The organism is Rossellomorea sp. SC111, from assembly GCF_024733565.1.
Taxonomy (GTDB): Bacteria; Bacillota; Bacilli; order Bacillales; family Bacillaceae_B; genus Rossellomorea.
The window spans coordinates 172,507-225,364 of sequence record NZ_JANIOC010000008.1 but is presented as its reverse complement, the minus strand read 5'-3'; the positions used below and the strand labels follow the sequence as shown (position 1 = coordinate 225,364).

Genomic DNA, 52,858 nt, shown 5'->3' with positions numbered 1-52,858 from the left:
AGTCCGGTAGCTTATCGAGTAAGTACTGAATTAGCTGCTTAGAAATTTAAGTGTCCAACGTTATGGGACCAGTGCAAACGCCCGAGGAGGCTCAACTCACGCCCCGCGGAAAGCGAGCACCTGGAGTGGAAATCAACCACTACTCGCTTCTTCTAAGGCAAGATATGAGTGTCTAAATTAGCATCTTTACTTATGGGTTTAGTTTTGAAATAATAAGGAATTGATGAACTTGGTAAGAAAAGGGGAATAATACAATGATTCAACGATTTATTGAATTAGGAGAAGGATATTCAGATATTTATGAGCTTTTGGAACTTGCGAAAGGGAATGAGGAACGTCTGCAGCATATGCTGGCCTTTCATACCATTGTGAAGGACCGCGCTGTCACTTCTTTAGCCGTAGTGATGAAACCGACGGAACAAGGGAAATTCCAAGCCATTTATATATGCAGGGAAGGAGTTCCAAATCCGAATATTACACCTAACCAGCGCTACTCACTCTTTGAGGAGGCTGCTGAGAAGCTTGGCAGAGTCATCATTCAGATGGATGTTAAGCCCTCGACACTATTTCCGGAAAATGCCCTGTATTATCAGCACTTGATTGCCATCTTGAGGTTGAATCATTATATACTGCCTTTGCAATAACTGTCTCAGATTCAAACGGAGTGACATAAAAACCCAATGAAAAAAGCTGCCAAAACAACATTCTTTGGCAGCCATTCTTAAAATCCCATTTTGTAATCATATTCCTTCGCTTTATCAGGCCGTGAATTTTCAAATACGGACTTGATAAATGGCTTAAAGGAAGGATCGACTCTTTTCACGTATGAATAAGCAGAGATTCTTTCCATCACAGAGTCAATTTCATCCTGATTGCAATAAAGCACAACATATTTCATTTTCTTCGATACATAGTGAACATTTCCAAATCGTCTAAGGGACTTGGCATGCTTCAAGCTATGTAACCAAACAACTAAACCTTGTCTTTCTGTTAACATATAGTTTCCCCTCTAGGAATCACTTTTTTTTAAGTCTAGCATAATAGCGTTCGGGTAAGCAATAAGGAATGGTATGATCTTTCCTTAAGTGGAGTGTAAAGTAAATATTTCATATCGAGAGAATGGAGGGCCTACATGGACTTGAATGTGATTTGGGACTATTTCATCGAACATCTGAAGGAAGAAGACGGAATTGAAGAAGCACAAGTAAAATGGAGTGCCGGCATTCCGTTCATCTATATTCGATCAGGGAAAACGAAAAGTGACATTGAATACTCCATCAAGAAATGGTCGGCTAAAGCCATGCGTGGAAAAAGACTGCATTCTGATACTATTTTTTTCAGAAAAGAGGAATCATTATATGTCTATCGCCACCGATTCTTTGTTCCCCTGGAAAAAATGTTTTGCTGTGGGAATCTCTGTGTGGATTGTGTCCGGTTAAAACAATAGGTGTTCACCTTAAAAAAAGAAAGAGCAGACATTTTTTAGTCCGCTCTTTCTTTTGTTTGTTTATTTACGCCGAACAACCGCAGCTCCCCCCTGAACCGCAGCCTCCTCCACAGGATCCCCCACTTGAGAAGAAAGGATTTCCTGAAGGAACCTTCACATTTTTAGAGACGGAATGTCCAATCACCAGGCTCACATGATCAAGGAGATCCTGCAACTCGTTTTCAGCTCTGCGGAATTCTGCCACATTCTCATCAAGATCCATTTCTCTTTTTACTTCCCGGATTTCTTTCATGATGGTTTTGTAGTCAGGATGGTATCTGCCAAAGCGTTGTACTTCTTCGTAACTCTCTTTCATCCGTGAAAAGGTTTGAACCTTTCGCTGGGTTTCAGAGTTGTTACGCAGTTTATATAAAGACTTACGATAATTCTCTGCCACATCAGATTCCAGTATCCACTGAGATAATTCGTCAGCTGAATCCAATATTCCCATTCTTTCAATAGTAGCAAGCATAACGCCCACCTCCGTATCAATATTTTAACATGTTTTACGGAAGGAAGCGAATAGGCATATTCGATATTTCAATTTCAATGTTCATGACCAAAAATAATCACCGTCGAAAGCACGACGGTGAAGGTTTAAATCCTTTATTGAATTGTCACATAAAACTGTTCTTTCATTCCAAATGATTGGTTGTTTTTCCCTACAATTTCAACATTCAAAAGGTGCACACCTTTGGGTAATCCTTTAATAACAAAGGCTGCCGTATGATATTCTTTATACAAATTCCCCGTATTGGACCGGACAATGATTTTTCCCTTTTTGGCACCCTTTTTTTCTGATGTGAATGTGACACCTGGTACAATGCACTCAATATACACTTGATTTCCCTGAACCATATGTTTAATGGAAACAGGCTTCTGCCCTCGATTTGCCGCCTCCACTTTTTTAGCGAACGAGAAGCTTTCCGGCTCAGGCATCTTTTCCTTACAACCGCTTAGTATTAGTAAAGCGATCGCTAACATGATCATTTTCTTCATCGTTTACACCACTCCTTACCTATAGCCTTGCCCTATCGATCGCTTTTTTACTCAAATATCCATCGTCGAAATGAAGACAAAAAAAATAGCACCTTAATCGTCGGCACTATTCATCGATTGAAACATACTGATCATCATGGAAGCCATCTGGACCCCATTCGAAAATTTTTGAACCCTATGTGGTATCGTTTTTTGAAAATGATTAATGGACGCGATCTCAAACTTTTCTAATTCATTGGGATTTCGTGAAAGCGTACGGTACCACTCGGGTTGATCCCTAAGGAATAACTTCAGATCTTCTTTGCCATAAATATATTCAATGACATCCGGTCTCATATTTTACCCCCTAATCTTTTCGGAAAGAAAAAGGATGGGAAGGCTTGGATGGCGCTTCTGTTTTGGTCGCTGTCCCTGATCCCCTATTGTTTCCTGATTGAAATTGACTGAGCACTCCCTGTACTGTTCCAAGTGCTTCACTTATGCTGTTAATATGCTGCTGCAATTGATTAGCGTCCATTTTCTTCACCATTTCTCCAACCTGATCCATCCACCCTCCTTTACTTTCGGAGTTGTTGGAAGTCTTTTCATTTTCTTTCACTGATTGTGTCCTGTATTTATCCCATCTTGTGTCGTCTTCCCCAAGCAAATACCAGTCTTCAAAGAGATCCTGCCAATTAGCATCACCGTTTCGGACATCCTTTATGATTTTCGGGTGCTTTTTCACAAAACCTTTAAATTCTTTGACTTTAGGGTGTAATGATTTCCCCATAACATGAACACCTCCATTACAGGCTTCTACCTACTATACTTTATGAAAAGTTGAAAAGAATGGTGATACATTCCTTTTTGTAGTAATATTTACATGAGATTATGCGTGCGCTTTCCAACGATTCAAGTACTTGATGTGCTTGACTGTGAATACTTTAAAAGGATGTTTAAAAATGAGAGAACAGGTACAAAAATTATTTAATGAATGTATGACTGGGGCTACTGATGAGGATCTCCTGATTGTGAAACAGCTGTTCGAAGGAATACAACGGAAGAAAAGCAGCGAGAATGGATCAATCATAGGCGGGATATTCGCCATGGATAGGAAAGTGGAGGATGGTAACCTTGAGGTGAGCATCCCGATCACTCCCGTTACACATAACTCCCTGGAAATTGTACATGGTGGTGTAACTGCTACCCTGGTGGATACAGCAATGGGGACCTTAGCAAATATGATACTTCCCGAAGGTTATGGGGCTGTAACGACAAACTTAAATGTCCATTACTTGGCACCCGGTATAGGTGAACGCCTCACTGCCCATGCGACAGTTGTCCATCAAGGAAGCAAAACGATTGTAGTGGACGGTAAAGTGGTAAGTTCTGAAGGGAAAATCGTGGCTCACTCAACGGGTTCTTTTTTTATTTTTAAGAAGAAGCAATAAAAAAGTGGATTCTCCATTCAAAATCGGAGAATCCATTTTTTTATTCTTCATCTTCCATTTTCTCTATGAAATTCTGGGTATAAAATCGTTTGTAAACCCCTACGCCAAGATGTGTGAAGTTCTGATCCAGCAGGACCTTCCTGTGACCTTCTGAATTGAGCCAGCCATGGACAGCTTCCGGAGCATCCGTATACTGGGATGCGATGTTTTCCCCTGCTGTCTTAAAACGAACATCCCCTTGTTCTAAACGCTGAGAGAGATCCCCAAGGGTAGGTGAATCATGCGAGAAGTAGTCCCCCTCAAACATTTCTTTACTATGCCCCCGTGCTATTTGGGCCGTTTCCTCATCCCACTTCAGTGTATCTTCTCCAAATTGATGTCTAATCACGTTTGTAATATCAAATATCTGCTGTTCACTGGCAGTATTCACCTTATCCCATTCGTCTTCACTCGGCTCCGTTTCCTCAGCCAATTCACCTCGATACATCATTTCATACGGGTGCATCTCGATCAATGTGGGGCTATCCAAAAAACGTATACTCGTCAGCCGGCTTGTAATTTTATCCAAGTAAAGCTGAGCGTAGATATTACCAAGAGGCACGAGAAGACGGGTATTCAAATCTTCTTCATTTAGTTCGAATTGATAGGAACCTGAATCATCGTTCACAACAATTTCAGATTCGACAATGGTAAAACGATAAATATCTTCCAAACGCTGTCCAAGCTTATAAGGGGCGACATCCACTTGATTCCCGATGGCATAGAGGGTAACCACTTTATGGTTCAAAACGCCCATCTGTATGTATTGTTTAGGTGAAATCGGGTAAACCCACCATTCGTACCCGTACGGACTGGGTTCGACTCTTTCCGGTTCCCCAAATGCTTCCTTTACCTTTTTCGTATCTTTGCCTATCCATGTGGATAAGCCTGAAGCCGGTCTTTCCCCTGGTGTCCCAATTGTTTGATTCACCTTGTTCTCTTTGTCTTCCTTAAGAGTTTGGGTCTCTGGTCCCTTTAATGGTTTGTTTTCCTGCTTTTGACCTTGATAAATACCAATAATTAAAATAATGACAAAAATGATCAAAACACGCAAAACCGTTCTCAGGATTTCCCCTCCTCTCTTTTCCCATGAAAAAATAGGTCAACATTACTATGAATAGTATACACTAATGATGATTATAAAAATGGTGTCTATCATAAAGAATAGCATATTTTTACTCGTTCTAAAACTGACGCACCCTTGCAATCTTTTTTTCCTCAAAAATAAGGAAGGCCATGTTTGTCGACATGACCTTCCTTTAGACTAAAATGGTTTATTACTGAAGTCCGATTCTGATATATTTTCCAGAGCCACATACGCCTCTTTACCCAACGATTCCCTTATGGCAAGATCGCCTAAGGATATCATACCAATCAACCTCCCCCCTTCAACTACAGGAAGTCTCCTCACCTGATTTTCTGCCATCATATGGGCTGCTTCCTCAACTGAAGTGTCCGGTCCCGTCGTGACGAGGTGTTTACTCATAATATCCTCAACTTTAGATGAAGCAGGATGCTTTTCAGCGATACAGCGGATGACTATATCACGGTCCGTCATCACTCCCACTATTTTTTCTTCATCCAGAATGGGAATGGAACCAATATTAAATTCTTTCATTTTCAGAGCGACCTCATAAACATTGTCGAGCAATGAACAAGTCTCAACATCCTTTGTCATTATGTCCCTGATTACGGTCATCTTAGTCCTCCTTTTTATAACACATTTTCCCTCCTATTTTCAGACTTACTCCTGAAAGATATTCATCTTTTTAAAAATCACCCAATTCAAATGATTCAAGACATTGCAAGATAAAGTTTTTTCCACTATTATTAAGAATGAGAAATACCGCATTTAGTATCAATGTACATACACCGATATTAATGCTTCTACCATACGGACAGCATGGGGAGATAACAATGTATCCGCTGTTCTCATGCAAGCCAATATAGGAGGAAAATATTATGCGTTTTGAAGCAAATGAATTTGAAAGCTTAAAAGTCGATTTAAACCGATTGGACGAAATCATGGAATCTCATGGACTGGTCCGTGCAGGTCAATGGGATTATGAGCGCGTGACCTATGACCGTAAATTTGAAATTAGAGAAGGTATTTTCTATTTACGTATACAGGGTCTTGCAGTCGAGGGGGATATCGGAAAGCATGACGCTGTAATTCAATTGATGACTCCGCTACTTGGGAAACATTACTACCCGCACGGAGTTGAATATGGTGAAGGTGAAGAGTTCCCTAAACATCTTGTCACTTCTTGTGAAAAGCTCTTAGCTGATGTTAAAAAAGATGCAGCGAACTTTGCATGGTAATACACTTTTAAAAAAGACTGTCTGACTTATGGACAGTCTTTTCTATTTGGTTTTCTTTTAAGAAAGATACTTCGTCACAACCTGTTCCAAATGGATACAAAACCTTCAAAATTTCACTTTCTTCCCACTGTTCATTCTCCTTTGACTCTAATATAATAAAAGTAAGAGGTTCCTGTTAGAAAGGGGTACACCATTGTCCAAGTTTTTCACTAAAAAAGTATGGATGACCGCATTGATCATCGTACTGATAGCATTAATTGCATTTTTTATTCTGCCGGTATCCGTCACATTGATTATGGCGATCATTACCGCTCTTTTTCTCGAGCCTGCTGTAGGCTTTATCCAAAAACGCTTTTCAACAAAACGGAGATTCGCGGTCCTTTCCGTTTTCATTCTGTTTCTACTCCTTATCAGTGTCTCCTCGTTTTTCATCACTACAAAAGTGGTCGGTGAAGGCATCAAGCTTATTGAAGATGCGCCCAAATACGTCAATCAATTAAGCGATATCTGGCTGGATTATGAAGATAGATTGTTGAATGCAACCGAGGACCTCCCTGATGAATTGGTGCAGAGCTTCAGTGATGACGTCCAGAGCTTTTTGGAAAGCGGCAAGACTAAGATTCTTAATTCATTCAACATAGAAAGAATAAGCGTGGTTTTGTCGTATATCCCGAATTATCTGGTGAGTTTTCTCGTCTACTTAATCGCACTATTTCTATTCATGCTGGACCTGCCCAGGATCAAGAAATCCATCTATGGTCATTTGACAGAAAGAACAGCCGAGAAAGTAACCTTCATGACGTCGAGATTAACTTACGTCATTTTTGGATTCTTTAAAGCACAATTTCTGGTCAGTATCATCATCTTTATCGTTTCCTTGATCGGGCTTCTTTTCATTTCTCCTGAAGTGGCGATTGTGATGTCAATCATCATATGGGTGATTGATTTCATTCCACTGATTGGTTCCATTGTTGTATTGGGCCCATGGTCAATCTTCCATCTATTGACCGGAAACATCGCCCTCGGAAGCCAATTAGCGGTGCTGGCTGCCATACTGTTGATCATCAGACGCACCGTAGAACCAAAAGTAATGGGAAGCCATATTGGATTATCCCCTCTAGCTACGCTAATCGCCATGTATCTAGGTCTTAAACTATTTGGGGTATTGGGATTCATTATCGGTCCATTGCTTCTCATCGTGTTTAACTCTGCAAAAGAAGCAGGTATCATTAAAACCAATTTCAAAGTATAAAAAGGCAAATCCCACTACCCCGGGATTTGCCTTTTTTATTCGCTCATAAAAAAACCGCTACGTGAAACACATAGCGGTTTTTATTAATAACCGAGTATTGCTCTTATAACGGAGGTTGTCTCTCCACCTTTGTAAAAAACATAAAGCAGAAGATATACGGCAACCCCTGTGATGGCTGTGAAGAACCAGATAAAGCTTGTAATAGGACCAAGCTTGCGATGGATCTTCAGGCGATCTTTATACCCTGTCCAAAGACTCATGATGCCAAATACGGCACCTGTGGTTGCCAGGGTAATATGAAAGACCAGGAAGATCGTATAATAGATCTTAATGTCATCTGGACCACCAAATGAAGTGTTTCCGACAAAAATCGTCCTGCTTAAATAGATAACGAAAAAGATAAGGGCGAAGATTCCCGCAAGAGTCATCGTCTTCTGATGCTGTTCAATCTTTCTTTGTTTAATCTGCCACCAGCCTATCGCTACAGTAACAGCACTTAACACGATGAAACTCGTGCTAATGGTAGGTAAAATAGGTAAATCCATCTCGTTTCCTCTCTTTTCTAAAGTATTCTAACCAGCGTCTTTCTCTCGGGGAAATATTTGCAGGATACCTATGTACATACAGGAATAACACTCCCCGAAATCCCTGTATTAGCTTTTATTGTTCTGGCAGAGTTGAATCTGCAACCGGATCATATGAAAGCTTCTCCTGCTGCTCCTGATCCTTTCTGTACCATTGGAAGAATAAATTAAATAGAACGACACCAAACACGATTTCCTGAATAATCTTCATCAAGACTCCTCCGAGCTGTTGATCATTGAGAGTCGACATGGAAGTAAATAATTCCGGACCTGTCAGGGTCAATCCTTCCAGGGTATTCACAGGTACACAAAGAGATAAAGCTTGAAGCCATTCGTTCGGATCATAATAGGTCGCATACATCGGATTTTCTGCGAAGATGATCAATCCACATGCCGGGGTCAATAACACGGCACTCCCCAAAATATAGCCAATTCGTTTTAATCCACTTAATTCAATATCTTCATCTACCGGATTAATCAATGGCCACCACATGAATACAGCAAGAATGAATAACATGAAGGTGGTTAAAGCATGTAGAGTGGCGTCGGTTCGTACGCTATCAAAAATCAACGGGATATGGTAAATCGAAAAAACCAGATTGAATGACAATAAGGAAATCAGCGGCTTGGTCATAAAACTGAATATTTGTTTGACGACAGGCAATTCAATCATTGCCTTCCAAACCCAATCCGGTATTCCGAGAATTAATAATGGAGTAAAGACAAGATATAGAAATGCCATCTGTGTCATATGTGCAGAAAACAATATCCCGCTCAGAACCTCAACAGGCGAACCCTTGATGGCATATAACAAAACCATCGAAACAAGGAAAAATGCGGCTTCTTTCCCCGCCAATTTTCTATTATCCTTAAAGCTGTCCCTCCATTTGATCGTGATCAAAAAGTAGAGCACAGACAAAAACACCAACGTCATGAGAAAAAAAGGGCTCCATAACGCCATAAATCCAAAAATAGCCAAATGCATCTTCCCACCTCATTTCACAATTAACACCTACCCCCATTATACTGACAACCCTCCCCCACTTCAACGTAAGGTAATGACAAGTTCTTGAACAATTAGAAAAGCGGAAGGGCTTTGCCAGGGGCGACAAGCATAAGTCAAACCTGCCGGAAAGGCGTTCTTTGCCTTTTTGGCAGGTTTGACTTATGACCTCGAGCCCCTAAGCCCTGGAACTGGACAATGAAAAACGGAAGCGCCTTGAACAGCCCCGACAAGCACCAAAAAAGCCAGCCTATCGGCTGACTTCTTCTTTAGATCCATACAATTGTTAAAAATGTTAACACTGTGATAAATGCAACAAGTGCACCAGAATACAGGAACAATGAAGGTGCTTCATGTCCTTTATGACTCATATGCATGAAGTAATACAGTTGAAACACCAGCTGAACAACAGCCAATAGGAGAATGAACGGTACCACAAAGTACTTATCAAAATCCCCTGCTACAGCGATAAACGCCACCAATGTTAAGAAAATCATTAACATGAATGATGTTAACTGCATTCTCATGTCTTCTGCATTCTTCTTACGACGGTACTCGTAATCTACACTTGGGTTACCTGAAGTTGATTGTTGATTCGCCATCAGTTTATCCCACCATTCCCATTAAGTATACTACCGTAAAGATAAATACCCATACAACGTCGATGAAGTGCCAGTATAGAGAAGCTAAGTAGAACTTCGGAGCATTGTACAGATTCAAACCACGTTTCGCATTACGAAGCATCAAGCTGACGATCCATAGAAGACCGAATGCAACGTGCCCCCCGTGGAATCCAACAAGTGTGTAAAAGGCTGAACCAAAGGCACTACTAGTAAAAGTATGCCCATATTCATGTACGTAATGATTAAACTCATAAATCTCTAATCCAAGGAAGCCTGCTCCTAAAAGCACTGTGATTAATAACCAGGCCTGCATCCTTTGGAAATTGTAGTTCTTCATATGGTACATCGCATAAACACTTGTAAGCGAGCTTGTTAAAAGCAGCATTGTTGCTAAAAAGGAAAGCGGTAAATCAAAAAGATCAGTAGTGAGAGCATGACTGTCACTAGGAACTCTGTTTTTAAGAGCTAAATACGTTGCAAAAAGAGAGCCGAAAAGGACCGTTTCTCCACCAAGGAAAAACCAGAAGCCCATAAATTTATTTTTCCCCTCAAGGGTCGCCTTTTCAGGGGAGGCCGGCCAGGTCTTTGGCGTGAATTTTTCTTCAGCGTGCATTATGCCTTACCCCCTTTATCGTCGTCCATTAAATCTTCTTTGTGCACATGATAACCGTGGTCATCTACAACAGAACGAAGGAACATGGATCCCAATGTGATAAGCATTCCGATGATTAGTACTGGCAGTGCCCATGCTTTATCATCTACATGATACATGGCACCAAATGCCGCAATGAATAATCCCAGTGAGATAAAGAAAGGTAAAATGGAATTATTAGGCATATGGATATCCCCGATAGGCTCAGCTGGAGTCAATCCTTTATTCCCTTCCATTTTCTCTAACCAATAAGCATCCAACCCACGGATAAGTGGTGTTTGCTTAAAGTTATAGAACGGTGGTGGTGACGGGATTGCCCATTCAATGGTACGTCCGTCTCCCCATGGGTCATTGGATACTTTCACACCTTTAACCTGTGTTGAAATGATATTGATTACATAGACGATTACGGCTACACCCATGAATCCTGCACCGATGGAGCTGATTAAGTTAGCTGTTTCGAATCCTTGACCAGGCAAGAACGTCCATACACGACGCGGCATTCCCATCAGTCCAAGGAAATGCTGAATGAAGAACGTTAAGTGGAATCCGATAAAGAATAACCAGAAAGCGATCTTTCCTAAGAAATCGTTCAACATAGTACCGAACATTTTTGGCCAGTAATAATGAGTACCTGCTAATAGGGCAAATACTACTCCACCTACGATAACGTAATGGAAATGGGCAACAACGAAGTACGTATCATGGAACTGATAATCTGCCGCAGCAGAAGCAAGCATGATTCCCGTTACCCCACCCGCTACGAATGTAGGAATGAACGCCACTGCATAAAGCATTGGAGTCGTGAATCTCAAGCTTCCTCCCCACATAGTAAGGAGCCAGTTAAAGATTTTGATACCTGTCGGAACGGCAATCGCCATTGTTGCAACAGCAAAGATTGCATTCGCTATTGGACCCAAACCTACAGTGAACATGTGGTGAGCCCAAACCATGAATCCTAAGAAACCGATCAATACGGTCGCAAATACCATGGATGAGTAACCGAATAAGCGTTTTCTTGAGAAGTGTGGAATGATCTCTGAGAAAATTCCGAATGCCGGTAATACAAGGATGTATACCTCCGGGTGACCGAAAATCCAGAAGAAGTGCTCCCAGATAATTGTATTCCCTCCATTGGCTACATCGAAGAAATTCGCTCCGAACATACGATCAAATAACATTAGGAAAAGTCCTACCGTTAATGCCGGAAATGCGAAAAGAATAAGTGCAGATGTAACAAATACTGTCCAAGTGAACAGCGGCATACGCATATATGTCATTCCTGGAGCACGCATATTGATAATGGTAACAAGGAAGTTGATACCACCTATCAGCGTACCTGCCCCGGCTATCTGTAACCCGAGTACATAGAAGTCGATCCCGTGACCCGGTGACGCCATGGATAGCGATGCGTATGAAGTCCATCCAGCATCTGGTGCTCCTCCCATAAACCATGAAAGATTCAGGAATACCCCTCCTAAGAAGAATAACCAGAACCCTAATGAGTTCACGAAAGGAAACGCAACGTCACGAGCACCAATCTGCAATGGTACGACTGCATTCATGAATGCGAATATAAGTGGCATGGCAGCCAAGAATATCATCGTTGTACCGTGCATCGTTAATAATTCGTTGTATAAACCAGCGCTAACAAAGTCGTTGTTAGGAACGGCAAGTTGTATACGAATGATAAGAGCTTCCAAACCACCGACAAGGAAGAAAAATCCCCCTGCCATTAGGTAAAGGATGGCGATCTTTTTATGGTCCACTGTTGTCATATAGTCCCATACAGTCGCGCCGAAGCCTTTTTTCTGTGAATAGCTACTCACGATTAAACCTCCCTTTTACTAATCCCCAATTAATCTTGAACCTTTAAGCCCATTAAATACTCTGCAAGTGCATCAATTTCATCTTCCTGCAGGTTACCATATGTACCTGTCATTTTATTACCTGGTTTGTACTGCTCAGGATCAGAAATCCAATTTTTCAACTCTTCCTTATTATGGTCTAAAACACCAGCGATACGTGAACGCTCACCGAAGTTAGATAAGTTAGGAGCAAGTCTAGCAGATTCAGGTCTTCCATCCTGTGGTGATACTGCGTGACAGCTTAAGCATTTTTTGTTGAAGATTTCTTGTCCTTGTTGGGCCAAATCAGAAGTCGGTTTCGGTTCTCCTGCATTTTTCATATCTTCAACCCATGCTGTAAACTCTTCTTTGGGAAGCGCTTTAACTTTGAAGTCCATTAAAGCGTGGGAAGGACCGCATAACTCAGCACATTTTCCGTAGAATAATCCGCCTGCTTCTTTTGCCTTCTCCCCATCGAATTCAAGGAAGAATTTGTTGACGCCATCTACGTTTGTATCAATCTTACCCCCTGCTGCAGGAATCCAGAATGAATGTTTTACATCTGATGCTGTCACATTGAAATATACTTTTTGATCAGTCGGGACAACCAAGTCTTGAGATGTAATGATCTTTTCATCAGGATACTCGAACTCCCACCAGTAAAGGTTGGCACGTACATTTATGACCAATGCGTCACGATTACCGTCTTTATCCTTTTTATCCATCGCCTTTGTATCCGCTAACTGGAACGTTGCTGTAACAGTCGGAACAGCAAGGATAAGAAGTAGGATGATCGGGATAACGGTCCACACAATTTCAAGTGTGTGACTACCTTCTACCTGCTTAGGGATTTTTGTATCCCCTTTCTTTCTACGGAAACGAACGATCGCAACCATATAGACAACCATGACTACAATGATGACCAACACCATAATTAATGTAGCAAGTATCATCAAATCATATTGTGTCTGTGCTACTTCACCAGCTGGCTGCAGTGTGGAGAGAAATGGCTCTCCACAGCCAGAAAGAACTAGCGCTAACATTGCTACAATTGAAAATAAGCGCCACTTAGATAGCCTTGCTTTCATAGCTTAATCAAACCCCTCTTTCATGTAATGTACTTTGAATAAAACAAGGACCCATAAAAATATCTATTTGGATTTCTTAACAGAAAGAATTCCCGCTAATCTTAAAGTACGGTAACGATGACCATCGCTACGAACAAGATTGTCAAGTAATTTAATGAATAGACAAACATAAGCTTTGACCACTTAATATCGTCTTTCATCTTATACCCCGCCAAACCAAGAGCGAGCCAGCCGATGTTAAAGGCCGTTGCCAGGATAAAGAAGAACATTCCGAGATCCATCAAGAAGAAAGGAAGGGGTAAAAGGGCCGCAACCCATGCTACGATATGGTGTTTCGTTGTAGCAAATCCTTTCACTACTGGAAGCATCGGTATATTAGCTGCTCTATATTCCTCCACTCTTTTCATCGCTAGCGCGTAGAAATGAGGAGGCTGCCAGATGAACATCATCAGAAACAGCACCCAGGCGACTACATCCAGGTTTGCATCTACAGCTGCCCAGCCGATTAACGGCGGAACCGCACCTGAGATACTTCCAACAATTGTGTTGCTCACATATTTTCTTTTTGACCACATTGTATATAATACAACGTAACTAAATACCCCGATCAACCCAATGACACCTGCAGTGATGGTTGTCATGAATAACATGATGAGACCGACCGCAATCATAATTAACCCAAGGGCCAATGCTTTTGGTCCATTGATCTTACCTGTTACGGTAGGACGTTCCTTCGTTCGTTCCATCAAGTGATCGATATCCCGATCGTACACATTATTAATGGAGCAGGATCCCGCAATAATAAGGGAAGAACCTATCAACGTAAGAAACATGATATCCAGGGAATTTAGAAAGTGTGTATTCGTAAAATAAAAGGCTAACCACATACCTGTAAAGGTTGTAATTAAATTGGAATTAACGATCCCAATTTTAATGAGCGCTAAAAAATCCTTCCAAGCAGTTGAAGCTGTCACATCTGCTTTATCAACGTCTGTCATGATTCGACTATTAGACATTTTCTCTCTCCTCTCTATAAAAGGCAAGAGGTTTGTTGCCACCTCTATACTATATAGGAAATGATTAACTATTTCTATATTCCTCTGTAAATTCATCCACAGATAAGAAATAGTATATATGCTATCAATATTATATTAAACCATATATTTTTTCCTTTTTGGGGGAGAATTAGACAATTATGTGAAGAAATTGTGAAGAAAGAAAGACGCAGAAGGTTCTTCATATTTCTACAAACATTTTAATCCCATCATACCATAAAACAGAGCTAAGCGCTTACAGAATTTGTTTTTACGTAAATTAGTCCTTCCCTACTATTACTATTCTCTATTCTCTCAAGATAAATGCTCATAATTCTGTAACATTTTATCGGTTGAGTTTTTCATACCTATTATGTAATATCGTAGAGGCATATATATTTTTCTACTATATTTATTTATAGAAAGTGTGTAGAGTCTTTTAATTAAGAAGGTGAATAGATTGCAAAAAGGTGTTCACAAAGGATTAAAGTGGCTGGCCGTTCTAACCACTCTGGGCATGTTATTCGTATTGTTGGGTGGAGCCCTGGTGACGAAGACGGAATCCGGTATGGGCTGCGGGCGATCTTGGCCCCTTTGTAACGGACAATTCATTCCAAGTGACATTACATTTGAGCTTGTTATAGAATTAGCACATCGTGTTGTTTCAGGCGGTGTGGGATTATTGGTTCTGGCTTTATCGATCTGGTCATGGAGATCAATCGGTTATAAACGGGAAACAAAATTCCTTGCAGCCCTTTCTTTCTTCTTTCTTGTATTGCAGGGACTAATCGGTGCTGCAGCTGTATTATGGGGGCAATCTGATTTCGTCCTGGCCATACATTTTGGAATTTCCCTTATTTCTTTTGCTTCCATATTATTATTGACACTGCTGATTTTTGAAGTCGATCAGAAATTTGATGCGAATTCTTTGGTCATCAACAAACAGATGAGATTTCATACGGTCGGGGTGACGATATATAGTTATCTCGTTGTTTATACCGGCGCTCTTGTAAGGCATACGGAGTCCAGCCTGGTGTGCAAGGATTGGCCATTATGCGTCAACTCCTCCCCAAGCCTCCCCACTAACCTTTACGAATGGATTCAAATGGGGCACAGGGCAGCAGCAGGCTTCATCTTCTTATGGATTGCCTATATCACATACATTGCCATAAAAGAACATAAGCACCAGAAAGTGATCTACTGGGGATGGATCATTGCCTTCACCCTCGTTTGTCTTCAAGTAATGAGTGGTGCACTTGTAGTGTTCACTAGACTGAATCTCTCTATTGCTTTAATGCATGCTTTGATTATTTCTTGTCTGTTTGGATTATTATGTTACTTCAATCTTCTTGCTTCAAGAAGTAAACGGAAGAAATAGAAAAAAGGATTCCGGGTTCATTTACCGGAATCCTTTTTTATTATGCTTTGTTCACTTCAATCAATAAATCTCCCGGGCTGATGGCATCACCGTTTTGTACATAGATATCTTTAACTACGCCTGCAAAAGGTGCCTGAACGGTCGTTTCCATCTTCATGGCTTCAGTTATCATTAAATGATCTCCCTTCTCAACCGTTTCTCCTTTTTCTGCGATGACCCGTATAACGGTTCCCGGCATGGAAGCGCCGATATGATTTTCATTTTTCACATCAGCCTTCATTTTGGCTGCAACAGTTGATTTAATACTCTCGTCCTTAATGACTACCTCACGTGCCTGTCCATTAAGCTCGAAGTATACAATACGGGTACCATCTGCCTGAGCCTGCCCGATCGAGACAAGCTTCACAATGAGTGTCTTCCCGGTTTCGATTTCCACTTCTATTTCTTCGCCAAGTCTCATCCCAAATAAGAATGTAGGGGTATCAAGGACTGAGATATCTCCGAATTGATCCATTGTTTGTGCGTATTCCATGAATACTTTCGGATACAGGGCATATCCAAGGGCATCAAAACTTGTGACCGGACGCTCGAGGTCTTCAAAGAGTTTTTCTTTCAGGGCTGTGAAGTCCACATCATCCAGTAGTTCCCCAGGTCGTACAGTCAACGGATTGCGCCCTTTCAAAATCACGTTCTGCAATTCTTTCGGAAATCCTCCGTGGGGCTGACCCAGGGATCCTTCAAATAATTCAACCACTGAATCAGGAAAATCGATTTTCTCCCCTTTTTCGAGTACGTCTGTTTCCGTCAAATCGTTTTGAACCATGAACAAAGCCATGTCTCCGACGACTTTAGAAGAAGGAGTCACCTTGACTATATCCCCGAAGAGATGATTGACCCTTGCATACATGTCCTTTACTTCTTCCCAGCGGTGACCGAGCCCGACTGCTTTTGCCTGTTGCTGAAGATTGCTGTATTGTCCCCCGGGCATCTCATGTTTGTACACTTCTGAATGCGGCGACATCATCCCACTTTCAAAGTCTGTATAATACTTCCGGACGTCTTCCCAGTAGTGAGAGAGGGTTTCCAGGGAATCGATGTTTACATTCGGTTCTCTTTCCGTCCCCTTTAATGCGTAATACAACGTATTGGCACTCGGTTGGGACGTCAGACCGGACATGGTGCTCAGGGCCGTATCAACAATGTCGACACCCGCTTCGACGGCTCTTGCGTATGTGTAGATTCCGTTCCCGCTCGTATCGTGTGTATGCAGGTGAATCGGCAGGCTGACTGTGTCTTTCAGTTCCGAAATCAATCGGTAGGCTGACTGCGGCTTCAACAGTCCCGCCATATCCTTGATTGCCAAAATATGGGCACCACTCGCTTCGAGTTCTTTCGCCATATTTTTATAGTAATCGATATCATATTTTGTCCGCGTCGGGTCATCGATATCACCGGTATAGCAAATGGCCGCTTCTGCGATTTTTCCGCTTTGTCTCACGGCATCGATCGCCACTTCCATTCCTTTGACCCAGTTTAAGCTGTCAAAGATCCTGAAGACGTCGATACCGGCAAACGCTGACTTTTCGACGAATTCCCTTATCACATTATCAGGATAGTTTTTATACCCTACCGCATTGGATGCTCTAAGGAGCATTTGGAATAATACATTTGGAATGCGCTCTCTTAAAGTCAATAATCGATTCCATGGGTCTTCCTTAAGAAAACGGTAAGCTACATCGAAAGTTGCCCCGCCCCACATTTCATATGAGAACATATCCGGCAGCAACTGGGATGTTGGTTCCGCTATATGCTTCAGATCATTTGTTCTGACACGGGTCGCCAGTAATGATTGATGTGCATCACGGAATGTTGTATCAGTGAGGAGTACAGCATTCTGTTCTTTGACCCAATTCACCAGGCCGTCCGCACCATGCTGATCCAGGATCTGCTTAGTTCCGGGTTGAAACTCTTTCTTTACATCCATGGCCGGTACCCGAGGTTTTTGTAAAACAGGTTTTTTCTTTTTTTCTACTCCCGGGAATCCATTAACGGTTACGTTTCCGATATACGAAAGCATTTTCGTTCCACGGTCTTTCCTTTTCGGGAAAATGAATAGTTCAGGAGTCGTATCGATAAAAGAGGTATCATACCTACCTGTAATAAAGTTTTCATGTTTCACGACATTTTCCAAAAACGGGATATTCGTCTTGATCCCCCGTATTCTAAATTCTTGAAGATTTCTGACCATTTTGGACGCAGCCTGTTCGAATGTAAGGGCCCACGTGGAGAGCTTTACCAGGAGGGAATCGTAATAAGGTGTAATGACCGCACCCTGGAATCCATTCCCGGCATCGAGGCGGACCCCGAATCCCCCACCTGACCGGTAAGCCATGATTTTCCCGGTATCAGGCATAAAGTTGTTCAATGGGTCCTCCGTTGTCACACGGGATTGAATGGCAAATCCATTTGTCCTGATGTCATCCTGAAGAGGGATACCAAGCTTGTCGCTGTGCAGGGCATAACCTTCCGCAATCATCAATTGTGATTGGACAATATCCACTCCTGTCACCATTTCCGTAATCGTATGTTCCACTTGAACACGGGGATTCACTTCGATGAAGTAGAACTGATCATTCGCTACCAGGAACTCAACGGTCCCGGCGTTCACGTACTTCACATTATCCATTAACCGGACGGCTGCCACGCAGATATCTTCTCTCAGCTGGTCACTCAAGGAAACGGATGGCGCAATTTCCACTACCTTTTGATGGCGTCTTTGAATGGAACAATCACGCTCATATAAGTGAACGATGTTTCCGTCATGATCTCCAAGAATCTGGACTTCAATATGCTTCGGGTTTTCAACAAATTTCTCCACATATATTTCATCATTTCCAAACGCTGCCTTGGCTTCTGATTTGGCTCGCTCATAGGCTTCTTTCAAGCTTTCAAGGTTTCGGACGATGCGCATCCCCCGTCCACCGCCGCCCAATGAAGCTTTGATGATGATCGGGAAACCATTTTCCTTCCCAAAGCTGATGACTTCTTCCAACGTATCTACAGGGCCATCTGTACCCGGAATGACCGGAATATTCGCCAGCTGGGCCTGATGGCGTGCCTTAACTTTGTCCCCAAACATATTCAAATGCTCAGAATGAGGTCCTACAAAAGTGATTCCTTCTTCTTCACAACGTCTAGCAAAATGGATATTTTCAGACAGGAAGCCATATCCCGGGTGGATGGCATCCACATCTGCATTCTTTGCGATTCGGATGATCCCTTCAATATCCAGATAAGCATCAATAGGCTTCTTCCCCTCACCTATTAAGTAGGCTTCATCTGCTTTATAACGATGATATGACCCTGAATCTTCTTTACTATAGATTGCTACGGTCCTAATATTAAGTTCCGTACATGCACGGAATACACGGATGGCAATTTCCCCGCGGTTTGCTACCAGTACTTTTTTAATTCGTTTCAATACACTCTCTCCTTTTGGCTATTCATGATTGAAATTCCACCTATTGAAGTCTATGAAAAAAGGGCTGACCCCGAAGATAATTAAGAAGTATCTTAGGGGGCAGACCCTAGACTTAGAGTTTTAGATACTCTATCAAAGTGACCTACATTTTTACACCATATATTTTTTTGCTATTATCCTTATTCTCCGAAGGATAGTCATTTTCCTTCTTTGTTTTATATTTTTCTTCATATTTTACAAACATCGACACATTTACAAGGACACCCATCGACAAAGATAGCACCAACAGGGACGAACCACCGTAACTGATGAAAGGGAGTGGGACCCCTGTGATCGGGATTAATCCGGATACCCCTCCAAGATTGATGAAAGCCTGTATTCCAATCATACAGGAGATCCCGATTGCAAGCATCGTGCCAAAGGGGTCCTGACATTTCACGCCTGTATATATCCCCCGGAGAACAATATAGGAAAGTCCGAGGATGACAAAGCTTACCCCAAATACGCCTAGCTCTTCAGCAATGATGGCCATGATGAAATCCGTCTGGGGTTCCGGTAAATAACCAAGCTTTTGGACACTTTGTCCCAAGCCTAGACCTTTCACTCCCCCGGACCCGATCGCGAGGTAAGAGTTCACCAAATGGTACCCTTCACCCTGTGCATATTTAAACGGGGACAGGTAGGCTTCAATCCTGCTAAGCCGTTCCTTGGTGAAGATGAATCCTCTTGCCAGGTAAATGACCGGGGATAGGACAACTAAAAATCCCACTCCCAAGCCTGCAAGCTTGAAAAACGTTTTATAACTGATGCCCGAACAGGAAATGACGATGGCACCGATGGCAAAGATGATCGCTGCCGTACCAAAGTCCGGTTCCAGGAATACTAAAAAGCAAATAAAGCCAAGAAACAGTAATGGAGGTGCAAGACCTTTATTGAAGTCATCTATGTATGCCTGTTTCTTGGAGTAAACGGAACCAAGGTAAATGATGACAGCAAGCTTCGCAAACTCCGATGGCTGGATGGGCATGAACCCTAGGTTGATCCAACTTTTAGCGTTATTCACCTCATACCCAAAAAGATGTACCCCAAGTAATAAACCAATGATTACAATCATCAGGCCTTTGATGATCTTACTTACTTGAAAGGCTTTATACGGAAACCACGCTGCTGCCGTAAAGGCAATGAAGCCGATGATGATATTGATCATCTGCCTTTTATAAAAGTGATCGCTGTCCCAGCCGAACCGTTCTACCGCCATGACCATACTGGCACTATAAATCATGACGAGGCCAAATAAACAAAGGAAAACATACACAGCGATTAACGAATAATCGTAGGATTTTGCTATTTTTTTAATCATGACATTTCAATCCTTTTTCTCTTATATCATTTTCATCTCTTAAGATCATCAATTCCTTAACAAAAAAACTCAAACAACAGATCTATGTATTGTTTGAGTTGTCATGACTATTTTACTTTTTTGTAGATGCTTCATGAAGGGCAGAAAGTTGTCTTTCCAAAGAATCAATCAAGTCTTTTCCATCTTGATCATCTACAAGCCCTAAGCGGACCGCAAATTCTATTTCACGAGATAATCCGAACATTTGGGTATCCAATACTTCCTCATATAGAGGACATTGGGGCATCGTTAAATTATCCATTTGTACTTTAATAAGTTGTAATATCTTTTCTGCGTCGGCCTTTAATAGTTCATAGGCTTTTTCCCGATGATTGATTGTCATTTCTGACGCCACAGTGATCCCCCCATTCCGAACAAATAACCTTCCTGTCTTAAAATTTTATCGTTAAACCCGATAAATTGCAAGAAAAATAAGTGTTTTCCTAGGGATTCAATGACAGAATTTCGAACAATTTTCAAAAGAGAAATCGGGGTATCTCATCACGTCATGCTTCCTCTTTTAATCACGTTTTGCATCGTAATTTCAAGTTAAAATATACTCCATGAGTGTTCATCACTAAGCATTTCGAGAAGCTTCAGCCCCGCAATGCTATTTCCTACATCATCGAGTGCCGGTCCGAAAATCCCTATTCCACATTTTCCGGGGACCGAGCCCATGATGCCGCCGGATACGCCACTTTTTGCAGGAATCCCCACTTTAATGGCAAACTCTCCGGAAGTATTATACATCCCGCATGTCACCATGAATGTTTTACATACTCTTGCCACATCCCTTGTAATCAATTGGCGGCCGCTCTCAGGATCGATTCCATCATTGGCGAATACCGCTCCCATCTTGGCAAGATCCACACAGTTCATCTCCACGGCGCATTGTTTTGTGTAAAGGACGAGTAGATCTTCGACATTTCCCGTGATCACCCCGTGCTGCTTCATGAAATAGCAAAGGGATCTGTTCAGGTTGGCCGTCTGCAATTCTGAATATGCCACATCTTCATTATATGAGACCGTTTCCCCTGTCATATGATTTATGAATTCGATTAAACGGTGCCATTTCTCCATTCCGGTGTTTCCCTTGATCATATTCGTTACAGCAAGTGCCCCTGCATTGATCATCGGATTAAGGGGCTTTGAAGGCTTATGGGTTTCGAGCTTCGCTATGGAGTTGAATGGATCTCCTGTAGGTTCCATTCCAACCTTGGAAAAAACATACTCTTCCCCGTAGTCCATCAGTACGAGTGCAAGGGTGATAACCTTCGAAATGCTTTGTAGTGTGAATTTTTTCAAATGATCCCCGGCATAACAGGAGTTGTTATCCAATGTGTAAATGCTGATTGCCAGATCATGGGGATTTTGATCCTTAAGTGCGGGTATGTACTCTGCAACCTTTCCTTCAGATGCGAAAGGCCTCGCCTTTTCAACTAATCCTTCCAACCATTCCTGTGTGTTTATCATCTATCTACCAGCTCCTTTTGTCCTACTTATCATTTCCCTATTTTCACTCATTGAAAACGCTGAAAATGCTTTCATCAGAATGTGACAAACCTGCTTTTAACATATATACTGATACTATCAGCGAGAGGAGGAGTCAGAAGTGGAAAGTATCATACCGATAAAAGGGAAAGTGAAATTTCCCATTACATTGGATGCGGGAGTTTGGATATTTGATGATCGAAAAGTGGATTTAACTACATATTTTGATGCTAAAACAGAAAAAGTAGATGAGTTGGAAGAATATACAAAGGCAGTTTCCAAGCACTGGTCGAGAGAGATTCAAGAAGGGGCAACCTATCCTCCAACTTTGAAAACCGAGAAGAGATATGAGAAAGAAAAAATTCTTAACGGAACATTTGCTATTCCCTTTGCACCTTTTCTGAAAAATGCAGAACCACTTCCTGAAGGGGCGTCCATCGTGATTGAAACCGAATCCGGGGATCACTTTCTGGATTTAAACCAGGCAGATCAGCTTTTGATCGGATTTTCAAAAGAAGGCAAGCCACTCAGGGAAGACGGTCCCGTTCATGTTTATTTTATGGATGGTTCGAACAGGGACAAGCCGATCACCGATGTCAGGGCATTTCGAGTTGAATAGCCATAACGAATGAAAACCGGTTCAGTAACATCTGAACCGGTTTTTTCATACGTTATTTTTATGTGGTCTAAAGGTTATAATATATCGGCTGCAAGCTGTGCTAATCCTGATCTTTCACCCTTCATAAGCTTCACATGACCGGCTAATTTTTGATCTTTGAATTTCTCCACTACATACGTCAGACCATTATTATATTCATCAAGATATGGGTGATCGATTTGAGCCGGATCTCCCATTAGGACAATTTTGCTCCGCTCTCCAACACGTGTCAGAATGGTTTTCACCTCATGCTTCGTCAGGTTCTGAGCTTCATCTATGATGATATATTGATCAGGGATGCTTCTTCCTCGTATATACGTCAACGCTTCCACCTCGATAGATCCCATCCCGGCAAGGATATCATCCAATTCTCCAGGCTTTTTGGTATTAAACAGGTATTCAAGATTGTCATAAATCGGCTGCATCCAAGGTCTTAACTTTTCTTGCTTTTCACCTGGAAGATAGCCAATATCTTTGCCGACCGGGACAATCGGGCGGGCTACAAGTAATTTATTAAATTTATTAAGGTCTTCTGTTTGTAAAAGTCCGGCAGCCAGTGCTAAGAGCGTTTTACCGGTCCCGGCTTTCCCGATCATGGTCACCAACGAAATATCATCCCGTAATAATAACTCCGTTGCCATCGTTTGTTGGACATTCCTCGCTTTAATTCCCCACATATGTTCTTGGTCATAGACCAGTTTCTTCACTTTGAGTCCGGTTGAATCCACCATTCCCAGGGCAGATGCAGAACTTCCCAGTGCATCTTTCATAATGAGGAATTGATGGGAATAAAACCGTTGTTTCGTAATATCTGTAAGGGTCAGTTCCCCTTTGTCATAAAATTTATTGAGAAATTCTCTCTCGGTGTATAATTCGATAAATCCGGTATAAATATCATTCACTTCGATGACTCTGTCACTCAGGAAGTCCTCAGCCTGTAAACCCAAAGCATCTGCCTTGACCCTGACCAGGGTATCTTTACTGACAAGGATAACCGATTTTCCATCCTTTTTTGCTTCTTCCTCGAGTGAAAGGTTTTTAGCTACGGCGATGATCCGATTATCGTTTGTTTTCTCGACAAATATATCTTGAAGCTGCTGAAAGGAGCGGTGATTTAGTTCAATCCGTAATGAACCACCTGTATAAAGTGGGATTTTTTCATGGAGCTTTCCTTCTTGCCGTAAATTATCTATCAGTTTCGATACATGTCTTGCGTTTCTTCCGATTTCATCCATATAACGCTTTTTGGAGTCCACTTCTTCTAAAACGACTGCAGGTATAACCACCTCATTATCCTGGAAAGAAAAGATGGCTTGTGGATCTTGTAATAAGACATTGGTATCTAATACATAAATTTTATTCAAATCGATGCCTCCTGCTCCTGATTTCTTATTACTATTGTATGTAGCCTATGATGTTCCGGTTATTCCCAGCTACTCAAATAGGACGGCCCGTTTCTTAAAATATATGAATAAACGTATAAAGATAGAAGAAAATTACACAATAAGAAAAGATATTGATTCTAAATCGGGAGGTATTGACATGAAAAGACTCATCTCTCTAGTTATGGTGACCATCTTGCTCGGAGCTTGCGCCAACAAAAATGAGGTCGGATATAAAAATGATGCAAACAGTAAAAACAATAAACCAATTACCGTCCAGGATAGCAACATTCAACATGTTCATCGAAAGTCCGGGCAACAAATCTCAAAACATCTGGTCGACCTCACCACTTCTGTACCAGACGTAAAGGATGCAACGGCTGTAGTCATCGGTAAATATGCGTTTGTAGGCATTGATATCGATTCGGACGTAGAGCGTTCCCAAGTGGGATCGATTAAATACTCTGTCGCAGAAGCCCTTCAGAATGACCCCTACGGTGCAGAGGCAATGGTCATCGCCGATCCGGACCTGTATGCCCGACTGAAGGAGATCAGTAAAGATATCCAAAGAGGCGAACCGGTTCAGGGCATCATGAATGAATTGTCTGACATATCGGGTAGATTGATGCCTGAGATCCCTAAGTCTTTAAAGCAGACCAATCCCGAAAATGCCCCGAACGAACCTAAGAAAAAAATGAATAACGCAAAAGAAAAACAGCTTAGAAAAAAACAGGAAGATCAAACATACGATAAAATCGATTGATTGTACAGACCTATTCAAAATGAGAAAAAGCCATGAAAAAGCTTAGGATGCTAAGCTCTTTTCATGGCTTCTATTACTTGACGGTCCAAACGGTCTGCAGCCGTTTTATCATATGTCTTTTCATAAACGGGCTCTGTGGAAATTTTCGATCCATAGAACATGACATCTCTCACTTCATTAATCAAAAGTTGAATAAGGGTCAGCTTCAAAGGCACTCCTGAAAGCTTCTCATGGTATACGGAAGCTTTCCCGCCAATCGAATACGTGGATTCATTTGCAATTAAGTTCACCACAACCAGCGGATTCCCCTTAATATTCTCAACGATTCTTGAGCGTTGATCCACGGCAAACAATAGCGTTTGTTCGTCTTTGGCATAGATCCACGATATTGCACTGACATTTGGTCCCAGTGTTTCATGATCAACGGTAGAGAGTGTAACAAATCGCTCTGATTGCAGTTCTTCAAACAATGCAGGAATTAAGCTGGGTTCGACTTGATTAGCCATACAATCCCCCCTGGTGACATTTTCTAAGCGTTCTCATTTCATACGTGATTCATCTTGATTATACTATACCAAATTCCATTGTTAAAAGCATACAGGAAAGTTAAATAAAGCGTTCGGCTATACTACATGATATACTAATGAGACTAGACTTATGATTAGAACAAGTAGAGGTGTACGAAATGAGAGTGAAATGTGCTTTATGTGAAGTAATTGAAAATATTGATGATTATTCCCTGCAGGCGAAAAAGCTGCGCAACAGACCCATTCACACATATATGTGTGAAAAATGCCATGACCGCATTAAAGAGAAGACAGAGGAACGTGTTTCGACGGGGAATTTCCGTTTTTATCGTTCTCCCAAAGTCGACGATGACTTTTAAACAAATAGGTTTGGCCGTCGGCATTATCTCAGGCTCATTATTGGGTTTATTCCTCAAGTGGATACAGGGACTGACCGGCATTAAAGTATATGTTTTGTTATTGAATGTTGACTTCATCCCACTGTTTGCATCTACATTGCCTGAATGGCTTGAGTTCTCTTTCCATTTACTTATTTCCTGCGGTCTCGGTTTGGTATTTGTGTATCTGATGGAAAAGCTGAAGGTATCTGAGAGGGGAGCATGGCTCCTTTCCCTGCTGCTGACCTTCCCCACTGTTTTTCTATATTTTCCCCTTTCTTATCTGGCTGTACAGGATGCACCCGGCTTATTCGATGTAAAAGCCATCACCTTTTGGACAATTGGACATCTTCTATATGGACTAAGCCTCCCGCCACTCTATTATTTCTTTGCGAAGTCGAATCCAAAATAAAAAAGCTGTAGTCCTTGGAATATGGACTACAGCTTTTTCATGCTTAAAACGTGCCTTTTTTCTTTTCATTCGTCAGGCGGATCTTGTAAATTACTAAGATTAATGCCGCAACGACCAACCCTTCAGCAACCGGAAGAAAGATGCCGAGAAACGTCAGCACCGTACATCCGAGGATGAGAAAAGTATAAATCAGGATCGATTTCATGACTGGCAGCTTTTTCGCAAAACCGAGCTTATAAACTAAGATTGAGAGGCCAACGATGGTTATATAAAGCAACCACATCCCCATTTCCGCGTTCTGGTCAACCCGGTAAAGGGATGCGAAAAAGGACAAACGTTCTGTTACATCCATTTCCTACTCCCCCTTCACTTCGTTTATTGAGTAACCTTATTTTTCTTTTCTGCTCTTTCCCGTTCATTCTTATCAAGAATTTTTTTACGAAGACGGATTGATTCAGGCGTTACTTCACAATATTCATCATCATTTAAATACTCCAATGACTCTTCCAATGTCATGATTCTTGCCTTTTTAATCGTAACAGTTTGATCTTTATTTGCAGAACGTACGTTAGTCGCCTGTTTCAGCTTTGTGATATTTACGGTAATATCATTTTCTCTTGTATGTTCTCCAACAATCATGCCGCCATAAATTTCTGTCCCGGACTCAACGAAGATGATACCACGGTCTTCCACTTGCATGATACCGTATTGGGACGCTTTACCTGTCTCCATGGAAACAAGCACACCTTGTCGACGTCCGCCTACGCGGCCTTTCTGCAGTGGTTGATAGCCTTCAAAAGTGTGGTTGATGATACCATATCCACGAGTAAGAGTCATAAATTCCGTAGAATAACCAATTAGTCCACGTGCAGGAACCATAAACATTAAACGGACCTGACCATTACCATTGTTTACCATATCCAACATTTCACCTTTACGTTGACCAAGTGATTCGATTACGCCTCCCATATATTCTTCAGGGATATCAATTTGAACACGTTCTACAGGCTCGCTCTTCACGCCATCGACTTCTTTTATGATAACTTGTGGCTTCGATACCTGTAACTCGTAGCCTTCACGACGCATGTTTTCAATCAAGATGGAAAGATGAAGCTCTCCACGGCCGGAAACTGTCCACGCATCAGGTGAATCCGTTGGTTCAACACGTAAACTTACATCTGTTTGCAGCTGAGCCAATAAACGTTCCTCAATCTTTCTTGACGTAACATATTTACCTTCTCTACCTGCAAACGGACTGTTGTTCACAAGGAACGTCATCTGTAGTGTAGGCTCGTCAATGCGAAGAACCGGAAGTTGATCCTGATGTTCAACCGGACAAACCGTTTCACCGACGTTGATATCTTCCATTCCGGAAACAGCGATTAAATCACCCGCTTTTGCTTCCTGGATTTCCTCACGTTTTAATCCGAAGAAACCAAAGATCTTTGTTACACGGAATTGCTTAACGGAGCCGTCAAGCTTCATCAGCGCTACCTGTTGACCAACTTTCATCGTTCCTCTGAACACACGACCGATTCCGATACGTCCTACGTAATCATTGTAATCAAGCAGTGCAACCTGGAACTGAAGTGGATCTTCAGAGTTGTCGACCGGTGCAGGAATGTGCTCAATGATGGACTCATATAAACACTGCATGTTTTCATCCTGTTTTTCCGGATCTGGATCCGTACTTGCCGTACCGTTGATTGCAGAAGCATAAACAACCGGGAATTCAAGCTGTTCATCATTTGCATCCAGCTCAATGAATAACTCCAGTACTTCATCGATGACTTCTTCAGGACGGGCTGAAGGTTTGTCGATCTTGTTTACAACTACGATTGGTGTAAGGTTTTGTTCCAGAGCTTTCTTAAGGACGAAACGAGTCTGTGGCATACAACCTTCATACGCATCCACTACCAGTAAAACACCATCTACCATTTTCATGATACGTTCTACTTCACCACCGAAGTCAGCATGCCCTGGTGTATCAAGGATATTGATTCGGGAATCTTTATATTGAATCGCCGTATTTTTCGCAAGGATTGTAATACCGCGTTCTCTTTCTAAATCATTTGAATCCATCGCACGTTCCGATACAGTTTCGTTTTCGCGGAAGATTCCAGATTGCTTTAAAAGCTCATCAACTAATGTCGTTTTCCCGTGGTCAACGTGAGCAATAATAGCAATATTTCTAAGGTCATTTCTTAATTTCATATTTCCACTCCTGAATATTGGATTTCTTTATAGTGTAAAGATAATATTTTTCAGTTCAACTAGACCATTATATCACAGCATTGACAAAAGCCCTAATAATTATTTCATATTCACTATTCATTCCTGCTAAAAGTTTCCTTATCGACTTGAATGTTCTGCTTCTTTGTCTCCAAAACCCACTTGCGATTTATTGTATTGATAGGTAAAATTTAATAAGGGCAGCACACGAAGCTGCGTTGGCAATCTGTCAGGGAAAGAATCATTGCTTAACTATTGGGGGTTACAGAATGGCAAATATAAAATGGATCTTTGTGCTTTTTTCAATATTAGCGGCCGTATCACTTATGGGCATTGCCATTTCAATCAGTTTACAAAGTATATTGCTTGCAGCTGTATGTATCATCTGTTTATTCATTGTGATGGGATTCGGTTTTAAGACCAAGAAGAAATACAGAGAAGAAGGAAGATTGTAGTACACATAAAAAGGAGTGAGGGCCATTCAACGGCCACCACTCCTTTTTCATTTACTTATTTCTATGAAGATAGTCAGTCAATATGGTTTCATGCAGACCAGGCTTCCCAACGAAGACAGAGCTCTTGTTTAATGGATTCAAGGGGGTCCCATCAAGGTCTGTCACCACTCCACCAAGCTCTTCGATCATAATCTTTCCGGCTGCGAAATCCCACGGGGCCAGGCGCATTGTCAGATATGCGTCAAGCCTCCCTGAAGCCACGTAAGCAAGCTCCATCGCAGCTGAACCATAGGACCGGGTCCCTCTCACATCATGCACGAGTGGAGCCAATATTGAGGAATCAATACGCTTGTTCTTCGTCACCCACAGTGCATTCAATGCGACTATCGCATCTTCCACAGGAACGGGTTCAAGCTTCGGAAGCTTCACATCATTCATATAAACACCTTTGCCTTTACTCGCAAAGTAAAGCTCGTCGTGCACGACATCATATATGTATCCTAACTTCCCTTCATCTCCATCGTAAATCCCGATAGAAATGGCAAAATTCCTCTGCTGATGAACAAAATTCATCGTTCCATCGATTGGGTCGATGATCCATGTTATTCCGGATAACTCTTTAAAATCATCCCCATATCCTTCTTCACCCAAAATTTGATGATCGGGGTAAGTGGTTCGTATGTTTTCAGTAAAGTATCGCTCAGTCGCTTCATCCATATCGGTGACCAAGTCATTCCGGTTCGATTTCGTTTTAATGTTCAGTTCGGTTTTAAATGACTGACGAATCCTCTCACCGGCTTCATGTATCCATGTTCTAACATTTTGATCTAGCTCAGTCCAATTTGTCATGTATTATTAGCCTCCAATATGTTTAGCGAAAATCAGTTAGTGTAGTCATTACTAATATGGTCTTTTCAGATAATCTTAACTCCTAGGTCCAATTCATTCAAGAAAATAGGCTTCACCAAGTAAGGTCATTTCCCCATAAAAAAGCGAACTCTCCAACCACTATGAGCTCGCGTTCAAAAGTAGATTTTGTTATCAGCATACTTTAAACCATTGAATGTTATTTGCTCTATAAAGCCTTCATTTTCATTAGTTCTTCCCTGATACTCATAAGTTTCTGCTTGGACTTGGTCTGGGTCTCTGTATTCTTCGTTTGAATTGCTTCGAACAATACGGCTAATTCATAATCCATTTCAAGTTTCAATACGTTCATTCGTTGCTGTTGGACATCACGTTTTTTAGAAGTGTTCATTACTTGTTTCATGGCCATACACCCCTTCCGAGTTTTCGATTTATCTGATTGTTCTGATAATATTTACTACATGTTATGAAATACCAACTCATCTTGTAACTAAAATGTGCAGACACCTATAGATAATTCATTTGGCTACAAGCTTGTACCTCTTTATGGTAAGATATTGGTGGAAATAAGGAGGTTACAACATGACATTTAACGGTTTCACTAAAGATGATTTCAATGTTTTTAAGATCGATGGTCTCGATGACCGGATGACAGCCATCGCAGAACGGGTCAGGCCCAAACTCGACTATCTCGGTGAACATTTCACCACAACCTTAAGTGCCCTGACCGGTGATGAGATGTTTTACCATGTGGCGAAACATGCAAGACGCTCAGTGAATCCTCCAGATGACACGTGGGTTGCTTTTGCAAACAACAAACGCGGTTATAAAAAACATCCTCATTTCCAGATAGGATTATGGGAAACCCATGTGTTTATTTGGTTTGCAATGATCTATGAAGCTCCAAATAAAGCTGAATTCGGTGAAAAAGTCGAAGAAAATGCAGATAAGATAAGGTCATTGATTCCCGGTCACTTTGTTTGGTCTGGAGATCATACTAAACCGGATGCTGCAACATTTTCCTCTCTGTCACAAGATGAATTCATTGCTTTAACTGAAAGAGTTCAAAAGGTGAAAAAAGCAGAACTTCTATGCGGACTTCATCTGGATCGTGACTCTGCCATTAAGATGAATGGGGATGAATTGATCCAGGAAGTTGAGAGTGCCTTTGAAACACTTTTACCCCTTTATAAAATGAACTAAACCATATAACTGTAGGGAATAATGCAGAAAGAACGACTGCCGGAAACACGGCAGTCGTTCTTTTAATTCATCGATATTTTTGCAGCGTCCTGTTGCTCTTTCATTTTTTTCACTACACGATAGGAAGAATAACCGCTGGATTCTTCAAATTCATTGCAGATCCTTTTCTCTTCTGCTTTACCAGGGACAATTTCTTTAAATCGCTTATATCGATTCATCAAGTCCTCTCTTGAAACACCTTTTTCATATGCCTTTTCAACCGCTTCAAAAAAGGAAATGACATCGATGACTTCATCCGTGGACCAGTCTATATCGAATGGGTATTGATATTCCATTTTGCACCACTACTCCTTTGCTGATGAATTAATTCCACTTTTTTCGAATGGTTTCACCTTGTGAAATCATTCGCTCGATGAGATCTCTAACAGAAGGGACGTCCTGTATCAACCCCATCACCTGTCCTGCCCATGCAAAGCCTCCGTCTACTTCACCATCGTAGATATATCGTTTATTCGCCTCGCCGCTTATGTATGATTTTAATCCTTCATATCCCGGATTCGATGTTTCGGCAGCCAGGATTTGGTTAGTCCAAGAATTCGATATCGCTCTTGCCGGGGCTCCTAAAGATCGTTTAATGACTACTGTACCACTCTCATCCCCCTCAATCAAGGCACGTTTATAGACGTCTGAGGCATGGACGCACTCTTTTGTCGCTATGAATCTTGTCCCCATTTCGACTCCCTCTGCGCCGAAGCTGAGGGCTGCCATTAAACCACGGCCGTCCCCAATCCCTCCTGAAGCGATGACAGGGATGGATACAGCGTCCTCCACACGTGGAATCAAGACGAATGTCCCGATGTCATCCTTTCCCAGGTGTCCTCCACCTTCTTGTCCGACGACCATAACGGCATCCGCACCGAGCTCTTCAGCCTTCATAGCCTGTCTTTTTGATGCGACCAATACAAGCTTCACCATATTCTCCCCTTCAATTTGTTGGAACAAGGGAGTTGGGTTACCCCCTGTAACGGAGATGACCGGCACTTTCTCTTGAATGGCAATATCAACATACTCACTGAATGGGCGTCCATGTTGACCGATGGCAAAGTTCACTCCAAACGGTTGATCTGTTAATGACCTTACCTTTTTGATTTCTTGACGAAGCTGTTCAGGGTTGTCAAGTGACATGGCAGTGATTTGGCCAAGTCCTCCTGCATTCGACACCGCCGCAGCCAATTCTGCATATGCCAGGTGGGCGAGTCCTCCTTGTATGATTGGATATTGAATGTTCAATAATTCTGTTACGCGCGTTTTCCAATTCATTTGAATCCCTCCATTCCTTCATTTATTCTCGATGGGGGGTGGGAAATCCTTTTCTTTAGGGTGTTGTATATTGATAAGAAATAAGGTCAGTCTTAAATGAGAGGCCGATAAGAATTTTATTGATAAGTTGTGTAGATTTTTGGCTCATTCGGGTGAAACGGATGTTTCACCCGCCTTTTAGCTTTGCTGAAAGGTCGTCAGATGGTATAGAATCCTCCAGACCAAGCTAGCTTGAGCTGGAGGGTTCTATACCATCTGACGGAAATGAGCCAAAAATCAGGAGTATGACTTCTTTTGTGTGTGCTATGAAAAAAAACACACCATCATGGGCGTATGTCACTATGCAAAGATTTTCTTAAGTGCTATAATTTTTTTGTTTGTTGAAAATATCGTAAGAAAATGTATGAAATTGTGGTTTGAATCCTATATAATGATATCTTTAGTATGCATGTTGGTTTATGAAGAATATAAAGAGGTGTTGAATGAATTGTCTCAAAATGAAACGCCGTTGTTTACCGGCTTAATTGAACATAGTAAAAAGAATCCCGTCCAGTTCCATATTCCCGGTCATAAGAAAGGTGCAGGTATGGATCCTGCCTTTAAGGAATTCATAGGGGATAATGCGCTTTCCATTGATTTGATTAATATCGGACCTTTAGATGATCTGCATCAACCTAAAGGAATGATCAAGGCAGCACAGGATTTGGCTGCTGAGGCATTCGGTGCCGATCATACTTTCTTCTCTGTTCAAGGAACGAGCGGAGCGATCATGACGATGGTCATGAGTGTGTGCGGACCTGGGGATAAGATCATTGTTCCAAGAAACGTGCATAAATCCGTTATGTCTGCGATTGTTTTCTCAGGGGCCACCCCTATCTTTATCCATCCCGATATCGATGAGGATCTTGGAATCTCTCACGGTATCACGACAGACGCTGTTGCAAAGGCTTTGGAACAGAACCCTGATGCCAAAGGTGTACTGGTCATCAATCCGACCTATTTCGGGATTTCGGCAGACTTGAAGAAAATCGTGGAAATTGCACACTCTTATCGTGTTCCGGTACTGGTCGATGAAGCTCATGGTGTTCATATCCACTTCCATGATGAACTTCCCCTGTCAGCCATGCAGGCGGGCGCTGACTTAGCAGCTACGAGTGTTCATAAACTCGGGGGATCCATGACTCAAAGCTCAGTCCTCAATATGAAGGAAGGACTTGTCTCTGCTAAGCGTGTACAGACCATTTTAAGCATGCTGACGACGACTTCCACGTCATACTTACTTCTTGCATCCCTTGATGTTGCAAGAAAGCGACTTGCAACGGAAGGACGGGAGCTCATCACCAAAACGATCGAACTCTCCCAGAATATGAGAAAACAAATCAACGAGATTGACGGTTTATACTGTGTAGGGGAAGAAATTCTTGGAACAAAAGCAACCTATGCATATGATCCGACTAAGCTGATTGTATCCGTGAAAGATCTTGGAATAAGCGGTTTCGATGCTGAAAAGTGGTTAAGAGAGGCTTATAATATCGAGGTTGAGATGTCTGACCTTTATAATATCCTTTGCATCATCACACCTGGTGACACTGAATATGAAGGAACTCAATTGGTTAACGCTTTAAAAGAACTGGTTATCAGCCTGAAAAACCAAGGAGAAATGGCCCCCGTTAAAGTGATGCTGCCTGATATTCCTGTTCTTTCCATTACGCCGAGGGATGCTTTTTATGCTGATACCGAAGTCATCCCGATTGATGAATCTGTTGGAAGGACCATCGCTGAATTCATCATGGTCTACCCTCCCGGAATTCCCATCTTCATCCCAGGGGAAATCATCACTCAGGAAAACATCAATTATATCAAAACCAATATAGAAGCAGGTCTCCCTGTACAAGGGCCTGAAGACTATGATTTACGACATTTAAGAGTCATCAAAGAGCATCGTGCCATTCGATGAAAAAAAGGATGAAGAAGGTTTCCCCTTCTTCATCCTTTTTATTTATAAGAACCCCTTAAGACGCTATTTTCACCCGCTCCCCAAAGCAGGCATTAATCGTCTAATTCTTTGTCGTCGTTGCAGTCACAGCAATTAGAGAATAAAACAGAAACCTTCTCATCTTCATAATGCTCAATAGTACCCAGGCATGATTGACATACAATTGTTCCCATCTTTTTTCCTCTCCTTTAAGTGGTTTTGTAAACGCTTTATCTTATCTGTTTCTATAATAATATAACACATTTAAAATATCAAGCCTAAATTGTATGACATATTTAACTTTTTAACCTCATAATCAATCATACTTTTCACCATAAGAGTGTATGTAAGGGTTTATCCGAATATGTGAAGTTCAATTAAAAAAGATGCATAAATGAATTGACTCATTTATGCATCTTTCACATTATTCTATTGTTTTAATCCGGTGCGGATCCAGTGTTTCATACCCCTTTGCTCGAAGGCCTTTCACAATGTCTGTCAACGCTTCACTCGTCCATGTACGATCATGCATAAGGAGATTCGCTCCGTCAATCAAATATGGGCTGTTTACCATGATATCCGTAATCGCTGCTTTATTTTGATATTGTTTTTCCCAATCATATCCGTAAGTCCAGTTCATCAAGGACATCTTTTCTTCAGCTGCAAGCTCTCGGCTGTAATCGGTATTTTGGCCGAAAGGAGCCCTGAAAAATTGCGGCCTCTCTCCCGTGATGGATTCTACTAGGTCGCTGACAGAGAGGATTTCCTCTTTCTGCTCTTCAGGAGAAAGATCTCTTAAACTGCTGTGACTATATGTATGATTCCCAATCATAAATCCAAGATCATGAATCTTTTTTAACGTTTCTTTTTCCTCAGGCGTATCAAGAAAATGACCGTTTACAAAGAAAATGGCCGGGGCATTCAACTCTTTTAGATCTTTAGCCATTTGCAGTGCATGTTGATCGGGTGCATCATCCATTGTCAGGAGTACAACTTTAGGATTGGCTTCACCGATTGGTTCAATGCTCCAATTAGCCTGATTTATCTTATAATCCTTGGTTTGCACCACTTCTTTTGAAGGTTTTTCTTTCTCTTTCGTTTCACTTTCTGACACTTCAGTTTCAGGGCCATCACTCTGCTTCTGATCCACTTCATTCACTTCAGTCTGGTCGGATTTTTCCGCTTCATGGCTGGTCCCCGTTTGTTCACTTCCGCAAGCAGTCAGGAGTAGGATGGTTAAGCCGGATGCTAATATCTTTTTCATGTCTCTCACCTTTCCGTATTCACTTTGAATATTTTAACATATTCCAAAGAGAAACTGGGAAAGAATTAAAATATTTCCAATATATTTTCGAACGCCATCTTAAAAACAAAAAAGCAGGTCAGACTGAATGAAGTGATAAATAACGTAAGCCTTCTTGATTGAACGATTTTTCTTGCAGCCATAAAGGCAAGGTAAAAAAACAGGACAAACATAATCCATTTATATTCTACATGATCTTTTTCAGAAATCCATTCAGCTAATGAAAACACGCTCCATAAAATCATTTGGACCAAAAAAGCGATGTACGATTTCATGATAAAACATCCTTTAATCGATTTATTTACATGTACCCGTCCCAATTTAATAAAAACTCTTTGATGGCTCTTATATATCCTTTATTAAATCAAGATCATTGTATTAACATAGTATATTCTTTTAAGATGACATTCATTATGTATGACTTTTCAATCTTGTAACATTTTTATGACTTGGCGCTTTTTTATTTTTACCTATGATAAAATGTGACGTAAGATTCGTTAAAGAGTAATTCATTTACAAGTTTACAATCCACGTTCATAGCATCGTTTAAGAAAAGAGGATGATGTATGAAACATATATTAGCTTTTGTAATACTTACTTCCACTATGCTGATTTTGACTTCGTGTGATGACATCTCATCCAATAAAGTGGTTTTGGCACAGGATCACTTTATAGAAAAACAGGTGATATTTTTTACGGATGAAACAAATGTTTCGAGGGAAATACCATACTACGATGCCATCATTGAGCTAAAAAAACAGTATCCGGATCACTTTAAGAAATTAAAAGTTGTCAGTTTAAACACGAAGACGACAAACGATATTGCTGATACCCCACCCGCTTCTCCAGCCATCGTTGTGGTTGAGGACAATCAGATCATATGTAAAGTAGAGGGGCATAATTCTAAAGAAAATATAATCAAACCTGTTTCCAGAGCCATTCAAACCTGGGGACAATAATGCATGAATTAATCATTGGGGTCGAAGCCTTATACGCTTCGCCCCTTTTTTTCCATAATAAAAAGGATGATCCCATCATAGGGATCATCCTTTTGTCATGCCAATTATTTGATAATGTGAATCGGGCTTCCCATTGCAACTTCTGCTGCTTCCATGGAAATCTCACCTAAAGTTGGGTGAGCATGAATCGTCATGGCAACATCTTCAGCTGTCATTCCGGATTCAATTGCAAGTCCTAATTCAGCGATCATGTCAGATGCACCGGAACCAACAATTTGAGCCCCGATGATTAAACCGTCTTCTTTACGAGTGACAAGCTTCATAAAGCCATCACTTGCATTAAGGGCTAAAGCACGTCCGTTTGCTGCAAACGGGAACTTAGCAGCAGTTACTTCAATGCCCTCTTCTTTCGCTTCCGCTTCGGAATAACCTACAGTTGCTAATTCAGGGTCTGTGAAGCACACTGCCGGGATTCCAAGGTAGTCAATTTCTGCCGGTTCACCTGAGATGACCTCGGCAGCAATTTTACCTTCGTAAGAAGCTTTGTGAGCAAGTGGCGGTCCATCAACGATATCACCGATTGCGAAGATGTTCGGGATGTTCGTGCGGCATTGCTTATCAATCTTGATAACTCCGCGGTCTGTCATCTCGATACCAACTTCTTCAAGACCGATTTCGTCGGTATTTGGACGACGGCCAACCGTTACTAGAACGTAATCAGCTTCAACTGATTTCTCTTCGCCCTTCACTTCATATTTAACAACGACTCCGTTGTCACTTTCTTCAACGCCTTTAGCCATAGCTTTCGTTACAACTTCAACGCCTTTTTTCTTAAGTTCTTTTTTCACGACAGATGTCATTTGCTTTTCGAATCCGCTAAGGATATCGTCGGCACCTTCCAAAATCGTTACTTCTGATCCAAGATTGGCATAAGCAGTTCCAAGCTCGGTTCCGATATAACCTCCACCGATTACAACAAGCTTGCTTGGAATTTCTTCAAGAGCAAGTGCGCCTGTAGAATCAAGCACGCGTTTAGAGAACTTGAAGCTTGGGATTTCAATCGGACGTGAACCAGTTGCAAGGATCAAGTTGTTGAACTTGTATGTTTGAGCTGAGTTGTCGTCCATGACACGAAGTGTATTGGCATCTACAAGGTAAGCTTCACCGCGAACGATTTCAGCTTTATTCCCTTTAAGAAGTCCTTCCACACCGCCGGTTAATTTCTTTACAACTCCAGCTTTCCACTCTTGAACTTTGTCAAAATTCACTTTTACATTTTCAGCAACGATCCCCATGTCATCAGAGTGCTTGGCCTGATGGAAACGGTGACCTGCAGTAATAAGAGCTTTAGATGGGATACAGCCAACGTTTAAGCATACTCCACCCATGTTTTCTTTTTCGATGATTGTTACTTTTTGCCCAAGTTGAGCTGCACGGATTGCAGCAACATATCCTCCGGGACCTGAACCGACTACGATTGTATCTGTTTCGATTGGGAAATCTCCTACTACCATTGTATTACGCCTCCATTAATAATAATTCTGGATCGTTCAACAAACGCTTGATGTGGTTAAGTGCATGTTGAGCAGTAGCTCCGTCGATCATGCGGTGATCGAAGCTCAATGATAATGCTAACACAGGTGCAGCTACAATTTCACCATTTTTAACCACAGGTTTTTCTGCAATGCGGCCGACTCCAAGGATAGCAACCTCTGGATGGTTGATGACCGGAGTGAACCATTGTCCACCGGCTGAACCGATATTTGTGATCGTACAAGATGCACCTTTCATTTCATCGCCTGAAAGTTTACCATCACGGGCTTTTCCTGCAAGTTCATTGATTTCATTTGAAATCGAGAACATTGATTTGCGATCTGCATTTTTCACAACCGGTACTAATAGACCTTTGTCAGTATCCGCAGCGATTCCGATATTGTAATAATGTTTTTGAACGATTTCGCTTGTTGCATCGTCAATTGAAGTATTAAGAGCCGGGTATTCACGTAATGCACTTGTCAAAGCTTTAACGATGTAAGGTAAGAATGTTAATTTAACACCTTTTTCAGCTGCAACTTCTTTGAACTTCTTGCGGTGTGCCCAAAGTTTCGTTACATCGATTTCGTCCATTAGCGTTACGTGAGGAGCAGTATGTTTAGAATTCACCATTGCTTTGGCAATCGCTTTGCGCATTCCACTCATTTTCTCACGGGTCTCTGGATATTCGCCTTCAGGAGCTTTAGGTGCAGCCGCTTTAGAATCTGCTGCTGGTGCATTTTCTTCTGTTTTTGCTTCTTCGTTCGTTTCAGCAGGCTTAGAATCTCCACTTAAGAAAGCATCGATGTCTTCTTTTACGACACGTCCGTTTTTACCAGAACCGGAAACTTGGCGGATTTCAACGCCGTTTTCTCTCGCGTATTTGCGCACTGAAGGCATAGCGATTACCCGCTTATTAGGGTCAACTTCTTCATCGGATTTCTCTTCAGCAGCTTCTGGAGAAGCTTCTTTCTTAACATCCTGGCCTTGTTCTGCAGTTGCTTGAACTTGACCTTCCGTCTTCTCTTCGGCTTTTTCTTCCTTCTTATCTTCTTCTCCACCTTTGAATTGCAGGTCCTCATAACCAGGTGCATCGAACTTGATAAGAGTATCGCCAACAACGGCTACAGTTCCTTCGTCAACAAGAAGTTCTTCAACCGTTCCTGCTACCGGAGAAGGAATCTCAACAACAGCTTTATCGTTTTGCACTTCACATAGTACATCGTCTTCTTCCACTTTATCGCCCGGTTTTACAAACCACTTGACGATTTCACCTTCATGAATACCTTCACCAATGTCTGGTAATTTGAATTCGAATGACATGGACTCGACCTCCTGTATTGAATAATGAGTATATAGATGAATGTTTGTTTATATCTGTCTCTATTTCCTATATCTATAATTGGAAAAGAGAAGGGTGGCGTGCCCTTCTGTTTTCATTTATCTATCAACGGAGGAGCCTTTTAGCTCCTTCCAATTAGAAATTAAGTACTTTTTTCGCTGTTTCGATAACGTCTTTGTGGTTTGGTAACCAGATAGGCTCTGCTTGAGAGAAAGAGAATACTGTATCCGGTGCCGCTACACGAAGAACTGGTGCTTCCAGGCTAAGGATCGCACGGTCATTGATTTCAGCAACAACATTTGCTGCGATTCCCGCTTGCTTTTGAGCTTCTTGAACTACGATGGCACGATTTGTTTTCTCAACAGACGCCATGATCGTGTCAATGTCCAGTGGACTTACAGTACGAAGATCGATTACTTCAACTGAATGACCTTCTTTTTCAAGCTCATCTGCAGCTTTCAGTGATTCGTGTACCATAGCTCCGTAAGAGATGATCGTAAGGTCTGTACCTTCACGTTTTACATCTGCTTTACCAAGTTCAATTGTGTATTCCTCTTCAGGAACCTCTTGACGGAATGAACGGTATAATTTCATATGCTCCAAGAAAATGACAGGGTCATTATCACGGATGGATGAAATCAATAGACCTTTCGCGTCATAAGGAGTTGATGGAATGACCACTTTCAGGCCTGGTTGTTGAGCCATCAAACCTTCTAAGCTGTCCGCATGAAGTTCTGGAGTATGTACTCCACCACCAAATGGGGAACGGATTGTGATAGGTGATGTATACGTACCACCTGAACGATAACGCATACGCGCCATTTGTCCGCTTACTGAATCCATTACTTCATATACGAAACCGAAGAACTGGATTTCCGGTACTGGACGGTACCCTTCTAATGCTAAACCGATTGCTAAACCACCGATTCCTGATTCTGCTAGTGGAGTATCGAATACACGGTCTTCACCGAATTCTTTCTGAAGCCCTTCCGTTGCACGGAATACACCACCGTTTAGACCTACGTCTTCACCAAAAACTAAAACGTCTTCGTTGTTGCGTAGTTCTGTGCGCAGTGCATCAGTGATCGCTTGAATCATTGTCATTTGCGCCATGGCTTATTTCGACTCCTTTTCTTTGTAGATTTCTAATTGTTCTTTTAAGTTATAAGGAAGTTCTTCATACATGTTGTTGATGAAGTCAGTCACTTTTTGTTTTGGAGCTGAGTCTGCTTCCTTGATCGCTTTTTTGATATCTTCTTTTGCTTCTTCGATTACTTCGTTTTCTTTCTCTTCGCTCCATAGTCCTTTACCTTCAAGGAATTTACGGAAACGCACTAGTGGATCTTTCTTTTCCCAATCCGTATCCATTTCTGATGTACGGTAACGAGTTGGATCATCACCAGCCATTGTATGTGGACCGTAGCGATAGCAAAGTGTTTCGATTAGTGAAGGACCTTCACCATTCACTGCACGGTTACGAGCTTCTAATGTAGCAGAATAAACCGCTAAAGGATCCATACCGTCTACTAAGATTCCAGGGATACCTGCTGCAACCGCTTTTTGAGCAATTGTACGTCCGGCAGTCTGTTTATCGCGAGGAGTAGAGATTGCGAATTGGTTATTTTGTACAACGAAAATCGCAGGAGCTGCATAAGAACCTGCAAAGTTGATTCCTTCATAGAAATCACCTTGTGAAGATCCACCGTCTCCTGTATACGTAACGGCAACAGCTTTCTTACCACGTTTCTTAAGGCCAAGTGCCACTCCGGCAGTTTGGATGTATTGAGCACCGATGATGATCTGTGGTGATAATACATTTACACCCTCTGGAGCCTGGTTACCTTGGAAATGTCCGCGTGAGAATAAGAATGCTTTAGCCAATGGAAGACCGTGCCAGATGATTTGTGGAACATCACGGTATCCAGGAAGGATCCAGTCTTCCTTCTCAAGTGCGAAATGGGAAGCAATCTGAGATGCCTCCTGTCCAGCTGTTGGTGCATAGAAACCTAATCGCCCCTGACGATTCAGTGAGATTGATCTTTGATCTAGAATACGAGTGTAAACCATGCGACGCATTAATTCCTGTAGATCCTCATCAGAGATCTCCGGCATAGCATCTTCGTTCACTACTTCGCCTTCTTCGTTCAAAATTTGGAACATTTCAAACTTGTCTTCAATTTGCTCGAGCGTCTTAACTGCATCGAATTGTGCCTTCTTTGATTTAGAAGCCATCGAAGTCACCTATCCTTTCTTTATACATTTATTTTGGTTTTTTTTACATACATAGTTTAGATTACCCAAATTCAGTATGACCTACCACAATACCTGCGGATAAACACACACTATAAGTAGTTTTCCACAAATACCAAGAAAGAAAACCCGAAATTGCATTCGAGTTTATCTGTATCAGTCAGAAATCATTATCGACTGATACAATTCATGAATACCTATCTTAGTTTACAATATTAAAATTCAGTTAGTCAACGACAAAGTATTATAAATTCATGTTTCTCCCTAATCGTTTTAAATCTATCTGCCATAAATTTTCAAAACTGTATTAATACCTGTAAACATCCTGTTATATATAAACATACAGGTGTGACTTATCTGTTATAGAGTAAGAAACCAGCGGACAGTAGCTTGCGAACGTAAAAAAAGATAAAGGAGGCTTAACGCGCTCCTTTATCTTATATGTACACGATTATTCCGACTCTTTGACATCAAGTTCTGCCTTTGAGTAGAATTTTTGTTTAAGTTTGTTGAATTCCTCTGTTTTTGTATTATAGTCTCCATTGAGCTTTACTATTTTTTCGTATTGCTCATTAATGGAGGAAATTTGCTTTTCAAGCTCTTCCATCGTGAGGTCTTTCTTTTTGAACATATTATAAAGTTCTTTATCAAGAGAAAGCGCCTTTAAGTAAGAAGTAGTTAGCTTTTCATGGAGCTGATACCGTTCTTCCATCGTATCTTCCAGCTTTTTCGCATCTTTTTTGAGGTCATCGTTTTCTATCTCATCAATATAGTCGTCTGCTTTAGCAAACTCCTTTTTTGCTTCACTCATGGACTCACGTTCTTTTTCGATTTTCTCTTTTCTCTTATCGATGTTGTCCAGAGCTTCATCGGAAAGCTTTACAATCTGGTCAAACTCTTTCATTCCAAGATCCATGATTTTCGTATAGATCTCCTGTTCCTTTTCTTCCAACTCTTGAAGAGGCTTCTGAACTTTAACATATTGACTTTCTTTGGCTACGGTTTCTTCAAGAACCTTATACACATTTTCCTCAGGTGATGAACCACCGACACAACCCATTAATACAAAAATAGCGGCTCCCAAAATGAAAGCAAAACGAAATTTCGACACAACAAGATCCCCCTTAACTATTTACCACCTTCTACTATATCTATGTCTACATCTTTTGACAATAGGGATTTACAACTGTGGAAAAAAATGTCGATTGGACTATTCTCCCTATTAAAATCATTATGACTATTTGCGACCGGTTATTCCTTTTAATACCGAATCTCATTCATTAACTTTTTCAAAGGAAAATGATAAACTATTACCATACATAATAGATTATCTTGATACGTAAAGTAGAGAAGGGATCATTTTGGATGGCCCTGCCTTTTTTGTGTTCTAAAATGAACGGGGTCTGCTGTCTCTATCTCTATGTATCCTAGGAGGAAAAACAATGATTACGATGAATGATATCATCCGTGAGGGTCACCCCACATTAACTAAGGTGGCTAAGGAAGTTTCAATCCCGCCATCCGAAGAGGACCAGGAAACGCTGAGAAGCTTATTAGAATATGTAATAAACAGCCAAGATCCTGAAATGGCTGCCAAGTATGGATTGAGACCCGGTATTGGCCTGGCAGCACCTCAAATAAATGTTTCAAAACGGATGCTCGCTGTAAACGTTACAGACAATCAAGGGAAATTATACAGCTATGCTTTGTTCAATCCGAAGATTATCAGCCATTCTATAGAGAAAGCCTATTTAACATCCGGGGAAGGCTGTTTATCCGTCGATCGGAATGTACCGGGCTTCGTACCCCGATATGCAAGAGTGACTGTGAGAGGTTGGGATGTGGACGGTAATGAAGTAAAGCTTCGTCTCAAAGGTCTGCCGGCCATCGTCTTCCAACATGAAATCGACCACCTGAATGGTATCATGTTCTACGACCATATCAATCCTTCTAATCCGTTCGAGCCGATCCCAGATGCCATTGCCATTGAACGCTAGACCAAATAAAGACTCCCACAGATATCAAGTGGGAGTCTTTTTTGAATTTCCTAGATCAATTCAAGTTCCTTTAATCCGTGGTAGATTCCATCATCATCCACGTGCTTTGTAATCAAATTTGCGTGTTTTTGGACTTCCTGTACGGCATTGCCCATTGCAACACCGGTGCCGACGGATTGGATCATTTCAATATCATTCAATCCGTCTCCGAATGCATAGACATCTTCCATATTGAATCCGAGCTTCGCGATCATCTTTTTAATTCCCTCAGCTTTTGAACCGCCTTTCGGAAGAATATCCATGGAGTACTGGTGCCAGCGGATAAACGTGAAATCTGTGTATTTCTCCCGATAAAAACCCTCTTCTTCCTTTGTGCAGAATAGCAGGGATTGATAGATGTCTCTTCCTTTATAAAAATCCGGGGCAAATCCCGGGTGAGGAAATTTCAAGCTGTTCATACTTTTCTCGATATATTCATGGTGCTCATGATTCGATTTCATCGTTTCATGATTTAAATGAACCACTGGGTGTTCCTTTGAATACGTATCCTCTAATAATTCTTCCAATGTTTCAACTTTCAGAGGGTTCGTATATATCACTTCATTTTCAAAAACCACATATTGCCCATTGAAAGATACGAAGGACTCGATTCCTAATTCTTCTCTTAAACTTTCATACATAAATGGAGCCCTTCCAGTCGCAATCGCAACATACGTTCCGTTTGCCTGCAGTGTCCGGATGGCTTCTTTTGTGGCCTGTGGCAGTTTTTTATCGTGATCGAGCAGTGTGCCGTCTATATCAAAGAAAACTATTTTAGACATGATCGTTCTCCTTTTCAAAAATATTCAATTCGATTCTATTTAACCCGTTGTTTAAGGTAATCCTTTACAAAGAAAATGTCAATGAAGACAGTCGGACAGAACCATTTACCAAACATAACCATGTAAGAGATTCCATAAATTCCGTACAATATAAGTAACACAACAGAGACGCCCGTATTATTGTTCCTTTACTTCAAAGGAAAATCTCGGTAAACTATTAATAAGGAGTGATCCACCATGTTAAAGAAGCTCAGGAAAAAGCTTTTAAAACAGTGGAAAGAATTGCTTAGAAAAAAAACGATTGCATAATCCCTCTGTTTCTTAAGAAAACGATTTGAGGGGAACCGCTATTAAAATGCATGACAATCGGACATACTGACATACAATTGCACAATGAATAAGGGACTGACGCCACTAGTGAGCTTTTCCTCCATTGGCATTGGTCCCTCTTCTATCTTTGTCACAATTAAGTACAGGATTATTCAAAAACTTTATTTACACGAGAAAATCCTTTATAATTTAATACATACATAAACTAGATGATTCGTTCCTATAGAAATGATAGGCTATTATATAAGTTAATGTAAATGTTGTTGATAACTTTTTTATCATAGATGAAAGTTAGATTTTTTGAAAACGGATAAGGAGAGAGAAAAATGATTTTTAAAGTATTTTATCAAGAAAGTAAAGCAGAAGTGCCTGTTCGCGAATGCACTCAATCTCTTTACATGGAAGCAGATTCAGAACGTGAAGTACGCCTAAATTTAAAAGACAGACCGTATAACATCGAATTCGTACAAAAGCTTGAGGGCGCTTTTTTAGAGTATGAGAAAAACCACCATTCTTTCGAGATGGAGCAATAATTGATGAAATTTGTAAAGAATGACCAAACCGCTGTATTTGCCCTTGGCGGTTTAGGTGAAATCGGTAAAAACACATACGGCGTACAATTCCAAGACGAAATTATCCTGATCGATGCAGGAATCAAATTCCCAGAGGACGAACTGCTCGGTATCGATTACGTGATTCCTGATTACACGTATCTCGTGAAAAATGCAGATAAGATCAAGGGACTGTTCGTCACTCACGGTCATGAAGACCATATCGGAGGAATCCCATATTTACTTCGCGAGTTAAATATCCCAATATACGGTGGGAAGCTTGCACTGGCACTTATTAAGAACAAACTTGAAGAACACGGATTATTACGTAATGCGAAATTGAATGTCATCCAGGAAGATGATGTTGTGAAATTCCGCAAAACATCTGTAACCTTCTTCAGAACGACACACAGTATCCCGGATTCTTACGGAATCGTTGTCAAAACACCACCTGGAAATGTTGTTCATACAGGTGACTTCAAATTCGATTTCACGCCGGTTGGTGAACCCGCGAACTTAACCAAAATGGCAGAAATCGGAAAAGAAGGCGTTCTATGTCTTCTGTCTGACAGTACAAACGCTGAAGTTCCAAACTTCACGATGTCAGAACGTAAAGTAGGAGAAAGCATCAATGATATTTTCCGTAAAGTTGACGGAAGAGTCATCTTTGCTACATTCGCTTCGAATATTCACCGTCTTCAACAAGTGGTTGAAGCAGCAGTGTTCCATAACAGAAAGGTTGCTGTTTTCGGAAGAAGTATGGAAGCAGCCATCACAATTGGACAGGAATTAGGATATATCAATGCTCCTAAGGATACATTCATCGAACATAACCAGATCAATCGCCTTCCAGCGAATGAAGTGGCTATTCTATGTACAGGTTCTCAAGGTGAACCTATGGCTGCATTATCAAGGATTGCAAACGGTACCCACCGTCAGATCCAGATTCAGCCGGGTGATACCGTTGTATTCTCTTCTTCACCAATCCCAGGGAATACAATCAGTGTAAACCGTACGATCAACCTTTTATATCGTGCCGGTGCAGAAGTTGTTCATGGGCCATTAAGTGATATCCATACATCCGGTCATGGTGGACAACAAGAAATGAAGCTGATGCTTCGTTTGATGAATCCAACCTTCTTTATGCCGATTCACGGAGAATTCCGTATGCAGAAGATGCACGCTCAGCTAGGTGTCGATTGCGGAGTGCAAGAGGAAAACTGCTTCATCATGGATAACGGTGAAGTACTTGCTTTAAGCAACGATTCAGCACAGGTAGCCGGGAAGATCCCTTCTGGTAATGTCTATATCGATGGAAGCGGTATTGGTGACATCGGTAACATCGTCCTTCGTGACCGACGCATCCTTTCAGAAGAAGGACTTGTGATCGTCGTTGTGAGCATCGACATGAAAGATTTCAAGATCGCTTCCGGTCCGGACCTTATTTCAAGAGGATTCGTCTACATGCGTGAATCAGGTGATCTTATTAATGAAGCACAGACGCTCATTTCTAAACACTTGAACAAAGTGCTTGAAAGAAGAACGTCCCAATGGTCAGAAATCAAGAATGAAATCACGGATACACTTGCTCCATTCTTATATGAGAAAACGAAACGTCGTCCAATGATCCTACCAATCATCATGGAAGTTTAATAACGAAAGAAGAGGCTGGCCCAAATGGGTCAGCCTCTTCTTTCGTTTTATAATACCTTTTTTTCAAACCGGTTAATATCCGTATCGGCCCCAATGACAATGAGGATGTCCCCAACCCGGATTTGTTCATCGGCTTGTGGGGAAACGATGATATCTTTTTCTCGCTTTATCGCCACGATGTTGATTCCGAATTGAGCACGGATATCCAAATCGATAAGGGAATTTCCACTGAGGTGTTCACTCGCGACAATCTCCACAATCGAATGTTCATCTGATAATTCCAGATAATCCAGCACATTATTTGAAATGATATTATGAGCAATCCTTCTTCCCATATCCCTCTCCGGGTGAACGACCTGGTTCGCCCCAATTTTACGGAGGACCTTTTCATGATAATCATTTTGTGCTTTCACGGTAATTTTCTTGACGCCGATTTCCTTTAACATCAATGTCGTTAGCACACTGGACTGGATATCATCTCCAATCGCGACTATTACATGATCGAAATTACGGATCCCCAGGCTCTTCAATACGGATTCATCGGTAGAATCCGCCACAACCGCATGTGAAGCGATGGAAGAAAATTCATTGACTTTGTCTTCATCCTGATCGATGGCCATAACCTCCATGCCTTGATCCGCCAATGATCGAACGATACTGCCGCCAAACCTGCCCAAGCCTATAACTACAAACTCTTTTTTCACCATGTATCCCCCCGCACTCTCTATAACCTATATTTTAGCATAAAAAAAAGGAGAAAATGACATTTCTCCCTTTCCTTTTTTGTATTTCATTCAATTTCCACCGTCACTTATTCCCTTTAACATAATCTGCATCAAATAAGAAGAGCCTCATCAACAGATATAGGGATGGAATCAGCAATAATAGTCCTGCGATAAAGACGATCACCAGGGCCATCCCCATCGTCGGATTCGTGACACTCGTTTCAATCGTGATAAACGGCTTCAGGATGTACGGTAAATGTGAAGCTCCATAGCCGAAGAAGGCAAAGAAGAATTGCAGCATGACCAGGATGAAGGCCAGACCAAAACTCTTTCTCCTATAGATTAAAATGGAAGCGCCAAGAAAGCACACAAGGGATAATCCGAACATCCACCATATGTCAATGGCGCTATTGAAATGCTCGGGATTATGTTCCCTTAAAGATACGAACACCAGTAAGCTCGCTAAAATCGTCGGTGGGCTCCAGAAGAGTGAAAACTTTCTCAGTTCTTCTCTTGAATCCATATCTCCTGCACGATTGGCATAATAGGTCAGGAAGGTCGCACTGATGAATAGGACCGATACGATCGACAGGACGACCACGCTCCATGAATAAGGACTTGTAAATAATTCACGGGCAAGGAATACCACCTTATCACCCTGCTCTTCCAAAAAACCGCCTTCTGAAATGGTCAATGCCGTTGACAATGATGCAGGAATCAATAAACCGGTTGCCCCATATAAAAACAGGTAGACGATATTATCTTTTGAACCATAATTCCCGAAAGCATAAAAGCTCCCCCTGATGGCAAGCAATATAATCGCGATACTTCCCGGTAGCAACAGTGCCGTCCCATAGTAATAGGCTGCGTCAGGAAAAAAACCGACCAATCCGACAAAAAAGAAGACAAAGAAGACGTTCGTTACTTCCCATACCGGAGAAAGATATCGACTGATCAATACATTTAAAGTGTGTTCTTTCCCTTTCATCCTACCGTAAAAGGCGAAGAAGCCGGCTCCAAAATCAATCGAAGCCACTATCAGATAACCATATAGGAAAATCCACAGGACCGTGATCCCCACGATTTCCAAACTCATACCCATTCCTCCCTCTTAACAAAATCAGTTGGCCCCTCTAATAGGAGCCTCACAAGCTAACTCGCTTTTTTAGGAAATCGTTGTTCCAATTCAGCCTCTGCCGGCTTATTTTTAAACATTTTAATTAAGACAATGACACACAGGACGCCAAGAAGTATATAAAGACCTACAAAGAGCGCGAAGGTCAAGCCAACCCCATCTGCCTTTGTAGCTGCCTCGGCCACTTTCATATATCCACGCAAAATCCATGGCTGTCGCCCAACCTCTGCGTAAATCCAGCCAAATTCGATGGCGAGCATCGCTAGCGGTCCACTGGCAACGATCCCCCATAGCAATGGCTTATTCCATTCATTCCGCTTTTTCCATTTCCAGAATAAGATAAATGCCCCAGCAATGAAGATACTGTAGAACCCGATGGACACCATCAAATCAAATAAATAGTGTACCCATAAAGGCGGCCGGTCGTCTTCAGGAAATTCATTCAACCCGATGACCTCTGTATCAAACGAACTTCCAGCAAGGAAGCTCAGGAAACCGGGCAATCGTATCTCATTATGGACTTCATTGTTTTCATCAAGCGTCCCGAATACGATTAAATCTGCATTTTCTTCCGACTCAAAATGCCACTCTGCCGCCGCAAGTTTCTCAGGCTGATATTCAGCGAGGAACTTGGCAGATAAATCCCCTGCCAGAGCAGAACCAAAAGCGAAAATCAGCGCTGATACCATCGTTAAACGAAGGGCTTTCTTATGATAGTCCCCTCCCTTTTTGCGGAGGATCGCAAATGCTGTGATGGCTGCCAGTATGAGGGCAGATGTTAAGTATGCCGTCGTCAGCACGTGAAACACTTTGGTTGGTGTCGCGGGATTTAGCATCGCTGCAATCGGATCGATATTAATCGCTTTTCCATCCTCCAATTCGAATCCCTGCGGCGTATTCATAAACGCGTTCACCGTCGTAATAAAAAGGGCGGAAGCCGAAGAACCGATCATCACCGGTATCGTCAGCAGCCAGTGAGTCCATTTATTCTTAAATCGATCCCACGTATAAAGGTAAATCCCCAAAAAGATAGCTTCAAAGAAAAACGCAAAAGTTTCCATAAATAAAGGCAGGGCAATCACCTGTCCGGCCACCTGCATAAACGATGGCCATAACAAGGACAGCTGAAGTCCTATTGCCGTTCCGGTCACAACCCCGACAGCCACCGTAATCGTAAATCCCCTCGCCCATCTTCGTGCCAGCAAAAGGTAATGAGGATCATTTCGCTTGATCCCCATGAACTCGGCTATGGCAATCATAACCGGAACCCCTACACCAATCGTTGCAAAAATAATATGGAATGCAAGGGTTGTCGAAGTGAGCATCCTACTCAAAATCACACTATCCAATACCATTCATTACTCCCCCTACCGGATTACTTTTTATCGTAAACAGCTCTTTCCTACTGTTTATCACTTATTGTCTATTATAAAACCTGGGGTTGAGTTTGTGAAGTATTGAACATGAATATTTTGTGACATATTTCACAAAGTTTCTTTTAGAATCTTCCATTTTGAATAGCTTATCTGCCATTCGACATTCCCTCCCTCCTCGACACTACAAAAAAACCCCACACACTAGTGCGGGGCTCCTAAACAGAAATCACATTGCATCCAACATCCTGAACTGCGACTTCACCAGTTCAAAATAGTCTCCTTCTTGTTCCATCAATTCGTCGTGGTTTCCGGACTCTTTGATTCTGCCATTTTCAAGTACAAAAATATTGTCCGACTCACGGATTGTGGATAGGCGGTGGGCGATGATGATCGCGGTACGGCCGTTCAGTAACTTTTTCAATGCGTTTTGGATTTTGACTTCTGTTTCTGTATCGATGGATGCTGTCGCTTCATCCAGGATGATGATGCGTGGATTCGCCAACAGGGCACGTGCGAAGGACAACAATTGTCTTTCACCGACAGATAACACATTACCCCGTTCCTCGACTTCCGTTTCGTAGCCATTAGAGAGCTTTCCGATGAATTCGTTTGCCCCGATGGCTTCGGCTGCCTTTAATACCTCTTCATCGGATGCACCCGGGCGGCCGAATCGGATATTATCCATGATCGTTCCCGAGAAGATGAATGTATCCTGCAGGACGATGCTGATTTGACTCCGTAAGCTTGAAACAGATGCATCCCGTAAGTCTACTCCATCAATCTTCACCACGCCATTTGTCGGGTCGTAAAAGCGGCTGATAAGATTTGCAATCGTCGTTTTTCCCGATCCTGTATGACCGACGAGTGCAACGGTTTGCCCGGCTTTCATTTCCAGATTGATGTCCCTGAGTGCTTTACGTTTGTCATCATAAGAGAATTCCACGTGTTCGAATTGAATCCTCCCCTTGATATCGGTCAAATTCAAGGCATTCTTCTTTTCGTTTACGATCGGTTGTTCATCCAGGAATTCAAAGATTCGCTCTGATGAAGCCATCCCGATCAACAGCTGATTATACACCTGCCCGAGCCTTGATATCGGCTCCCAGAACATACCCAGATAGAATGCGAATGAAACGAACTCACCAAGTTCCAGTGATCCATTTTGAATCAGATGGGCACCAAACCAAATAAGGACAGCAGTCCCAATGGCATTCGTTAATTCCACCAGTGGACGGAACATGGCATTCTTCTTTGTGGCCGTTCTCCAACTTTCGAAGGTCTCTGTGTTGACTCCATCAAAGAAGGCCATATTTTCTTTTTCCTGAGTGAATGATTGGGTCACCCGTATTCCCTGAATGCTTTCATTCAAATGGGAGTTAAGTTTCGATTGCTTGAGCCTTACCACTTGCCAGGATTTGCGTATTTTTTTACGCAAGCTTGTAGAGATGAAGAACATGATAGGCAAAATGACCATGACGGCAAGCGTCAGTTCCGGGCTTAACGTAAAGAGTATCACGATGATTCCGATGAGCAGGATGATGTCCATCAATAGATTGATGACACCATTCGTGAAAAGCTCCTGCAAAGAGTTGATGTCATTCATGATCCTGACTAGGATGGATCCTGCTGAACGCTGATCAAAGAAACGATGGGAAAGCCATTGTACATGACTGAATAAATGTTTTCTAAGGTCATAGATGACCCCCTGCCCCAATTGATTCATCCATTTTATTCTGAGGACATTGGCTATATAATTCAAAACATAAAGTCCCGCTATGACTCCCACAAGGGTAAAGAGAAGATTCTCCTCTTTTTGCCTGATCGCTTTATCGAGTGTGTACACACCGATCAGGATCGGGATGATCAGACGGACAGCCGTTGTAATCAGAACGGTGATGATGGACAAGGGCAACAGTTTTTTTGAATATGGTTTTAAATACGTCAGTAACCGATAGAGCTGTTCCCAGTTGAATGGCTTATCGATTACTTGATCGGTTGAGTAATGGAACCTGCTCAGAATGTTTTTATTCACTTTCTTTTTTTCATTCAAACCCTATCACCTACCCTTCCTGAGTTTGTAATATTTTTTTCTGGTCTTGGTATTGAATATCATAGATTCGCTGATATGGTCCGTTATTTTTCAGTAAGAAATCGTGAACCCCTCGTTCAACCACTTTCCCGTTTTCGAGGACGATGATTTCGTCGGCATGCTTAAGGGATGAAATCCGGTGTGCGATGATGAAGGTCGTGCGATCGGCCATGACTTCTTTCAGCGCTTTCTGAATTCTGAATTCCGTTTCCATGTCCACGGCGCTCGTAGCATCATCGAGAATGAGGATCGACGGGTCTGTGCAAATCGCGCGTGCGATGGCGATCCGTTGTTTCTGACCGCCTGAAAGACCCAATCCCCTTTCTCCCAGTCTTGTGTCATAGCCATCGGGCAATTCTGAGATGAAATCATGTGCCTGTGCTCGTCTAGCTGCTTCGATGATTTCTTCCATGGTTGATTCCGGTCGACCATATGAGATATTGGCTTTGATGGTAGAGGAGAATAAGAATGACTCCTGAAGGACGAATCCAATATTTTGACGAAGTGATTTTAAC

The 52,858-nt window shown here is 41.8% G+C and carries 57 protein-coding genes (1 of these 57 cut by a window edge); 17 read left to right on the top strand and 40 right to left on the bottom strand.

Features of this window, described 5'->3' with window-relative positions; translation table 11 throughout:
- Positions 1-254: 254 nt before the first annotated feature.
- Complete coding sequence (locus NQ095_RS12645) at positions 255-644, top strand: DUF7147 family protein (RefSeq protein WP_258263821.1); 390 nt, start codon at positions 255-257, stop codon at positions 642-644.
- A gap of 77 nt (positions 645-721) precedes the next feature.
- On the opposite strand, the gene NQ095_RS12640 is transcribed toward NQ095_RS12645, so the two are convergent.
- Positions 722-997, bottom strand: coding sequence for a YlbG family protein (locus NQ095_RS12640; RefSeq protein WP_060669934.1), 276 nt, complete (start codon positions 995-997; stop codon positions 722-724).
- Between the two features lie 135 nt (positions 998-1,132).
- On the opposite strand from NQ095_RS12640, the gene NQ095_RS12635 reads away from it, so the two are divergent.
- Positions 1,133-1,447 (top strand): hypothetical protein, encoded by a 315-nt coding sequence (locus tag NQ095_RS12635; RefSeq protein WP_258263820.1) that lies wholly within the window; start codon positions 1,133-1,135, stop codon positions 1,445-1,447.
- A gap of 64 nt (positions 1,448-1,511) precedes the next feature.
- On the opposite strand, the gene NQ095_RS12630 is transcribed toward NQ095_RS12635, so the two are convergent.
- The 4 genes from NQ095_RS12630 to NQ095_RS12615 form a co-directional block, all read right to left on the bottom strand.
- Positions 1,512-1,958, bottom strand: coding sequence for a YlbF/YmcA family competence regulator (locus tag NQ095_RS12630; protein WP_258263819.1), 447 nt, complete (start codon positions 1,956-1,958; stop codon positions 1,512-1,514).
- 134 nt (positions 1,959-2,092) lie between these two features.
- Positions 2,093-2,485 (bottom strand): membrane lipoprotein lipid attachment site-containing protein, encoded by a 393-nt coding sequence (locus NQ095_RS12625; protein ID WP_258263818.1) that lies wholly within the window; start codon positions 2,483-2,485, stop codon positions 2,093-2,095.
- A 93-nt stretch (positions 2,486-2,578) separates the two neighbouring features.
- Positions 2,579-2,821, bottom strand: coding sequence for a YlbE-like family protein (locus tag NQ095_RS12620; protein WP_258263817.1), 243 nt, complete (start codon positions 2,819-2,821; stop codon positions 2,579-2,581).
- Positions 2,822-2,831: 10 nt separating this feature from the next.
- Positions 2,832-3,254, bottom strand: a complete 423-nt coding sequence (locus NQ095_RS12615) for a YlbD family protein (protein WP_258263816.1) — start codon at positions 3,252-3,254, stop codon at positions 2,832-2,834.
- 172 nt (positions 3,255-3,426) lie between these two features.
- On the opposite strand from NQ095_RS12615, the gene NQ095_RS12610 reads away from it, so the two are divergent.
- On the top strand, positions 3,427-3,915 hold the full coding sequence (locus NQ095_RS12610; protein ID WP_258263815.1) for a PaaI family thioesterase: 489 nt from the start codon (positions 3,427-3,429) through the stop codon (positions 3,913-3,915).
- A 40-nt stretch (positions 3,916-3,955) separates the two neighbouring features.
- Here NQ095_RS12610 and NQ095_RS12605 read toward each other — a convergent pair whose 3' ends face one another.
- Both NQ095_RS12605 and NQ095_RS12600 read right to left on the bottom strand, forming a co-directional pair.
- Positions 3,956-4,885, bottom strand: a complete 930-nt coding sequence (locus tag NQ095_RS12605) for a CAP domain-containing protein (RefSeq protein ID WP_258263814.1) — start codon at positions 4,883-4,885, stop codon at positions 3,956-3,958.
- Between the two features lie 333 nt (positions 4,886-5,218).
- On the bottom strand, positions 5,219-5,653 hold the full coding sequence (locus NQ095_RS12600) for a CBS domain-containing protein (protein WP_258263813.1): 435 nt from the start codon (positions 5,651-5,653) through the stop codon (positions 5,219-5,221).
- 263 nt (positions 5,654-5,916) lie between these two features.
- Between NQ095_RS12600 and NQ095_RS12595 the strand changes: the two genes are divergently transcribed.
- Complete coding sequence (locus tag NQ095_RS12595) at positions 5,917-6,276, top strand: YugN family protein (RefSeq protein WP_258263812.1); 360 nt, start codon at positions 5,917-5,919, stop codon at positions 6,274-6,276.
- A 193-nt stretch (positions 6,277-6,469) separates the two neighbouring features.
- On the top strand, positions 6,470-7,528 hold the full coding sequence (gene ytvI / locus NQ095_RS12590) for a sporulation integral membrane protein YtvI (RefSeq protein WP_258263811.1): 1,059 nt from the start codon (positions 6,470-6,472) through the stop codon (positions 7,526-7,528).
- An 83-nt stretch (positions 7,529-7,611) separates the two neighbouring features.
- Here ytvI and NQ095_RS12585 read toward each other — a convergent pair whose 3' ends face one another.
- From NQ095_RS12585 to cyoE, 7 genes are all read right to left on the bottom strand, one after another.
- Positions 7,612-8,073, bottom strand: coding sequence for a DUF420 domain-containing protein (locus NQ095_RS12585; RefSeq protein ID WP_258263810.1), 462 nt, complete (start codon positions 8,071-8,073; stop codon positions 7,612-7,614).
- Between the two features lie 115 nt (positions 8,074-8,188).
- Positions 8,189-9,097 carry a cytochrome c oxidase assembly factor CtaG gene (gene ctaG, locus NQ095_RS12580; protein WP_258263809.1) on the bottom strand — a complete coding sequence of 303 codons (909 nt, stop codon included), beginning with the start codon at positions 9,095-9,097 and terminating at the stop codon, positions 8,189-8,191.
- A gap of 287 nt (positions 9,098-9,384) precedes the next feature.
- Entirely contained in the window at positions 9,385-9,717 is a 333-nt protein-coding gene (ctaF, locus tag NQ095_RS12575) for a cytochrome c oxidase subunit IVB (RefSeq protein ID WP_159361829.1), read from the bottom strand.
- 4 nt (positions 9,718-9,721) lie between these two features.
- The gene (locus tag NQ095_RS12570) at positions 9,722-10,351 is read right to left on the bottom strand and encodes a cytochrome (ubi)quinol oxidase subunit III (protein WP_034755953.1); all 630 of its coding nucleotides are present in this window, start codon (positions 10,349-10,351) and stop codon (positions 9,722-9,724) included.
- Positions 10,351-12,219, bottom strand: a complete 1,869-nt coding sequence (gene ctaD, locus NQ095_RS12565; protein ID WP_258263808.1) for a cytochrome c oxidase subunit I — start codon at positions 12,217-12,219, stop codon at positions 10,351-10,353. The genes NQ095_RS12570 and ctaD overlap by 1 nt, the downstream gene beginning before the upstream one ends.
- A gap of 29 nt (positions 12,220-12,248) precedes the next feature.
- The gene (coxB, locus tag NQ095_RS12560) at positions 12,249-13,325 is read right to left on the bottom strand and encodes a cytochrome c oxidase subunit II (protein WP_258263807.1); all 1,077 of its coding nucleotides are present in this window, start codon (positions 13,323-13,325) and stop codon (positions 12,249-12,251) included.
- 101 nt (positions 13,326-13,426) lie between these two features.
- Complete coding sequence (cyoE, locus tag NQ095_RS12555; protein ID WP_258263806.1) at positions 13,427-14,341, bottom strand: heme o synthase; 915 nt, start codon at positions 14,339-14,341, stop codon at positions 13,427-13,429.
- A gap of 478 nt (positions 14,342-14,819) precedes the next feature.
- Between cyoE and NQ095_RS12550 the strand changes: the two genes are divergently transcribed.
- Entirely contained in the window at positions 14,820-15,737 is a 918-nt protein-coding gene (locus NQ095_RS12550) for a COX15/CtaA family protein (protein ID WP_258263805.1), read from the top strand.
- 40 nt (positions 15,738-15,777) lie between these two features.
- On the opposite strand, the gene pyc is transcribed toward NQ095_RS12550, so the two are convergent.
- The 4 genes from pyc to glsA all read right to left on the bottom strand — a co-directional run bounded on the left by pyc (position 15,778) and on the right by glsA (position 22,090).
- The gene (gene pyc / locus NQ095_RS12545) at positions 15,778-19,218 is read right to left on the bottom strand and encodes a pyruvate carboxylase (RefSeq protein ID WP_258263804.1); all 3,441 of its coding nucleotides are present in this window, start codon (positions 19,216-19,218) and stop codon (positions 15,778-15,780) included.
- 142 nt (positions 19,219-19,360) lie between these two features.
- Positions 19,361-20,578: an FtsW/RodA/SpoVE family cell cycle protein gene (locus NQ095_RS12540; RefSeq protein ID WP_258263803.1), complete on the bottom strand. Its 1,218-nt coding sequence runs from the start codon at positions 20,576-20,578 to the stop codon at positions 19,361-19,363.
- Between the two features lie 112 nt (positions 20,579-20,690).
- Positions 20,691-20,972 (bottom strand): Fpa/YlaN family protein, encoded by a 282-nt coding sequence (locus NQ095_RS12535; RefSeq protein ID WP_034755973.1) that lies wholly within the window; start codon positions 20,970-20,972, stop codon positions 20,691-20,693.
- A gap of 194 nt (positions 20,973-21,166) precedes the next feature.
- On the bottom strand, positions 21,167-22,090 hold the full coding sequence (gene glsA / locus NQ095_RS12530) for a glutaminase A (protein WP_258263802.1): 924 nt from the start codon (positions 22,088-22,090) through the stop codon (positions 21,167-21,169).
- A 139-nt stretch (positions 22,091-22,229) separates the two neighbouring features.
- Here glsA and NQ095_RS12525 point away from each other — a divergent pair, with 139 nt between their 5' ends.
- Positions 22,230-22,727 carry a peptidyl-prolyl cis-trans isomerase gene (locus tag NQ095_RS12525; protein ID WP_258263801.1) on the top strand — a complete coding sequence of 166 codons (498 nt, stop codon included), beginning with the start codon at positions 22,230-22,232 and terminating at the stop codon, positions 22,725-22,727.
- Positions 22,728-22,801: 74 nt separating this feature from the next.
- Here the strand turns inward: NQ095_RS12525 and NQ095_RS12520 are convergent, their stop codons facing one another.
- Positions 22,802-24,130 (bottom strand): PhoH family protein, encoded by a 1,329-nt coding sequence (locus tag NQ095_RS12520; RefSeq protein WP_258263800.1) that lies wholly within the window; start codon positions 24,128-24,130, stop codon positions 22,802-22,804.
- A gap of 178 nt (positions 24,131-24,308) precedes the next feature.
- On the opposite strand from NQ095_RS12520, the gene NQ095_RS12515 reads away from it, so the two are divergent.
- Positions 24,309-24,911: a YhcN/YlaJ family sporulation lipoprotein gene (locus tag NQ095_RS12515; protein ID WP_258263799.1), complete on the top strand. Its 603-nt coding sequence runs from the start codon at positions 24,309-24,311 to the stop codon at positions 24,909-24,911.
- A gap of 50 nt (positions 24,912-24,961) precedes the next feature.
- Here the strand turns inward: NQ095_RS12515 and NQ095_RS12510 are convergent, their stop codons facing one another.
- Entirely contained in the window at positions 24,962-25,417 is a 456-nt protein-coding gene (locus NQ095_RS12510) for a pyridoxamine 5'-phosphate oxidase family protein (protein ID WP_258263798.1), read from the bottom strand.
- Between the two features lie 179 nt (positions 25,418-25,596).
- Between NQ095_RS12510 and NQ095_RS12505 the strand changes: the two genes are divergently transcribed.
- On the top strand, positions 25,597-25,797 hold the full coding sequence (locus NQ095_RS12505; protein WP_258263797.1) for a YlaI family protein: 201 nt from the start codon (positions 25,597-25,599) through the stop codon (positions 25,795-25,797).
- Positions 25,787-26,227, top strand: coding sequence for a hypothetical protein (locus NQ095_RS12500; RefSeq protein ID WP_258263796.1), 441 nt, complete (start codon positions 25,787-25,789; stop codon positions 26,225-26,227). The genes NQ095_RS12505 and NQ095_RS12500 overlap by 11 nt, the downstream gene beginning before the upstream one ends.
- A 43-nt stretch (positions 26,228-26,270) precedes the next feature.
- Here NQ095_RS12500 and NQ095_RS12495 read toward each other — a convergent pair whose 3' ends face one another.
- Positions 26,271-26,579, bottom strand: a complete 309-nt coding sequence (locus tag NQ095_RS12495) for a YlaH-like family protein (protein ID WP_034755992.1) — start codon at positions 26,577-26,579, stop codon at positions 26,271-26,273.
- 23 nt (positions 26,580-26,602) lie between these two features.
- Positions 26,603-28,441 (bottom strand): translational GTPase TypA, encoded by a 1,839-nt coding sequence (gene typA / locus NQ095_RS12490; protein WP_258263795.1) that lies wholly within the window; start codon positions 28,439-28,441, stop codon positions 26,603-26,605.
- Positions 28,442-28,728: 287 nt separating this feature from the next.
- Between typA and NQ095_RS12485 the strand changes: the two genes are divergently transcribed.
- Entirely contained in the window at positions 28,729-28,914 is a 186-nt protein-coding gene (locus tag NQ095_RS12485) for a YlaF family protein (RefSeq protein WP_258263794.1), read from the top strand.
- 51 nt (positions 28,915-28,965) lie between these two features.
- Here the strand turns inward: NQ095_RS12485 and NQ095_RS12480 are convergent, their stop codons facing one another.
- Positions 28,966-29,763 carry an inositol monophosphatase family protein gene (locus tag NQ095_RS12480; protein WP_258263793.1) on the bottom strand — a complete coding sequence of 266 codons (798 nt, stop codon included), beginning with the start codon at positions 29,761-29,763 and terminating at the stop codon, positions 28,966-28,968.
- Between the two features lie 226 nt (positions 29,764-29,989).
- A complete protein-coding gene (locus NQ095_RS12475) occupies positions 29,990-30,184 on the bottom strand; it encodes a hypothetical protein (protein WP_258263792.1) in 195 nt (64 codons plus the stop codon).
- Between the two features lie 179 nt (positions 30,185-30,363).
- On the opposite strand from NQ095_RS12475, the gene NQ095_RS12470 reads away from it, so the two are divergent.
- Positions 30,364-30,984 (top strand): YktB family protein, encoded by a 621-nt coding sequence (locus tag NQ095_RS12470; RefSeq protein ID WP_258263791.1) that lies wholly within the window; start codon positions 30,364-30,366, stop codon positions 30,982-30,984.
- A 62-nt stretch (positions 30,985-31,046) separates the two neighbouring features.
- Here the strand turns inward: NQ095_RS12470 and NQ095_RS12465 are convergent, their stop codons facing one another.
- Together NQ095_RS12465 and NQ095_RS12460 are read right to left on the bottom strand one after the other, a co-directional pair.
- Entirely contained in the window at positions 31,047-31,319 is a 273-nt protein-coding gene (locus tag NQ095_RS12465; RefSeq protein ID WP_258263790.1) for a UPF0223 family protein, read from the bottom strand.
- Between the two features lie 28 nt (positions 31,320-31,347).
- Entirely contained in the window at positions 31,348-32,304 is a 957-nt protein-coding gene (locus NQ095_RS12460; protein ID WP_258263789.1) for an NAD(P)H-dependent flavin oxidoreductase, read from the bottom strand.
- A 487-nt stretch (positions 32,305-32,791) separates the two neighbouring features.
- Between NQ095_RS12460 and NQ095_RS12455 the strand changes: the two genes are divergently transcribed.
- The gene (locus tag NQ095_RS12455) at positions 32,792-34,261 is read left to right on the top strand and encodes an aminotransferase class I/II-fold pyridoxal phosphate-dependent enzyme (RefSeq protein WP_258263829.1); all 1,470 of its coding nucleotides are present in this window, start codon (positions 32,792-32,794) and stop codon (positions 34,259-34,261) included.
- 92 nt (positions 34,262-34,353) lie between these two features.
- Here the strand turns inward: NQ095_RS12455 and NQ095_RS12450 are convergent, their stop codons facing one another.
- From NQ095_RS12450 to NQ095_RS12440, 3 genes are all read right to left on the bottom strand, one after another.
- The gene (locus NQ095_RS12450; protein ID WP_082051137.1) at positions 34,354-34,473 is read right to left on the bottom strand and encodes a GapA-binding peptide SR1P; all 120 of its coding nucleotides are present in this window, start codon (positions 34,471-34,473) and stop codon (positions 34,354-34,356) included.
- A 230-nt stretch (positions 34,474-34,703) separates the two neighbouring features.
- On the bottom strand, positions 34,704-35,543 hold the full coding sequence (locus NQ095_RS12445; RefSeq protein WP_258263788.1) for a polysaccharide deacetylase family protein: 840 nt from the start codon (positions 35,541-35,543) through the stop codon (positions 34,704-34,706).
- 65 nt (positions 35,544-35,608) lie between these two features.
- Positions 35,609-35,857: a hypothetical protein gene (locus tag NQ095_RS12440; RefSeq protein WP_258263787.1), complete on the bottom strand. Its 249-nt coding sequence runs from the start codon at positions 35,855-35,857 to the stop codon at positions 35,609-35,611.
- A 291-nt stretch (positions 35,858-36,148) separates the two neighbouring features.
- On the opposite strand from NQ095_RS12440, the gene NQ095_RS12435 reads away from it, so the two are divergent.
- On the top strand, positions 36,149-36,541 hold the full coding sequence (locus NQ095_RS12435; RefSeq protein ID WP_258263786.1) for a small peptidoglycan-associated lipoprotein: 393 nt from the start codon (positions 36,149-36,151) through the stop codon (positions 36,539-36,541).
- A gap of 104 nt (positions 36,542-36,645) precedes the next feature.
- On the opposite strand, the gene lpdA is transcribed toward NQ095_RS12435, so the two are convergent.
- From lpdA to NQ095_RS12410, 5 genes are all read right to left on the bottom strand, one after another.
- A complete protein-coding gene (lpdA, locus tag NQ095_RS12430; RefSeq protein WP_258263785.1) occupies positions 36,646-38,055 on the bottom strand; it encodes a dihydrolipoyl dehydrogenase in 1,410 nt (469 codons plus the stop codon).
- A gap of 4 nt (positions 38,056-38,059) precedes the next feature.
- Positions 38,060-39,397 carry a dihydrolipoamide acetyltransferase family protein gene (locus NQ095_RS12425; protein ID WP_258263784.1) on the bottom strand — a complete coding sequence of 446 codons (1,338 nt, stop codon included), beginning with the start codon at positions 39,395-39,397 and terminating at the stop codon, positions 38,060-38,062.
- Between the two features lie 154 nt (positions 39,398-39,551).
- Positions 39,552-40,529 carry an alpha-ketoacid dehydrogenase subunit beta gene (locus tag NQ095_RS12420; protein WP_034756039.1) on the bottom strand — a complete coding sequence of 326 codons (978 nt, stop codon included), beginning with the start codon at positions 40,527-40,529 and terminating at the stop codon, positions 39,552-39,554.
- A 3-nt stretch (positions 40,530-40,532) separates the two neighbouring features.
- Entirely contained in the window at positions 40,533-41,648 is a 1,116-nt protein-coding gene (gene pdhA / locus NQ095_RS12415; RefSeq protein ID WP_258263783.1) for a pyruvate dehydrogenase (acetyl-transferring) E1 component subunit alpha, read from the bottom strand.
- Between the two features lie 469 nt (positions 41,649-42,117).
- Positions 42,118-42,777, bottom strand: coding sequence for a YkyA family protein (locus tag NQ095_RS12410; protein WP_258263782.1), 660 nt, complete (start codon positions 42,775-42,777; stop codon positions 42,118-42,120).
- A gap of 331 nt (positions 42,778-43,108) precedes the next feature.
- Here NQ095_RS12410 and def point away from each other — a divergent pair, with 331 nt between their 5' ends.
- The gene (gene def, locus NQ095_RS12405; RefSeq protein WP_258263781.1) at positions 43,109-43,663 is read left to right on the top strand and encodes a peptide deformylase; all 555 of its coding nucleotides are present in this window, start codon (positions 43,109-43,111) and stop codon (positions 43,661-43,663) included.
- 50 nt (positions 43,664-43,713) lie between these two features.
- Here def and NQ095_RS12400 read toward each other — a convergent pair whose 3' ends face one another.
- The gene (locus NQ095_RS12400; RefSeq protein WP_258263828.1) at positions 43,714-44,487 is read right to left on the bottom strand and encodes a Cof-type HAD-IIB family hydrolase; all 774 of its coding nucleotides are present in this window, start codon (positions 44,485-44,487) and stop codon (positions 43,714-43,716) included.
- Positions 44,488-45,140: 653 nt separating this feature from the next.
- Here NQ095_RS12400 and NQ095_RS12395 point away from each other — a divergent pair.
- Both NQ095_RS12395 and rnjA read left to right on the top strand, forming a co-directional pair.
- Positions 45,141-45,347, top strand: coding sequence for a DNA-dependent RNA polymerase subunit epsilon (locus NQ095_RS12395; protein ID WP_258263780.1), 207 nt, complete (start codon positions 45,141-45,143; stop codon positions 45,345-45,347).
- 3 nt (positions 45,348-45,350) lie between these two features.
- On the top strand, positions 45,351-47,018 hold the full coding sequence (gene rnjA / locus NQ095_RS12390; RefSeq protein ID WP_060670011.1) for a ribonuclease J1: 1,668 nt from the start codon (positions 45,351-45,353) through the stop codon (positions 47,016-47,018).
- A 47-nt stretch (positions 47,019-47,065) separates the two neighbouring features.
- Here the strand turns inward: rnjA and NQ095_RS12385 are convergent, their stop codons facing one another.
- From NQ095_RS12385 to NQ095_RS12365, 5 genes are all read right to left on the bottom strand, one after another.
- Positions 47,066-47,722, bottom strand: a complete 657-nt coding sequence (locus NQ095_RS12385; protein WP_258263827.1) for a potassium channel family protein — start codon at positions 47,720-47,722, stop codon at positions 47,066-47,068.
- A gap of 103 nt (positions 47,723-47,825) precedes the next feature.
- Positions 47,826-48,839 (bottom strand): cytochrome d ubiquinol oxidase subunit II, encoded by a 1,014-nt coding sequence (locus NQ095_RS12380; RefSeq protein WP_258263779.1) that lies wholly within the window; start codon positions 48,837-48,839, stop codon positions 47,826-47,828.
- Positions 48,840-48,895: 56 nt separating this feature from the next.
- Positions 48,896-50,233: a cytochrome ubiquinol oxidase subunit I gene (locus NQ095_RS12375; RefSeq protein WP_258263778.1), complete on the bottom strand. Its 1,338-nt coding sequence runs from the start codon at positions 50,231-50,233 to the stop codon at positions 48,896-48,898.
- Positions 50,234-50,480: 247 nt separating this feature from the next.
- Positions 50,481-52,304: an ABC transporter ATP-binding protein gene (locus NQ095_RS12370; protein ID WP_258263777.1), complete on the bottom strand. Its 1,824-nt coding sequence runs from the start codon at positions 52,302-52,304 to the stop codon at positions 50,481-50,483.
- Positions 52,305-52,314: 10 nt separating this feature from the next.
- A protein-coding gene (locus NQ095_RS12365; protein WP_258263776.1) for an ABC transporter ATP-binding protein crosses the window boundary here: on the bottom strand, positions 52,315-52,858 show its end. The gene runs 1,211 nt beyond the window's last position; 544 of the gene's 1,755 nt are visible here — the last part of the coding sequence; its start codon lies off the right edge, out of view — the gene reads right to left on this strand; it ends in the stop codon at positions 52,315-52,317.

Coding starts and splice junctions, on each gene's coding strand:
- NQ095_RS12380 (WP_258263779.1), bottom strand. CDS start 48,839: ATGAGTTTGGAAATCGTGGGGATCACGGTCCTGTGGATTTTCCTATAT.
- ctaG (WP_258263809.1), bottom strand. CDS start 9,097: ATGCATTTGGCTATTTTTGGATTTATGGCGTTATGGAGCCCTTTTTTT.
- ctaF (WP_159361829.1), bottom strand. CDS start 9,717: ATGGCGAATCAACAATCAACTTCAGGTAACCCAAGTGTAGATTACGAG.
- typA (WP_258263795.1), bottom strand. CDS start 28,441: ATGAAATTAAGAAATGACCTTAGAAATATTGCTATTATTGCTCACGTT.
- NQ095_RS12625 (WP_258263818.1), bottom strand. CDS start 2,485: ATGAAGAAAATGATCATGTTAGCGATCGCTTTACTAATACTAAGCGGT.
- NQ095_RS12595 (WP_258263812.1), top strand. CDS start 5,917: ATGCGTTTTGAAGCAAATGAATTTGAAAGCTTAAAAGTCGATTTAAAC.
- NQ095_RS12510 (WP_258263798.1), bottom strand. CDS start 25,417: ATGGCTAATCAAGTCGAACCCAGCTTAATTCCTGCATTGTTTGAAGAA.
- NQ095_RS12635 (WP_258263820.1), top strand. CDS start 1,133: ATGGACTTGAATGTGATTTGGGACTATTTCATCGAACATCTGAAGGAA.
- NQ095_RS12610 (WP_258263815.1), top strand. CDS start 3,427: ATGAGAGAACAGGTACAAAAATTATTTAATGAATGTATGACTGGGGCT.
- NQ095_RS12445 (WP_258263788.1), bottom strand. CDS start 35,543: ATGAAAAAGATATTAGCATCCGGCTTAACCATCCTACTCCTGACTGCT.
- NQ095_RS12475 (WP_258263792.1), bottom strand. CDS start 30,184: ATGAAACAAGTAATGAACACTTCTAAAAAACGTGATGTCCAACAGCAA.
- NQ095_RS12630 (WP_258263819.1), bottom strand. CDS start 1,958: ATGCTTGCTACTATTGAAAGAATGGGAATATTGGATTCAGCTGACGAA.
- NQ095_RS12540 (WP_258263803.1), bottom strand. CDS start 20,578: ATGATTAAAAAAATAGCAAAATCCTACGATTATTCGTTAATCGCTGTG.
- NQ095_RS12615 (WP_258263816.1), bottom strand. CDS start 3,254: ATGGGGAAATCATTACACCCTAAAGTCAAAGAATTTAAAGGTTTTGTG.
- NQ095_RS12470 (WP_258263791.1), top strand. CDS start 30,364: ATGACATTTAACGGTTTCACTAAAGATGATTTCAATGTTTTTAAGATC.
- NQ095_RS12480 (WP_258263793.1), bottom strand. CDS start 29,763: ATGACAAATTGGACTGAGCTAGATCAAAATGTTAGAACATGGATACAT.
- NQ095_RS12425 (WP_258263784.1), bottom strand. CDS start 39,397: ATGTCATTCGAATTCAAATTACCAGACATTGGTGAAGGTATTCATGAA.
- NQ095_RS12440 (WP_258263787.1), bottom strand. CDS start 35,857: ATGAAATCGTACATCGCTTTTTTGGTCCAAATGATTTTATGGAGCGTG.
- pdhA (WP_258263783.1), bottom strand. CDS start 41,648: ATGGCTTCTAAATCAAAGAAGGCACAATTCGATGCAGTTAAGACGCTC.
- NQ095_RS12420 (WP_034756039.1), bottom strand. CDS start 40,529: ATGGCGCAAATGACAATGATTCAAGCGATCACTGATGCACTGCGCACA.
- NQ095_RS12500 (WP_258263796.1), top strand. CDS start 25,787: ATGACTTTTAAACAAATAGGTTTGGCCGTCGGCATTATCTCAGGCTCA.
- NQ095_RS12395 (WP_258263780.1), top strand. CDS start 45,141: ATGATTTTTAAAGTATTTTATCAAGAAAGTAAAGCAGAAGTGCCTGTT.
- cyoE (WP_258263806.1), bottom strand. CDS start 14,341: ATGTCTAATAGTCGAATCATGACAGACGTTGATAAAGCAGATGTGACA.
- coxB (WP_258263807.1), bottom strand. CDS start 13,325: ATGAAAGCAAGGCTATCTAAGTGGCGCTTATTTTCAATTGTAGCAATG.
- lpdA (WP_258263785.1), bottom strand. CDS start 38,055: ATGGTAGTAGGAGATTTCCCAATCGAAACAGATACAATCGTAGTCGGT.
- NQ095_RS12375 (WP_258263778.1), bottom strand. CDS start 50,233: ATGGTATTGGATAGTGTGATTTTGAGTAGGATGCTCACTTCGACAACC.
- NQ095_RS12585 (WP_258263810.1), bottom strand. CDS start 8,073: ATGGATTTACCTATTTTACCTACCATTAGCACGAGTTTCATCGTGTTA.
- glsA (WP_258263802.1), bottom strand. CDS start 22,090: ATGATAAACACACAGGAATGGTTGGAAGGATTAGTTGAAAAGGCGAGG.
- NQ095_RS12485 (WP_258263794.1), top strand. CDS start 28,729: ATGGCAAATATAAAATGGATCTTTGTGCTTTTTTCAATATTAGCGGCC.
- NQ095_RS12570 (WP_034755953.1), bottom strand. CDS start 10,351: ATGCACGCTGAAGAAAAATTCACGCCAAAGACCTGGCCGGCCTCCCCT.
- NQ095_RS12435 (WP_258263786.1), top strand. CDS start 36,149: ATGAAACATATATTAGCTTTTGTAATACTTACTTCCACTATGCTGATT.
- NQ095_RS12620 (WP_258263817.1), bottom strand. CDS start 2,821: ATGAGACCGGATGTCATTGAATATATTTATGGCAAAGAAGATCTGAAG.
- NQ095_RS12460 (WP_258263789.1), bottom strand. CDS start 32,304: ATGAATTGGAAAACGCGCGTAACAGAATTATTGAACATTCAATATCCA.
- def (WP_258263781.1), top strand. CDS start 43,109: ATGATTACGATGAATGATATCATCCGTGAGGGTCACCCCACATTAACT.
- NQ095_RS12450 (WP_082051137.1), bottom strand. CDS start 34,473: ATGGGAACAATTGTATGTCAATCATGCCTGGGTACTATTGAGCATTAT.
- NQ095_RS12515 (WP_258263799.1), top strand. CDS start 24,309: ATGAAAAGACTCATCTCTCTAGTTATGGTGACCATCTTGCTCGGAGCT.
- NQ095_RS12465 (WP_258263790.1), bottom strand. CDS start 31,319: ATGGAATATCAATACCCATTCGATATAGACTGGTCCACGGATGAAGTC.
- NQ095_RS12495 (WP_034755992.1), bottom strand. CDS start 26,579: ATGGATGTAACAGAACGTTTGTCCTTTTTCGCATCCCTTTACCGGGTT.
- NQ095_RS12645 (WP_258263821.1), top strand. CDS start 255: ATGATTCAACGATTTATTGAATTAGGAGAAGGATATTCAGATATTTAT.
- NQ095_RS12505 (WP_258263797.1), top strand. CDS start 25,597: ATGAGAGTGAAATGTGCTTTATGTGAAGTAATTGAAAATATTGATGAT.
- NQ095_RS12640 (WP_060669934.1), bottom strand. CDS start 997: ATGTTAACAGAAAGACAAGGTTTAGTTGTTTGGTTACATAGCTTGAAG.
- NQ095_RS12600 (WP_258263813.1), bottom strand. CDS start 5,653: ATGACCGTAATCAGGGACATAATGACAAAGGATGTTGAGACTTGTTCA.
- rnjA (WP_060670011.1), top strand. CDS start 45,351: ATGAAATTTGTAAAGAATGACCAAACCGCTGTATTTGCCCTTGGCGGT.